Here is a 56,964-nt window from a genome sequence, read left to right as displayed (position 1 = left end):
AACTTCAACCTGACGGCCATGCAGCAGGTGGGCGTCATGACCGGCGGTTTCGAGAACGCGCCCTATACCGACCAGGTTTGGGGACCGCCCTATCTGCCTCGCCTGCTGGAAAGCCGGGGCTATGCGCCCTGTTTCCCGATGACCACTTTCGAAATCGACATTCGCACCGTGGCGATCGACGGATTGCTTGCCAGCGCGCAGATGCGCGCTCTTTTCGACGACGGGTTCCGCTTTTCGCCGATCCGGCGCGCAACGCTCGAACGAAGGCTCGAAGACTCCCGGTTGATCCTCAACGAGAGCTTCGCCGACAATCCGATGTTCGTGCCCGTCAGCCGGGCCGAGTTCGAGTTTCAGGCCAAGGAGATGAAGTGGATCATGGATCCGCGCATTTCGGCGGTCGCGGAAAAGGACGGCGTGCCCGCCGGGGCGGTGATCGCCATTCCTGACGTCAATCCGATGCTGAAGGCGATGGGCTCGCGACTGGGGCTGACTGCGCCCTGGCACCTGCTCAAGCACCGCCTGAAGCGTCGCCGCGCCGTGATCATATTCCAGGGTGTGAAACCGGAACATCAGGGACGCGGCCTGAACCCGCTGCTGCTTGCCCATGTGCTGGGCGAGATGCGCCGTGCCGGCTGCGAAACCGCCGGCGGCACCTGGATCGCGGACGTCAACGCGGCGAGCCTGAGACAGGCGGCGAAGGCAGGCGCAACTCCGCTTCATCGTCTGCATCTCTTCGGAAAGACGCTATGAAGCGCGTTGATGCCACCATGCTCGCCGCTCTCGCGGCCGAAGCCAACCTCGCCCCTTCCGTTCACAACACCCAGCCCGCCCGTTGGGCGCTCGACCAGGCGGGACGCATCCTGCTCGCAGCCGACCTCTCCCGGCAGCTGAGCGTCGGCGATCCGAGCAGCCGCGACATGGGGCTTTCCTGCGGGGCGGCACTTGAGGGCATGGTGATGGCGCTCGCCGCCCGCGGGATCGGTGTGGCGATCGATGATCTCTGGACGGACAATTTACGGGATTGGAAACCTGGCTACCGGTTAGCCGCACGGCTGGAGCTTACCGGCGACGTCGCAGCGCCGCAGGCGCTTTCCGAGTGGATCACGAGGCGCTTCACATGGCGGGCGCGTTTCTCGCCAACCTCAACCGAGCAGATCGAGAGGCTCGAGCATTGGGCCGCTGAGGCGGCCGATGTGAGGCTTGCTTGCGGCCACGAGGACCTTGCCTTCATTGCGTCGCTCAACGATCGCGCAAGCCTCACAATCATGCGCGAACGCGCGTTCCGCGATGAACTCGTAAGATGGATGCGGCTGTCCCCCCGGCATCCGGCCTATTCCACCGACGGGCTCAACCTCGCTGCACTGCAGATGGGACGGCTGGAAGGGGCGTTGGCGGGACATGTCCTGGCCTCGCCGCTTTTCGACATTGCCGACCGCCTGGGGCTTGGCCAAGCGCTCGTCGCGGAATCGGAAAAGACGACGACGGCAGCCGCCTGTCTCGTGTTTCACCGGCCGGAGAATGAGAGCCCGATCGTCTCTGGACAGGCCTTCTATCGTTTCTGGCTGAGCTTCACCCGCTTTGGTCTCGCCGGTTGGCCGATGGCGGTGCTTGCCGACCTGCCATCCGCTGCGCAGGCGTTGCGCGAGCGCTTCCCGCTGCCACCCGGACACCGGGTCATCAACGTGCTGCGCGTGGGGCCGGCGCCGTCAACGGTTCCGAAGTATCGCCTTCCGGCAGGCGATCTCGTGCTGGACGGGAAGCCGGCCTGAGGCCGGCTCCCTTTTCGACATTATCAGGCGGCGTTCTCGGTCGTTGCCGTCTCGGCAAGAAGCCTTTGCGCACTGACGAAGTCCACCTTGCCGGTCCCGAGCACCGGTACGGCACCCACCCTCACGTCGGAGGGAACCATCATGTCCATCGCCCCCTTGTCTTTGGCGAAGCGGAGGAAAGCGGCACGTGTCGCACCAGGAGCATCGGTGAGCATGACCAGACGCTCACCCTTCTTGGGATCAGGCAACGACACGACGACCGTCAACTGGCCGGGCCACATCTCGCCCGCCAGCGCTTCAACAGCGCCAAGCGAAACCATCTCGCCGCCGATCTTGGCGAAACGCTTGGCCCGCCCGCGGATGACGATGAAGCCGTCTTCATCGACCGTGACGATGTCGCCGGTATCATGCCAGCCGTCGGGCGCCGGCTCGAGCACGCCGGGCGCCTCGACGCGAAGATACCCGGCCATGACGTTGGCGCCGCGGATGAAGAGACGACCGCCTTCGGTGACACCCGGCACGGCATCGAGCCTGTATTCCATGCCCGGCATGATCTTGCCGACGCTACCGGCCTTGTTGAACATCGGCGTGTTCAGCGCGATCACTGGCGCAGCCTCGGTCACGCCATAGCCTTCGAGGATGCGGACGCCGAACTTCTCCATGTAGAGCGCGCGCGTTGCGGCACGAACCGGTTCGGCACCGGCGAAGCAGTAGCGGATCGAGCGGAAGTCATAGGGATGCGCCGTCCGGGCATAACCGTTCAGGAACGTGTCGGTCCCGAAGATGATGGTCGCGTTGGACGCATAGATCAGCTCCGGGATGATCCGGTAGTGCAGTGGCGACGGGTAGAAATAGACCGGCACCCCGGAGATGAGCGGCAGAACCGTTCCGGCCGTGAGACCGAAGGAATGGAACACCGGCAGGATGTTGAACACCTTGTCGCCCGAGTGGAAATCGATGCGCGACGCGGCCTGGGCTGCGTTGGAGAGGATGTTGCGGTGCGTCAGCACCACGCCCTTCGGCGTCCCCTCGGATCCCGACGTATAGAGAATGACCGCCGGCTCGTCGGCCGTGCGCCGGACGAGCGGCCGCCCCTTTCGCAGCAGACCACGCAGCTTGTCGGCAAGTCCGATCGTCTGGCGCAGATCATCGAGCCAGACGATCTCCACCGTCTTCGACAATTCCTCGACGACGGGCCCGAGTTTCGCCTGGGCGACGAAGGCACGCGACGTCAACACATGACGGACCTCGGCTGCCTTGCAGGCCGAGATGATGTTGGCTGCACCGGCGGTGAAATTGAGCATAGCCGGGACCTTGCCGGCCGACATCACGCCGAGGATGGTGGCAACCGCGCCGTTGGCGTTGGGCAGGAGAACGCCAAGTGCCTTTTCATTCGGGAAAAGCGACTGGAACTTGGCGCCGAGCACGGCCGCACCGGTCAACAGCTTGCCATAGGTGAGCGAACCGGTAACCGGGTCCTGCACGGCGAGCTTGTTGAACCCACGCTCCTTGGCGGTCTTGATCACCTTTTCGAGCACGGTGGTGTCCGTGTCGGTGGTGCGGAACATCAGCATCGACATGACCTGGTAGAGCGCGGCACCCGCGGCCATGCGCCGCTTGCGGCCCTTCAGCTCTTGCGGCACAGACAGGCGAACCGGCTCCAGAATGGTCACCTTCACCTTCGGGAACAGGCGGCGGCGCACGTGCATGGAACTGAGGCGCGAAAAGTAGCTCTTCTCCAGCCCGTCGATGCGCACCGGCACGACCATGGAGCCGGTCTTATCGGCCACCATCGCGGCGCCGTCATAGACCTTCATCAAGGCGCCGGTCACCGTGATGCGGCCCTCAGGGAAGATCACCAGCGGCTCACCGTTGTTGACCGTCTTGATGAGCGTGCGCGTTGCCATCGGCTTTGACGGATCCAGCGGCAGGAAGTTGCACATCTTCAAGAAAGGTTTCACCCACCAGGCCTTGGCGATCGTGTAGTCGACCGCGAAGGTCGGCTCCTCTTCGGTCAGCGCCAGCGCCAGCGCGCCGTCGAGGAAGGACACATGGTTGAGCGCAATGATCGGTGCGCGACCGGCCTTCTTCAGATTGTCGAGGCCTTCGACTTCCAGACGCAGGAAGGCGCGGAAGAGGATGGAGACGAAATCGCGGAAAGCGTTGGTCGGCAGCGTGCGCAGCATGACCCAGGCCGCAACGGCATTGGCAAAGGCGAGACCGGCAAAGAGCACAGGTGTCGACATGCCGGACGCCTGCAGGATGGCGACAAGGCCGCCGCCGGTGGTGATGAAGGCTGCAGACAGCACGTTCGACGCGCCGATGACGCGCGACCGCTGGTCCTCTTGCGCCCAGGCCTGAAGCGCTGCGAGCGTGGGAACGGCGAGGAAGGCACCGGCGATCGCCATGCCGGCAAGATCGATGGCGATCCGCACCGTATAGGGATTGGCGAAGAAGGCAGAGAGCGTCTCAGCCGGAGCGACTGTGCCGGCTTGTCCCACGCACCAGGCGAGATCGAGACCGAACAGCGCCATGATCAGGGTGCCGACGGGTGCCGGCAGGAGCACGATGCGTCCGGCCGACATCCAGGCGGCAATCGCCGAGCCAATGCCGATTGCGACGGCAAAAACGGCGAGATAGGCGGTGATCGCCGTCTCGTCGCCGCCGAGATGGTTCTTCACCATGGGCGGCAGCAGCGACAACACGATGGCGCCGGCCAGCCAGAACCAGGCGGCCATCAGCGCGGTGCGCCAAAGGCGCTGGTCGCCGCGCAAAGAGGCAACGAGCCGACCGGTCGAGCGCAGGACGTTGCGATCGACGACGAGATCCGGAGCCTTTGCGCCGAGACGAGGGATGTAACGGCTGGAAAGCCAGCAGGCGAGTGCCAGGCCGAGCATCATGGGACCGAACACCCAGGGATCGACGCCATCGGCCGCGGCAAGCCCTGCCACGACCGTGCCGCTGAGGATGGCGATGAAGGTTGCCCCTTCGATCCAGGCGTTGGCGCGCGGCAGTTCCTTGCGCTCCAGATGGTCGGGCAGGATGCCGTATTTGACCGGCCCGAAGAGCGCGGAGATCGCGCCGAACAGGAAGAGTGCAACCAGCAGCACCGCGATGGAGGAGAAGGCGATCCCGACAACCGCGACACCGGCGGCCGCAAGCTCCCAGCGCTTCAGTCTCTCGGCGACTTCAGCCTTGTCGAATTTGTCGGCGAGTTCGCCGCCAAGCGCGGAAAAGAGCAGGAACGGCGCCATGAAGACGGCGCCGGCCAGCGTGACGAGCGATCCCGCGTCATCGGCCGCCACGGTTGCGAGGATGAGGAAGACGAGCGTATTCTTAAGAAAATTGTCGTTGAACGCCGATAGAAACTGCGTCCAGAAGAGCGGCGCAAAGCGCCGGGAAGTCATCAGATTGTTTTTCACGGAACGTCTCCCTTTTTTTGAGCGTTCTAGATGAAAATAGTTACGCACTCGTCCACAGGTTGTTCGCCATCACGACAAGGCTAACGGGGATTTAAACTTCGTCCGCCTTGATGCCGAGCAGCAATTTCTCGGTCTTGGCATCATCGATCCTTCGGATGAGCTTTTCTGCCTCCAGATTGTCGCGCAGCGTCTTGGTGACGTTCACGGCCGTCTGCAGCAGCATCAGGATGCCCATGGCCAGGTAGCCTTTGCCCCAGAGGTCGATCGGCATCATGTATAGGCCGATCACCACCATGAAGGCGGCCACGCCGAAGCTAACATAGGAAAAAGAGGTCCAGGCCGGTGAGTGTTTCATCAGGCTGTCGTTCATCGTCGTTGTCCTTTGAGAAACAGAGGTTTCAAAGCGTGAGGTTCATCTTGGCGCGCAGGCGCTCGAGCACGTCGTCGGCGCTTGTCACGAGAGGACGCCCACAACCGGCCGCGGCCAGTTTCTGCGCAAGTGCTGCTGGATCCGGCGTCTCTTCCAGCTCGATTAGCGCTTCGGCGGTCAATTCAGCCTCGCGCTGGCGCGTTTCGAGCCGCGCGAGCGTTGCCTCGGCGTCGCCGAGCGTCGCGAGATCGTTGCCGGGCACCTCGCGGGAAAGCCGCTGCGTCCGGTCACGCGCGGCGGCCAGGCGTTCGCCGCGGCGCAGCGCCGCCAGGCGCGTTTCGCTCTGCCGCACCGCTTGCCTCAGTCGATCTATTCCGTCTGCAAATTCCGCCTGAACCTGACGTGCGTTCTGCAATTCGGTTTCCAGTCGCGCGATCGAGGCTGCGGCTTCCGCGGCCAGATCCCCTCGCCCCTTTTCAAGCGCCGCAATGGCGCGGATTTCGAGCTCCTCGATGTGAGCCGAAAGCCGCTCGGCATTTTCCCTTTCCAGGCGATTTTGCGCTATCGCCAAGGCGACGGCCCGGCGCGCGCTTTCGACACCGCGGGCAGCATCACGTATCTGCTGCGCCAGAATGGGGAGCGCATGCCGATCGGCGAAGACTTCTTCCGCCATATGGGCACGACCGCGGATGAGCGTTACGATTTGTTTGAACATCTCCTCACCTCCATGTATGAACAATGTTCAATAATGTTTTCTCATAAAAATGAACGCTGTTCAATATAAAAATGAACACCGTTCAAAAAGAGGTGAAGACCATTGGCCGGAAAGCGTGAAGCGAAGAAGGAAGATCTGAGATCGAGGCTTGTTGCCGCCGGCACGGAGCTGATCCGGGAGCAAGGATTGAAGAACCTGCGTGCCCGCGACATAGCCGAGCGTGCAAGTGCGGCACTCGGTGGGCTCTACACCGTCTTCGATGATCTCGACGGGCTGATCCTGCATGTCAATTCGGGGACGTTAAAGCGCCTGGAAGCCGCCCTCAATTCGGCGGTCCTGCCGGCGGCGGATGTTCAGGAAACCTTCCTGAGCCTGTCGCTCGCCTATCTCCGGTTTGCGCTCGCAGAGCGAAATCTATGGGCGGCGCTTTTCGAACACAGAATGCCCGAGGGCGCCCCGGTCCCCGAGTGGCATCTTGCCGAACATGGCTTCTTGATTGGTCTCATCGCAGCACCGCTCGCGCAGCAATTGCCGCATGCCAGCCGGGAAGACGTGGCAATTCGTGCCCGCACGTTCTTCGCGGCCGTGCATGGCGTGATCTCTCTCAGCCTCGAAGGACGGTTCATCGGAATAACGCCCGAAGTGCTCGAGCGGGAGATTACGGCACTCGCCGGAATTCTTGCCAGGCGCCCGAACTGACGCGCTTATTGCCGGCTTCAGCGACATAGGTCGCGAAGCACGCGATCTTGAAGCGGCTGGACCTAGGCGAGGCCGATCCGCGAAGATCCATTTCATAGCGAGTAGCCCACACCTGGTGCGGGCTACCCATTTGTCTCGGTCGAACCGGTTGCGTTCAAGTCCGGTTATTGCTGTGCGGGAGCCGTGTCTTGGAGTTTTGCCTGAACTTTCTTGGCGACTGCCGGATCGCTCTGCGCAGCTGTCAGGATTGCCGAATACTCTTCGATCGAAATGGTCGGTGAGGCTTGCACGGTCTCGACCATTTTCTTGCTGGCTTCGGTCTCCAGATCCTTCTTCGCCGCTGCATCCGACGTAGCTTCTATCTTGGCAGAATATTCCTGCCTGACCTTATCGACCTGAAGATAGGCAACCGCGAAGGCCTCGATTTTCTGGTCGCTGATCGCAGCGTCCGGGGCCTTGTTGCCAGCCTGGCCCTGCGTCGGCTGGGTCGTTTCAGCCTGAGCGATCTCAAGGGCGGATGCGGGACTGACGACCATGAAGCTGAAGACGGCCGCCGCGAGCGACGCGACGGGTTTGTAACCGGTGATCATATTCATTCCTCTCTGATGCGCATGACGTGATCGGGAGTGACACTGACTTTCAATCGCCCCCAAGGTCGGCCGGATACCGAATGCGCCGTGACGATGGAACGCTGGAATGGGCTCGATGCGGCCGTATCGGGAATGGGCTCGATGCGGCCGTATCGGGGCCATTTGCTGACCATTCAACGGCAGCTTTACGGCTCAGCCGATGCTTCCCGTCGCATCAAGAGCGATACTCTCTCCCGTGCGGGGCCGACAATTCCGTTGCTCCCGTCCACGTCTTGCGCGTCCATCACGCCGACGCACGATCGAATGTGACGTCGAGGAGTATGTTCGCGCCGGCGGTGACATCGCCGGGTGACGCGTATTCGCGCGGGATGTGACTGACCCCGTCGCGGCAGGGTACGAAGATCATCGTGGTCGGGACCCGGCGCGCCAGATTGAACGCGTGATGGCCGGCGCCGGAAACAATGTCGCGATGGGAGAGCTGGCGCTCGCTCGCGCTTGCTCGAACGGCCGCGATCAAATCGCGGTCGAAGGCGATCACCGGCGAATGCCAGGTCAGGCGCCCCTGGCTGGGCACGGTTGATGAGCGGGCCAACCGCCACCCTGCCCGAGGCCGGATCACCGACCGACAGCTTGCCGGCATGGTCTGCGAGCCTGCGGGTGTCCTCTCCGGCGATGCCCGAGTGCACCAGCACGCGCCCCGCCGACAGGCAGATCTGCCCCTGATGCAGATAGACGCTCCAGACGGCATTCTTGACGGCCAGGTCAAGGTCGGCATCGTCGAGCACGATGAAGGAATTCTTGACGCCGACTTCCAGCGACACCTCCTTCAGTTTGCGCCCAGGGAGCGACCCGGCCTGACGATCACTCGTCCGACAGCAGCGTCCGAACCAGAGGATGCCTGGCGTCGGCAAGGCCGTCGATGACGTTGAAGTGGTGCCTGTCCGGTTCGGCGACAGCAGCAGTCCTTGCGCCCAACCCGGTCCAGATATTGGCAAGAAGCGCATTCTGGCGCAGGAACTCCGCACGCTCGCCGCCGCCGACCCAGCAGGTGATGCGGGCGTCTTGCATTGGCCGCAGCAGCGCCGGGCTCTGCGAAAGTGCCTCGGCCTCGTCGATCGCGAGCTTCTCGTTCATGGCCGTCGACATGATCGGGCGCAGATCATGGACGCCCGAGATCGACACGACGTTGCGGATCCGGGCCTGGACATCCTGCGAAAGCGGCGCTGTCGTCGTGATCATCCGGCTGACCAGATGGCCGCCGGCCGAGTGGCCGGTCAGCATCAAGGGACCCTCGACGCGTTTCGCTGCCTCGCTGATGGCGGCGGCGACCTCCTCGACGATCCCGGCAATGCGGATCTCCGGGCAGAGCGTGTAGGACGGCATCGCGACGGCATAGCCGTGCTCCACGGCCCCGGCCGCCAGGTGCGACCAGAAGCTCTTGTCGAGCTGCAGCCAGTACCCGCCGTGGACGAAGACCACCAGGCCCTTCGGCGAACCATCGGGCAGAAACAGGTCCATGCGGTTCCTCGGCCGATCGCCATAGGCAAGGTCGAGCTTGGCGCGTCCAGCGCTCAAGAGGGCGTTGCGGAACGCCTCGGCCGGCTTGACCCAAGCCTCCGGCCAGCGATCGCCGCGCGCGATGTTCGAGCCGTTCGCATAGGCGTCGTCCCAGTCGGAAATGCGGTGTTCCAGCATCGATTTCATCCTCCCCTTGATGTCTCCTTACAGATAGCAATCGCCTGCCCCACAGGGAAAGGCAATGCTGGAATTCGAAAAAAACTTTAGGCTTGAAATAATTTTGGACTGGTGCGATGCTGCCCCATGTTCAGCCGAGAAGTGGAGGTCTCGCTGTGCCTATCGCCATAACTGGGATCGCGTCAGCGACCGCCCGTGTCACCTTGAACCGTGGCGCGACGCTCGTCGCGTGCCTGCAGACCAGGGCCTTGAACCACCGCAAGACTTTCAGCCGGCTTTGAACAATGCCTGGGCAACAGGCACGAACGAAAATAGGGAACAGCCGCCACATGCTTGGACCGACTTCGCACGTCGATACGTTCACCCGCGACCATCTTCCGCCACCGGAAGAATGGCCGGAGTTCCTTCTCGAAGGTTTTGACTATCCGGATCACCTCAACGCCGCCGTCGAACTGACGGACGCCATGGTCGCCAAGGGTTTCGGCGATCATACCGCGCTGATCGGCAACGGGCGCCGCCGGACCTACAAGGAGCTGTCCGACTGGACCAACCGGCTCGCCCATGCGCTGGTCGAAAATTACGGCGTCAAACCCGGCCATCGCGTGCTCATCCGCTCCGCCAACAATCCGGCCATGGTCGCTTGCTGGCTGGCGGCAACCAAGGCCGGCGCCGTCGTCGTCAACACCATGCCGATGCTGAGAGCCGGGGAACTCGCCAAGATCGTCGACAAGGCCGAAATCAGCCTGGCGCTCTGCGACACGCGGCTGATGGAAGAGATGATCGCCTGCGCCAAGGACAGCCGCTTCCTGAAGCAGGTCGTGAGCTTCGACGGCACGGCGAACCACGACGCGGAACTCGACCGCATCGCACTCGACAAATCCGTCGTGTTCGAGGCCGTGCATACCGGTCGCGACGACGTGGCGCTGCTCGGCTTCACCTCGGGCACGACCGGGATCCCCAAGGCGACCATGCACTTCCATCGCGATCTGCTTGCGATCGCCGACGGCTACGCCCGTGAAGTGCTCGCCGTCACGCCCGACGATATCTTCGTCGGCTCGCCGCCGCTCGCCTTCACCTTCGGCCTTGGCGGCCTTGCGATCTTCCCCTTGCGCTTTGGAGCCGCAGCGACACTGCTCGAGCACGCGACGCCCGCCAACATGGTGGAGATCATCGAGAAATACAGAGCGACGATCTCGTTTACCGCCCCCACCGCCTATCGGGCGATGATGAAGGCGATGGACAACGGCGCCGATCTTTCATCACTGCGCGTCGCGATTTCCGCGGGCGAGACCCTGCCCGGTCCGGTCTTTGAGGAGTGGACGGCCAAGACCGGGAAGCCGATCCTCGACGGCATCGGCGCGACCGAGATGCTGCACATCTTCATTTCCAACCGGTTCGAGGATCGCAAGGCCGCCTCGACCGGCAAGCCCGTGGGCGGCTACCAGGCACGGATCGTCAATGACGACATGCAGGAAGTGCCCCGTGGCACGATTGGCAGGCTTGCTGTGCGCGGCCCGACCGGCTGCCGCTACATGTCGGATGCCCGTCAGCGCGACTATGTCCGCGACGGCTGGAACCTCACCGGCGACGCCTTCTACCAGGACGAGGACGGATTCTTCCATTTTGCCGCCCGCTCCGACGACATGATCATCACCGCCGGCTACAACATCGCCGGACCAGAAGTCGAGGCGGCCCTGATTTCCCACCCGGAAGTCGCCGAATGCGCCGTCGTCGGCGCGCCGGATGCGGAGCGTGGTCAGATTGTCGAAGCCTATGTCGTTCTGATATCTGGCGTGTCGGCGGACGACGCAACGATCAAGCGCCTGCAGGATCATGTGAAGGCGACGATCGCACCCTACAAATATCCGCGATCGGTAAAGTTCCTGGACAACCTGCCAAAGACAGCCACGGGCAAGATCCAGCGGTTCCGATTGCGGTCGGAGAACTGAAAATATGAGCAAGTCATACGACCCTTCGAAAGAAGGCGCCCAAATGTCGTTCAAGGGACGCATGTCCTACAGCGACTACCTGATGCTGGAAAAGGTGCTGGACGCACAAGAGCCGCTTTCCAAAGCCCATGACGAGATGCTGTTCATCATCCAGCATCAGACGTCCGAGCTCTGGATGAAGCTCGCGCTGCACGAGATCAATGCGGCGGTCCGCTCGATCCGCGACGACCGGCTGGAACCCGCCTTCAAGATGCTGACCCGCGTCGCCCGCATCTTCGAGCAGCTGAACAGCGCCTGGGACGTGCTGCGCACGATGACCCCGAGCGAATACACCACGTTCCGCGAATCGCTCGGCCAATCCTCCGGTTTCCAGTCCTGGCAGTACCGGGCGATCGAGTTCCTTGCCGGCAACCGCAATGTCGCGATGCTCGGCCCCCATGCGCACCGCCCCGACATCATGGAAAAGCTGGAAGCGATCCTTTCAGCGCCGTCGCTCTACGACGAGGCGATCCGGCTGCTTTCGCGCAACGGCTTCGACGTCGGCGCGGAAGCGGACAAGACCGATTGGCGCGAGACGCGTACCGAAAGCGACAAGGTCTTTGCCGGCTGGCAGACCGTCTACCGCGATCCGGAACGCTACTGGATGCTCTACGAGCTTGCCGAGAAGCTGGTCGATTTCGAGGACTATTTCCGCCGCTGGCGCTTCAACCACGTCACGACGGTCGAGCGTATCATCGGCATGAAACGCGGAACCGGGGGCACATCCGGCGCGTCCTATCTGAAAAAGATGCTCGAAGTGGAACTTTTCCCCGAGCTCTGGCACGTGCGCACGGGTCTCTGATAGAACACAACCCAAAAGGGAACCAACAAAGAGGAGAACAGCATGAACCGCATTCTGGCCGCGGGCCTTCTTGGCCTTTCGCTTGCGACATCGAGCCTTGCCCATGCCGAGCCGGTGAAGATCGGCGTCATCACCACGCTTTCAGGCGGCGGCGCCGGCCTGGGCATCGACATGCGCGACGCCTTCACCCTGGCGATCAAGCAGTCGGGCAACAAGGACGTCGAACTGGTGATCGAGGACGATGCCCAGAAGCCGGAACTTGCGGTGCAGATCGCCGAGAAGATGATCCAGGGCGACAAGGTCGACCTGATGACGGGCATCATCTGGTCGAACCTCGCAATGGCCGTCGTGCCGAACACGGTGGCGCAGGACGTGATCTATCTCTCGCCGAACGCCGGCCCGTCGGCGCTTGCCGGTGCGAACTGCAATCCGAACTACTTCAACGTCGCCTACCAGAACGACAACTTCCACGAGGCGATGGGGCAATACGCCAACAAGGACTACAAGAACGCCTTCATCCTGGCGCCCAACTATCCGGCCGGCAAGGACGCGCTGACCGGGTTCAAACGCTACTATAAGGGTGCACTTGCCGGCGAGATCTACACGCAGGTCGGCCAGACCGACTATGCAGCCGAGATCGCCCAGATCCGCGCCTCGGGCGCCGACAGCGTCTACTTCTTCCTGCCCGGCGGCATGGGCATCGCCTTCATGAAGCAATATGCCCAGTCGGGCGTGAATATCCCGGTCATGGGCCCCGGCTTCTCCTTCAGCCAGGACGTCCTGCCGGCGATCGGCGATGCTGCCCTTGGCGTCAAGAACTCGGCAACCTGGTCGAAGGACCTCGACAACGAGGCCAACAAGAAGTTCGTCGAAGCCTTCAAGGCCGAATACAAGCGCCTGCCCTCGATTTACGCGGCACAGAGCTGGGACACGGCAAACCTGATCCTTGCCGCCCTTTCCAAAGCGAGCGTCAAGGACAAGGACGCCTTCCGCGCAGCACTTAAGGCAGCCGACTTCCAGTCGGTGCGCGGCAAGTTCGTCTTCAACAACAACAACCACCCGATCCAGAACATCTACGTTCGCGAGGTGGTGAAGGAAGCCGACGGCGTGCTCACCAACAAGATCATCGCCACCGCCTTCGAAGACCACAAGGACGCCTACGCGGACAAGTGCAGCATGTAACGCTTGTCGCCCGTCACCCGGATGCCCGGCTTCGATGCCGGCATCCGGTCGATGATCCGTGTCGTCCCGAATGAAGCTTGGACCGGTCTCTTGTTCACCGCACTTCTGATCGAACAACTGCTCAACGGGCTCCAGCTCGGTGTGATGCTGTTTCTGATGGCCGCCGGCCTGACGCTGATCTTTGGCGTCATGGGTCTGATCAACCTGGCACACGGCTCGCTCTACATGATCGGCGCCTTTGCCTGCGCGACGGTCGCAGCCGCGACAGGCTCCTTCTGGATCGGGTTGATCGCGAGCCTTGCGGCCGCCGCCGGCGTCGGCGCGATCATCGAGGTCGCCGTCATTCGCAGGCTCTATGACCGCGATCATTTCGATCAGGTGCTCGCCACCTTCGCGCTGATCCTGGTCCTGTCGGAAGGCGCCCGCTGGCTCTTCGGCTCGTTCCCGCTCTATCTCGACATCCCGCCCGTGCTCCAGGGCGCGGTGCCGCTTCCGGGCGGCGGCCAGTACCAGCTCTACCGGTTGGCGATCATCGGCGTCGGTATCGCCGTCGCGATCGGCCTCTATCTGCTGATCTCCCGTACCCGGCTCGGCATGCGCATCCGGGCGGGCGAGTCCGATCGCGAGATGATCGGAGCGCTCGGTGTCGACATAGGTACGCTTTATACGGTGGTCTTCGCGCTTGGAGCGGCGCTTGCCGGGCTTGCCGGTGCACTGGTCGGCGCGCTGCAATCGGTGCAGGTCGGGATGGGTGAGCCGGTGCTGATCCTCGCCTTCGTCGTCATCGTCATTGGCGGCATCGGCTCGATCAAGGGCGCGCTGGTCGGTGCCATCATCGTCGGTGTCGTCGACACGATGGGCCGCTTTCTGCTTCCCTCGCTTTTGGCACTCACCATGCCCGCATCGCAGGCGACCACGATCGGGGCAGCGCTCGCCTCGATGCTGATCTATGTCGTCATGGCTCTCATCCTCGCCTTCAGGCCAAGCGGCCTGTTTGCGGCGCAGTCGTGAGGGTATCGATGACCCGCGAAACCACAATCAACCTGCTGCTCGCCCTCCTGCTTCTCGGCGCGCCGATCCTGGCCGCAAGTCTGGGCGAACCCTTCTATGTGACGCTCGCAACCCGCATCGCGGTGCTGGCCCTTGCCGCCGTCGGCCTCAATATGGCGCTGGGGCTCGGCGGGCTGCTTTCCTTCGGGCATGCGGCGTTCTTCGGCCTCGGCGGCTACGTCGCCGGTATCCTTGCGACCCACGCCTTCAATGCCGAGCCGCTTTTCGCTGGCATTCCGGCGACGACGTCGATGCCGATTATCTGGGTTACGGCGATCGCGGTCGCCGGCCTCATCGCGTTGCCGATCGGCGCGATCAGCCTGCGTACGTCGGGCGTCTATTTCATCATGATCACGCTCGCCTTCGCGCAGATGATCTACTATTTCGCCATCTCCTGGCCGGCCTATGGCGGCGAGGACGGCCTGTCCTTGTCGATGCGCAACGCCTTTCCCGGCGTCAACACCGCCAAGCCCCTGCCCTACTTCCTGATCTGCTACGCGGCCCTGATGGCAGCGCTGCTCCTGTTTCGCGTCGTCGAAGGCTCGCGCTTCGGCAGCGCCCTGCAAGCGGCAAGGCAGAACGGGATCCGCCTTGCGGCAGTGGGCATTGCGCCCTTCAACATCCGGCTCGTCGCCTTTGCCGTCTCGGCGATGATCACCGGGCTCGCCGGCGCGCTCTATGCCGATCTCAACCGCTTCGTCGGGCCCTCGATGCTCTCTTGGCACATGTCGGGCGAACTGATCGTGCTGATCATCCTCGGCGGCAAGGGCCGGCTGTTCGGCCCCGTCGCCGGCGCGATGATCTTCGTCTTCTTCGAATATGTGCTCGGCGGTATTACCGAGCGCTGGCAGTTCTTCCTCGGCCTCATCCTGCTCGGCATCGTGCTCTTTGCTCGCGGTGGTCTGCTGGGTCTCCTCTCCGGAAAGCCGCGCCATGTCTGAACCCGTTCTCGAAATCCGCGATCTCAGAAAATCCTTCGGCGCGCTGAAAGCGACCGACGGTGTCAGTCTTCAGCTCCGCCCCGGCCAGATCCACGCACTGATCGGCCCGAACGGCGCCGGAAAAAGCACCCTGATCCACCAGATCGCCGGCTCACTGAAAGCCGATAGCGGCACGATCCGCTTTCTCGGCCAGGATATCGGCGGCCTGGACACGGCCGCCCGCGCCAAACTCGGCCTCGCCCGCAGCTTCCAGATTTCTTCGCTGGCGCAGGAGTTCTCGGCGCTTCGCAACGTCATGCTGGCAGTGCAGGCGCGACAGGGCAGCAGCTTCCACTTCTTCCGCCAGGTGACCCGCGACAAGGACCTGATCGAACCGGCGATGGCGATGCTGGAGCGCGTCGATCTTGCCGCGCGTGCCCATGTGCCAGCAGCCGAACTCTCGCACGGCGAGCGCAGGCAGCTCGAAATCGCCATCGCGCTGGCGTTATCGCCAAAGGCGTTTCTCTTCGACGAGCCGATGGCCGGCATGGGACCGGAGGGCTCGAAGCGGCTGACCTCCTTCCTCGACGGTCTGCGCCACGAAGCACCGATGCTCCTGGTCGAGCACGATATGGATGCGGTCTTTGCGCTGGCGGACCGCATTTCCGTGCTGGTCTATGGCCGCATCATCGCGTCGGGCACGGTCGATGAAATCCGCAGCGATCCCGAAGTACGCCGGGCCTATCTGGGAGAAGCCGCGTGAGCCTGCTCGAACTCAAGGGCCTTGAAACCTTCTACGGCGCTTCCCAGGCGCTCTTCGGCGTCAACCTCGATGTACGCGAGGGCGAGGTCGTCGCGCTCATGGGCCGCAACGGCATGGGCAAGACGACGACGATCAATTCGATCCTCGGGCTCGTGCGCCCGCGCTCGGGCGCAATCAGCTTTGCCGGCAAGACGATCTCCGGCCTGCGTCCGCACCGGATTGCGAGACTCGGCCTCGGCCTCGTGCCCGAAGGACGGCGCTGCTTTCCCAATCTCACCGTCATGGAGAACCTTGTGGCCACCGCCCGCGGCAACGGATGGACCTTCGAGAAGGTGACCGCGCTCTTCCCGCGCCTCGGCGAACGGCGCGACCAATATGCCAACACACTCTCTGGCGGCGAGCAGCAGATGCTGGCGATCGGCCGGGCGCTGATGACCAATCCGAGCCTGCTCATTCTCGACGAGGCAACCGAAGGGCTTGCCCCGGTCATCCGCCATGACATCTGGTCGGCGATCCGTACGCTGAAGGCATCGGGGCAATCGATCCTCGTCGTCGACAAGACGCTTTCGGAACTGCTGCCCGTTGCCGACCGTTGCTTCGTCCTGGAAAAGGGGACGACCGTCTTCGAAGGCGCACCGGCCACGCTGACGCCTGAACTTCAGGACCGCTATCTAGGCGTTTGAGCCAGTCGCTCAGGCCGAGGGAATGCCACCGCCGAGCACGGTGGAATAGGCCTCGGCATCGATGTTGCCGCCCGAGATAACGCAGACGATGTTGCCCTTGAGATCCGGCCGGACGGTTGCGGCCGCGAGCGAGGCGGCCCCGGCTCCCTCAGCGACCACCTTTGCTTTCTTGAAGAGCAGCCGTATCGCGTCGCACACCTCTCCCGGTCTGACGGCAATCGCCCCATCGATCAGGTCCCGCGCGACCGGCCAAAGCTGCGGCACGAGCGATGGCGCACCGATGCTCTTGATAAAGGACGGGCGGGTTTCGATCGTCACGATCTGCCCGGCCTCAAGAGCTGCCGAAACCGGTGCGGCGCTGTCATCCTCGACGGCAAAGACACGGCAGCGGCTGGAAGCGGCCTTAAGAGCGCTGGCCACCCCGGTGGTCATGCTGCCGCCGCCAAAGGGCGTCAGCACGACATCGACCTCGGGCAGGTCCTCGACGATTTCCATGCCGATGGAGCCGTTGCCGGCCAGCACCGCCTGGTCGGTTACCGGATTGATCAACAGCTCCGGCGCGTCCGGGCGATCGGCGCCAGTGATGTAGTCCCACCAGGTCTCGGCACTGACGAAACGCACCTCACCGCCAAGCATACGCACGCCGTCTATCTTGGTCTGCGGCGCGCCGCCATACATGTAGGCAACCATCGGCACGCCGATAAGGCGTGCCGCCCAGGCCGTGCCATAGGCCATGTTACCGGAACTGGTGACTGCGACGCCGTTTTTGAGATCGGCCGGATCGCGCGACAAGACAGCGTTCAGGGCCGGACGGAGCTTGAAGGCGCCGATCGGAGACAGCGTCTCCAGCTTGAGAAAAATTTGGCGGTCCGGAAACCCAAGATCGAGCCTGACCAGCGGCGTGCGTGCAAAATGCGGCGCGATGCGTTTGCGGGCATCGGCGATTTCGTCCGGGGTCGGGCAGCGTGGCGCAGTCATGGCTTAAGTCCCCGTTCGCCGTCCTCTCGCCCCAAGGCACAGTAGCTCTGAACGAACGCTGCGGGCGGCTACCTCAGTACGCGTCTGAGCAAGAATGCAGCGGGCGACAATGCCGCCCGCTACGCTGCAATCTATCAGGTCACGGCCGCACGGACCGTGAAGCGCGCATCCTGCCAGGCACCGGTGTCGAGGATGTCTTCCAGGATTTCGACCGCCTGCCAGACGTCGACATAGCTCACATAGAGCGGCGTGAATCCGAAGCGCATCGTCGTTGGTGCACGGAAATCGCCGATGACGCCGCGGGCAATGAGCGCCTGCATGATCTCGTAGGCGTTCGGGTGTTTGAACGAAACCTGGCTTCCGCGCTTGGTACCATCGCGCGGGCTTTCAAGCTCGAGGCCATAGGCACCGCATTTCGCCTCGACCAGCGCAATGAAGAGGTCCGTGAGGCCGATGCTCTTTTCGCGCAGTGCCTTCATGTCAACCGCGTCCCAGACGTCGAGCGCGCCCTTAAGCGCCCGCAGCGACAGGATCGGCTGCGTTCCGCAGAGGAAGCGTCGAATGCCCTCGCCGGCTGCATAGTGCTTTTCGAAAGCGAAGGGACGGGCGTGGCCCCACCAGCCGCTAAGCGGCTGGCGGATATCGCCGTGGTGACGGGTGGCGGCATAGATGAAGGCGGGGGCGCCGGGGCCACCGTTCAGGTACTTGTAGGTGCAGCCGACGGCGAAATCGACATTGGCGCCATCGAGATCAACCGGCAGGGCGCCGGCCGTATGGCAGAGGTCCCAGATGACCAGCGCGCCGTGTTCGTGCGCCTTGCGGGTCAGCGCCGCCATGTCGCGCAGCTCGCCGGACTTGTAATTGACATGGTTGACCAGAACCACGGCGACGCTGCCGTCGATCAGGTCCTCGATCTCGGGTGCATCGACCCCTTCGAGCCGGAGCGAAGCACCGGCGCGCGTCGAGACCACGCCTTCGGCCATGTAGAGGTCGGTCGGGAAACTGCCGCCTTCGCTGACGATCACCGAGCGATCGGGCCGGAGCGCCATCGCCGCATGCAGCGCCTTGTAAATGTTGATCGAGGTGGTGTCGCAGACGACGGTCTGGCCGGCGGCAGCCCCGATCAGCCGCCCGACCCGATCGCCGAGGGTCAGCGGCATCTCGAACCAGCCGGCGGTGTTCCAGCTGCGGATGAGGTCCCGTCCCCATTCCACGGTCGCCGCCTTCTGAAGTTCGTCGAAGGCGGCGGTCGAGGCGACGCCGAGCGAGTTGCCGTCGAGATAGATGAGACCCGGAGGCAGGATGAAGCGCTCGCGCATCGGGGCGAGCACATCGGCCGCATCCATGGCCTTGATCGCGGCAAGATCAGGAACTGCATTCATGAAGGTGGTCCTCATTTATTCGCGAACGGTTTCGCGGGCGGGTGCCGGCCCACGGCTTCGCTTGAGGCTCGGAAGAGCCAGCATGGCAAGAACGAAGAGCCCGGTCGCCAGCTTCAGGTCCGGCGGCGGCATGCCGGCCGCCAGGCAGAAGGAGACGAGCTGGTAGTAGACGATGGCGCCGACGAAGGGTGCCGCGAGCTGGCGCGCCACGCTCTGCTTGCCGACGATTGCTTCGCCGATCATCAGCGCTGCAAGCCCGTTGATCAGGATGCCGAGGCCCATGTTGACGTCGGCAAAGCCCTGCGACTGCACCATCAGTGCGCCGCCTGCCGCCGAAAACGCGCCCGCCAGTCCGACGCCGCCGATCGTCGCCATCCAGACATTGATCCCTTGCGCTTCGGCCATGTCAGGGTTGGCCCCGACGGCGCGCACGGCCGTGCCCTTCTCCGTGCGGAAGAAGTGATAGAGCAGGAAGAAGACGATGAGTGCGATCAGCCCCGCAACCACGATCTTGCTTGCCGGGAAGCCCGGCTGCAGCCCCGGCGCCCAGTCGAACACCGTCGGCGCGCCGAAAACCGAAAGGTTCGAGCGGCCCATGATCCGGAGATTGATCGAATAGAGCATCGTCATCATCAGGATGCCGGCAAGCAGCGTGTGGATCCGGAACCGCAGATGGATGAAGGCCGTACAGCAGCCGGCGAGGAAGCCGGCGAGAAGCGCGATGGCGATTGCCGCAAGCGGCGACATGCCGGCCGCCATCAAGACGCCGCAGACGCAGCCGCCGAGCGGAAATGCGCCTTCGCTGGTCAGATCAGGAAAGCTCAGCATGCGGAACGGGATCATGATCCCGAGCACGACGAAGGCAAGGATCAGGCTCTGCGCGAGCGTGACGGGAACGAGCGAGATGAAGCTCGCGACGGTGTTTTGAATGATATCCATGATCGTCAGCTCGCCAGGAACATGCGGTCGGTTTTGACGGAGAAGTGGCCGATCAGATCCGGCACGGTCGTCTGCGCCTTTTCCTTGCCATCGATCTCGAGGCGCACGCGCCCGGCATCGAGCATGATGACCTTGTGACCGAAGTCGACGGCATGCTGCATGTTGTGCGTCACCATCAGCGTCGTCAGCTTCAAGGCTTCGACCGCACGGATCGTCGCCTGCATGACGATATCTGCCGTGCGCGGATCAAGCGCTGCGGTGTGTTCGTCGAGCAGCAGCAGTTCCGGCTCGCCGCCGACCGCCATGATCAAGGACAGCGATTGCCGCTGGCCGCCGGAAAGCAGCTCTACGCGCGTGTCGAGACGGTTCTCGAGGCCTAGCCCCAGAAGCGACAGGCGTTCCCTGTAGGTGGCAAGCCGTGTGGTATTCAATCCGCGCCGCAGCGTACGCTTGTTGCTGCGTAATTCGGCAAGCAGCATGTTTTCGGCCACCGTCATCGAGGCGGCGGTGCCGCGCATCGGGTCTTGAAAGACGCGGGCAAGCCGCATCGCGCGCTTGTGCACGGGCGTTGCGGTCACGTCGTCGCCGTTGATGACGATCTGGCCGCTATCGAGCACCAATGCACCCGAAATGGCGTTGAGCATGCTGCTCTTGCCGGCGCCGTTGGAACCGATAACGACGCCGAATTCGCCTGTGGCAAGGCTGAGATTGAGGCCGTCGAGCGCGACCTTTTCGTCCGGCTGCCCCTTGTAGAAGACTTTACGGGCCGATCTGATTTCCAGCATTGGCTCCCCCTTAACTTATGAAATGACGGCGCTTGGGGCGCCGTCACTGAAGAGACAAGACGGAAATCAATCGACCACGCAGTTGCATTCGGTCGCAAGCGCTGCCGGCACTTCGATACCGAAGGCGGCGGCCGCCTTCTTCGAAATCAACGGTGCGTGATCCTCATAGGCCGGACGCGACGGTGCGATGGTCTTCGGGTCTGCACCCTTGAGGATCTGGGCAGCGATCTTGCCGGCATTGACGCCGACCTGCTCGTAGTTGACCGCAAAGCTTGCCGGCACGACGCCGTCACGCACGGCACCGTCGTCGGAGTTGACGATCGGGATCTGTGCTTGGCGCGCGGCTGCCGAAACGGCGCCGATCGCCGGCTGCAGCAGGTTGGATGCGGGCGTGTAGATCACGTCGGCCTTGCCGGCGAAGGAGGCGATGCGCTGCTGGATGTCGTTGACGTTGTCGACGCCGACCTCCACAACCTCAAAGCCTGCAGCAGGGGCCGCTTCCTTGATCTTGTCGAGCAGGGCCTGGTCGTTCGCTTCACCCGGATTATAGGGCACGCCGAAACGCTTGGCGTTCGGAAGCAGCTTGTGCGTAAAGGCCATGACGGCGGCCACGTCCTGAAGGTCGGTCGCACCGGTCATGCCGTCGTCGCCCGCCTCCCAGGACGGAACGAGCTTGGCGGCCACCGGATCGGTGACGGCCGAGAAGACCACCGGAATGCCGGAGCCGGCGAGCGCCTTCTTGGCGATCTGCGAGACCGGCGTGGTGATCGTATAGACCAGCTTCGGCTGTTCGGCCTGCAGCTTGGCGATCATCTGCGGCACCAGCGAGGCGTCGAAATTGGTGTGGCTCTCGGTGTAGACGACATCCTTGCCTTCGACGAAGCCGTTTTCGGCCAGTGCCTTCTTGAAGCCGGCGATCGACGCGTTCAATTGCGGATGCTCGCCGAAATTGGCAATGCCGATGCGGATCGGATCGGCAGCAGCCGCGCCCAGTCCCCATGCCATTGCGCCGGCGACAACCAATCCCGAAAGCCACATGCTCTTAAGCCTGCTCATACATCCCTCCCAGAATTTGACGAGCGTTACCGCCCTCCTCGGCGGCTTGGGCGGATCATGGGACCGCCCCGGCCTCTTGTCAAATTAATATATATATTTTTATTCGAGGCGCTGAACTATATATATTTGCCTCAACCCGAGTGTGGGCGCTAAGGGAACTTGGATGCAAGACCAAGAACAGTCGACCAAGACGGAATCGGCCTACCGGCTGCTGCGCCGCGACATCCTTGCGACGCGGCTGAAGCCGGGCGCGCCGATGAAGCTGAGCACGCTGCGCGAAAGCTACGGCATCGGCTGGACGCCGCTTCGCGAGGCCCTCTCACGGCTGGAGGCGGAAGGGCTGGTGACGGCCATCAGCAATCGCGGCTTTGCCGTTGCTCCGGTGTCACGCGAAGAACTCGACGACCTCACCCGCGCCCGCCTTGCCGTCGAACTGCCGCTGCTCATCGAATCGATCGAGAACGGCGACAGCGCCTGGGAATCCGCCGTGGTCACGGCACACTATCGGCTGTCGCGCTGCAAGGTTTCCGTCGAGCGCTTCTCCGAGAGGGAAGTCGACGAGTGGGACGAAAAACATGCCGGCTTTCATACGGCTCTAATCAGCGCTGCAAGATCGCGCTGGCTCACGCGGTTTCAGGCAACGATCTCCGACCAGCTTCGCCGTCACCACCGCTTCTTAAGCCTGGCGCCGACGATGCGGGCTGCTGCCGGTATGAGTGCAGGCTACGAGGAGGCCGTTGCGGCGCTTGAGGACGCCATGGCTATCGAGCACCATACCGAGCTGATGGAGGCAGCACTCGATCGCGATATCGAGCGTGCCCGCATCCTGATGGCCGAGCACATCGGCTTTACCGTCAACGTCTATGTCCAGTCCGAAGATGGCGGTCGCGCGTCGCCATTGCTCGCCCAGGCAGTGCCCGGCCTTGCGTCCAAATGACGGCCCGTGACAACCTGTCCAAGACCTGCTTACCTCTCTAAAAGCAGAAAAACGAAAGAGCCGCTGATTTGCGGCGCAGGGTTGGAAGCGGACGTTGGGAATGATGGGTGAAGACAAGTTCGACACCTCGCCGGAATGGGTGGATGGCGAGACCAAGGCGCTCGAGGCTCCGGGCGATCACCGCGCAGAGCTCAGGCTATGGCTGCGTCTTCTGACCTGTTCGACGCTGGTCGAAAGCGAAATCCGTCGGCGGCTGCGGGAAGAATTCGATTCGACCTTGCCGCGTTTCGACCTGATGGCCCAGCTCGAGCGCGCGCCTGACGGCATGGTGCTTGGCGAGGTCTCCAAGCGCATGATGGTCTCGCCCGGCAACATTACGGTGCTGGTGGAGCGGCTGACCGAGAGCGGCCACATCAACCGTACGACGCTTCCGACCGATCGGCGTGTTCAGATCATCGCCCTTACCCCCTTCGGCCGCGCCGAATTCGAGAAGATGGCGGCAAGGCATGCCGATTGGATCTCGGACCTGTTCGCCGGCCTTCCGGCCAAGGACGGCGGCGTGCTGATGGATGAGCTTGCCACGCTCAAGCGGTCGATCATCGCCTCGCTTGGCCGAAACTCCTGAGGCCGCGCGCCTCGGCCCTTCCTGTCCTCCCTTGCCTTTTGCCGCACCGGCCTTGAAGCGATGCGACAGCGCTCGCCTGCGCTGCAAAAGCCGGCGTCGGCGTCCCGTCTGCTCAAAACAATTTTAAGCTTGAAATTTCTCCGGAACGAGTCCACCCTGCTTGCAACAGTCCGGCATGGCCGCTTGCGCCAGCTCGACGGTGACGCGCGCAGCCGGAACTCGGGAGGAGAACGACATGCGGATCGTCTGTATCGGTGGCGGACCTGCCGGACTCTATTTTGCGCTGCTGATGAAGCGGCAGCATCCGGAGCACCACGTCACAGTGGTCGAGCGGAACCGCGCCTTCGACACCTTCGGCTGGGGGGTGGTTTTTTCGGACGCCACCATGCAGTCGATGCGGCAATGGGACCCGGAAACGGCCGAGGCGATCGAGGTTTCCTTCAACCATTGGGACGATATCGAGCTGGTCTTCAAGGGCCGCAAGATCCGCACGACCGGACACGGCTTTGTCGGCATCGGCCGCAAGAAAATGCTCAACATCCTGCAGGAACGCTGCCTCGAACTCGGTGTCGAGCTGCTGTTCGAGCAGGACGTGGAAAGCGATGAGCAGTTTGCCGATGCGGACCTGATCATTGCCGCAGATGGCGTCAACTCACGGATCCGCAACAAATACGCCGACGTCTTCAAGCCCGACATGGTGATCCGGCCGAACCGCTATGTCTGGCTTGGCACGGACAAGAAGTTCGACGCCTTCACCTTCGATTTCCAGCGCACCGAACATGGCTGGTTCCAGGCGCATATCTACCGCTTCGACGAGAACACCTCGACCTTCATCGTCGAGACCACCGACGACGTCTTCAAGGCCCACGGCCTCGACCAGATGGACCAGGACCAGTCGATCGCGTTCTGCGAGAAGCTGTTCGCCGAGACACTCGACGGCCACAAGCTTATGACCAATGCGCGGCACTTGCGCGGCTCGGCATGGCTGAACTTCGGCCGGCTGATCTGCGAGAAGTGGAGCCATTTCAATGGCCAGAGCCACGTCGTTCTGATGGGCGACAGCGCCCACACCGCCCATTTTGCCATCGGCTCGGGCACCAAGCTTGCGATCGATGACGCGATCGAGTTGACCCGCCAGTTCGACATTCTCGGCCACGACAAGGCGAACATCCCGGCCGTGCTCTCGGCTTACGAGGAAGTGCGCCGCGTCGATGTCGCCCGCATCCAGAATGCCGCCCGCAATGCCATGGAATGGTTCGAAGTGGTCGGCACGCGCTATGCCGATACGCTGGAGCCCGAGCAGTTCATGTACTCGATGCTGACCCGCTCGCAGCGCATCAGCCACGAAAACCTTCGCCTGCGCGACAAGGACTGGCTCGAGGGCTTCGAGCGCTGGTTTGCCGAACGCGCCGGTGTCGCGCCCGCGGCGAATGGGGCGGTTCCGCCGCCGATGTTCACGCCGTTCAAGCTTCGCGGCCTGACACTGAAGAACCGCATCGTGGTTTCGCCGATGGCGATGTATTCGGCGACCGACGGCGTGCCGAACGATTTTCATCTCGTCCATCTCGGCGCGCGCGCCATGGGCGGCGCCGCCCTCATCTTCCCGGAGATGACCTGCGTGTCGGCCGATGCCCGCATCACACCCGGATGCCTGGGGCTCTGGAACGACGAGCAGGCCCAGGCCTTCAAGCGCATCGTCGACTTCGTGCACCAGCAGACACCCGCCAAGATCGGCATCCAGCTCGGCCATGCCGGCCGCAAGGGCGCGACGAAGCTCGCCTGGGAGGGGATCGACCAGCCGTTGAACGAAGGCGCATGGCCGCTCATCTCCGCATCCGCCCTGCCCTACCTCAAGCATTCGGATACGCCGCGGGAAATGACGCGGGAGGATATGGACCGGGTCGTCGCTGATTTCGTGCATGCCACCGAACGGGCCCGAGACCTCGGTTTCGATATCCTCGAACTGCATGTGGCGCATGGTTATCTGCTGTCGAGTTTCCTGTCACCGCTCACCAATCTGCGCACCGACGACTATGGCGGCGACCATGCGGCTCGCGCCCGCTTCCCGCTCGAGGTGTTCCACGCGGTTCGCAAAGACTGGCCCGAGGACCGGCCGATGTCGGTGCGCCTCTCGACTCATGACTGGCACGAGGGCGGCAATACGCCCGAGGATGCGGCGATCTTCGCCCGGCTGTTCAAGGAGGCCGGCGCCGACATGATCGACTGCTCCTCCGGCCAGGTGGTGAAGGAGGAAAAGCCGGTTTATGGCCGGCTGTTCCAGACGCCATTTTCCGACAAGATCCGCAACGAGATCCAGGTCCCGACCATTGCCGTCGGGGCGATTTCCGAGGCCGACCACGCCAATTCGATCATTGCCGCCGGTCGGGCCGATCTCTGCGCGATCGCCCGTCCGCATCTGGCCGACCCGTCCTTCGTCATGCACGAGGCGGCGAAGATCGGCTACGAGGAGCAGCCCTGGCCGAAACAGTACCATTCGGCTCGAGCGCAGTATGTGAACAACCTGGCGCGCGCCGCAACGACGGCGGGCAAGTCATGAGCAAGAGGCACGCCCTCGTCACGGGTGCCGGCAGCGGCATTGGCAAGGCGATCGCGCTGGCACTGGCCGCAGACGGCCATGTCGTCAGCCTCGCCGGCCGGCGCGCAGCACCACTTGAAGCCGTGCGGGACGAAATCCTTGCGGCCGGCGGACAGGCCCTTGTCCGTGCCGGCTTCGATGTGACCAATCCGGAGGCAGTCGAGCAAGGCATTGCCGCCGCAATTGCTGAAGCCGGAGACATCGCTGTTCTCGTCAACTGCGCAGGCGAAGCGCCCTCGGCACCGTTTGAAAAGACCGACTTCGCGCTTTGGCAGCGGGTGCTTTCCATCAACCTCACCGGGGTCTATCTGGTGACGCAGGCAGCGCTTGCCTCCGTGCGGCGGGCCGGCAACGGCCGGATCGTCAACGTCGCGAGCACCGCGGGCCTCACCGGCTATGCCTATGTGTCGGCCTATTGCGCGTCGAAGCACGGCGTCGTCGGCCTGACGCGTGCGCTGGCGCTCGAGCTTGCCCGCACCGACGTCACCGTGAACGCCGTCTGCCCCGGCTTTACCGACACACCGCTGATCGACGGCGCGCTCGATACGATCAGCGAAAAGACCGGCCGCTCGCGCGAGGAAGCACGCGCCAGCCTTGCCCGCTCCAATCCGCAGGGCCGTCTGGTGACGCCGGAAGAAGTCGCCCACACCGTCTCCTGGCTGGCGTCGGAGCGAGCGACCGCAATCACCGGCCAGGCTGTTGCCGTCGCCGGCGGCGAAGTTCTCGGAGGATAGAGATGACAAATCCGATGCAGGCCAAGAAGCGCGCCTTCAAAGACCACAAGGCCAAGCACTTCCTGTTCGAGACGGATGCCGACGGGCGGGTCGCCACGATCACCCTGAACCGTCCGGAAAAGAAAAACCCGCTGACCTTCGAAAGCTACGAAGAGCTCTGCGATCTTTTCCGCTCGCTTGCCCGCGCCAGCGACGTGCGCGCCGTGGTGCTGACCGGTGCCGGCGACAACTTTTCCTCCGGCGGCGACGTCTTCGAGATCATCGAGCCCCTGACGCGCATGCCGATGCCCGATCTTCTGGATTTCACCCGCATGACCGGCGAACTGGTGCGCCAGATCCGCGCCTGCCCGCAACCGGTCATAGCAGCGGTCGACGGCATCTGCGCTGGCGCTGGCGCCATTCTGGCCATGGCGTCGGACTTCCGCGTGGCAACGCCGGAGGCGAAGACGGCCTTTCTCTTTACCCGCGTCGGGCTGGCGGGGGCTGACATGGGCGCCTGCGGCATTCTTCCCCGCATCATCGGCCAGGGCCGCGCCGCCGAACTGCTCTTCACCGGCCGCGTCATGACCGCGACGGAGGGCAATGCCTGGGGCTTCTACAACGCCCTGCACGAGCGTCCGTCGCTGCTTGCCGAAGCGCAGAAATTCGCACGCAATATCGCCGACGGTCCCTGGTTTGCCCATGCGATGACCAAGAAGATGCTCGACCAGGAATGGGCGATGGGCATCGACCAATTGATCGAGGCGGAAGCGCAGGCGCAGGCGATCTGCATGGCGACCGGCGACTTCCGCCGGGCCTTCGAGGCCTTTGCCACCAAGGCGAAGCCGGAATTCAAGGGGAACTGAGCATGGGTTCCCATGAGACGGCCTCGCGCCCGCCGACCCGCGACCACCTCGACTGGCCGTTCTTCGACGACAGCCATCGTGCGCTTAGAGCCGAACTGGATGGCTTCATTTCTCGTGGCGGCCTCGGCGACATCGATCACGCGACCGTCGATGCGGCCTGCAAGCAACTGGTGGCCGCCCTCGGTGCCGCCGGCGTGCTTCGCCATTGTGTGCCGAAAGCCTTTGGCGGCGCCAGCGAAGAGATCGACAGCCGGTCGCTCTGCCTCATCCGCGAGACGCTTGCCTATGCGGACGGCCTTGCCGACTTCTCCTTTGCCATGCAGGGGCTCGGGACCGGCGCAATCAGCCTGTCCGGCTCCGAGGCATTGAAGCAGGCTGTCCTGCCCAAGGTCGCCCGCGGCGAATGGATCTCCGCCTTTGCGCTTTCCGAGCCCGAGGCCGGCTCTGATGTCGCGGCGATGGCATGCGCCGCGCGCCGCGACGGCGATCACTTCGTGCTCGACGGTGAAAAGACCTGGATTTCGAACGGCGGTATCGCCGACGTCTATACTGTCTTTGCCCGCACCGGCGAGGCGCCCGGCACGCGCGGCATTTCGGCCTTCGTGGTCTTTGCCGATACGCCGGGCTCCACGATCGCCGAGCGCATCGAGACGATCGCGCCGCATCCGCTTGCCCGGCTTCGCTTCGACGATTGCCGCATCCCAGCCTCACAGCTTTTGGGCACGCCTGGCGAAGGCTTCAAGATCGCCATGCGCACACTCGACATCTTCCGCCCCTCCGTGGCTGCCGCCGCAATCGGCTTTGCCCGCCGCGCGCTCGACGAGGCGGTGGCGCACGCGAAAAACCGCAAGATGTTTGGCGCGACGCTTGCCGACCTGCCGACGGCGCAAAGCACGCTCGGCGAGATGGCGACCGCGATTGACGCGGCAGCGCTGCTGACCGGCCGCACCGCCTGGCAGCGCGACGTGCAGAAGCGGCCGACGACGCGCGAAGCGGCAATGGCGAAGATGACGGCGACAGAGAACGCGCAATGGGTGATCGACCAAGCGCTGCAGCTCTTCGGTGGCCGCGGCGTGCAAGTCGGCGAGATCACCGAGCGGCTCTATCGCGAGATCCGCGCGCTCAGGATCTACGAGGGCGCGACCGAAGTTCAAAAACTCATCATCGGCCGCGAGCTGATGAAGGGCACGGGACGATAACGAGGGGATGTCGAACATGCATGGTTCGAAGGCGTCATTCGACTGGCAGGATCCGTTCAACCTGGATGGGCAGTTGAGCGAAGAGGAACGCATGGTGCGGCACACCGCGCAAAGCTATGCCGAAGACCGGTTAGCCCCGCGCGTCCAGGAGGCGTTCCGCCACGAAAAGACCGATCCGTCGATCTTCGCCGAGATGGGCGAGCTTGGCCTGCTGGGTCCGATGGTGTCGGAGGAATACGGCGGCGCCGGCCTCAACTACGTTTCTTACGGCCTGATCGCCCGCGAGGTCGAGCGCATCGACAGCGGCTACCGCTCGATGATGAGCGTGCAGTCTTCGCTCGTCATCGTGCCGATCTACACCTTCGGCAGCGAAGCGCAGAAGCGTAAATATCTGCCGGGACTGATTGCCGGCACCAAAGTCGGCTGCTTCGGCCTCACCGAACCGGACCATGGTTCCGATCCCGGATCCATGATCACGAAGGCTAGCAAGGTCGATGGCGGCTATCTGCTGTCGGGTTCCAAGACCTGGATCTCCAATGCGCCGATCGCCGATGTCTTCGTCGTCTGGGCAAAGACATCGGATGGTCTGATCCGCGGCTTCATTCTCGAAAAGGGCTGGAAGGGTCTGAGCGCCCCGGCGATCCATGGCAAGGTGGGCCTGCGAGCCTCGATCACCGGCCAGATCGTCATGGACGAGGTCTTCGTTCCGGACGAAAACATGCTTCCTGATGTGACCGGCCTGAAGGGCCCCTTCACCTGCCTCAACTCCGCGCGCTTCGGCATCGCCTGGGGCGCACTCGGTGCAGCCGAGTCCTGCTACGAGACGGCGCGGCAATACGTGATCGACCGCAAGCAGTTCGGCCGGCCGCTCGCCGCCAACCAACTGATCCAGAAGAAACTCGCGGACATGGCAACCGAGATCGCTCTTGGCCTGCAGGGCTGCCTGCGCCTCGGGCGCATGAAGGATGAAGGCAATCCGCCGGTCGAGTTGACCTCGATCCTCAAGCGCAACTCCTGCGGCAAGGCGCTGGAGATCGCCCGAGCGGCGCGCGACATGCTCGGCGGCAACGGCATTTCGGACGAGTTTCCTGTCGCTCGCCATCTCGTCAATCTCGAAGTGGTCAACACCTATGAGGGCACCCACGACATCCATGCGCTGATACTCGGCCGTGCCATCACCGGCATTGCCGCCTTTGCGAACTGAGGTCCGGCACAAATGTTCAGGACCAGGAGACCGCTGCGCTTCGGAGATTGCGACCCCTCGGGGATCGCCTATTTCCCGTCTTACCTCAACATTCTCGTCGGGGTGACGGAGGACTTCTTTGCGTCTCTCGGCTTTCCCTGGAAGGCCATGAACGACGAGCGGCGGATCGGCGTGCCGACGGTGCGCCTCGATCTCACTTTCTCTCGCCCGGGCTTCCAGGGCGACGAACTGGATTTCGCGCTCAAGGTCGCGGGCATCGGCCGCTCATCGCTCGACATGGAGCACACGGTCTCGGCGAAAGGCACCGTGCTCTGGACAGCAAAACAGCGGGTCGTTGCCACCTCGCTCGACACGCACGCTTCTTTTGCCTGGCCGGACGATATCCGCGCCGCGCTGACACAACATCTGGAGACGACCGATGCACACCATCCTGCAACCTGAAGGCTGGGCAAAGCCCATCGGCTATTCCAACGGCGTTTCGGCCAAGGGCCGCACTGTCTTCGTCGGCGGCCAGATCGGCTGGAATGCGCAGTCCGAGTTCGAGACCGACGATTTCGTCGAGCAGGTGCGCCAGACCCTGAAGAACGTCGTTGCCGTGCTTGCAGCCGGCGGCGCCGAGCCGCAGCACATCACCACCATGACCTGGTACTTCACCGACAAGCAGGAATATGTCGGCAATCTGCGCGGCATCGGCCAGGCCTATCGCGAGACCATCGGCCGGCATTTCCCGGCGATGGCGGCGATGCAGGTGGTGTCGCTCGTCGAGGACCGCGCCAAGATCGAGATCCAGGCCACCGCCGTCGTCCCCGATTGAGGTTTGGCAGCATGGCCGATATCCGATTTTCCGAAAGCGTGTCCGCCCGACTCGAAGGCGATGTTCTGGTCGCTACCATCGACAACCCGCCGGTCAATGCGCTCTCCGCGCATGTCCGGTCCGGCCTGACGGCGGCGCTCGATCATGTTGCCGAGCAGCCGGCGATTGCGGGTCTCGTCATCACCGGTGCCGGCAACACCTTCATCGGCGGCGCCGATATCAGGGAGTTCGGCAAGCCGCCGATCGAACCGATCCTTCCCGAGGTGATCGAGCGCATCGAGACCTTCGGCAAGCCTGTCATCGCCGCTGTCAACGGCGCCGCCCTTGGCGGTGGCTGCGAGGTAGCGCTTGCCTGCCACGGCCGCATCGCCGGCGAGAAGGCATCGTTCGGCCTGCCCGAAGTCAAGCTCGGCCTTGTCCCGGGCGCCGGCGGGACGCAACGTCTGCCGCGCTTGATCGGCATGGTCGCGGCGATCGAACTCATCGGAACCGGGCGTGCCGTCAAGGGCGCCGAAGCTGTGAGACTTGGGCTTGCCGACAGCCTTGCCGCCGATCCCGTCGCTGCTGCGCTGGCTTTCGCAAAGGAACAGGCCGGCAAGCCGCTTCGTCGGACCGGCATGATCGCGGTTCTGCCTGCGGACGGCGAAGCCGTCGGCGCGGTGGAAGCGAAGGTTCTGGCGCGAGCTCGTGGCCAGGCCGCGCCCACTGAAGCCGTTCGCCTCATCAAGGCAGCCGGCGAACTCGATCTGAAACAGGGACTGGCTGAGGAACGCGCGACCTTCTTAAGGCTTCGCGATTCCGCCGAGTCAGCAGCCCTCAGGCATGTGTTCTTTGCCGAGCGCGCCGCCGGCAAGGTCGAGGGACTTGACAAGGTTTCGCCTCGGCCGATCGTGACTGTCGGCGTGGTCGGCACTGGGCTGATGGGGTCCGGCATCGCCGTCTCGGCCCTGACGTCCGGCTACGGTGTGATCGCGATGGAGCAGACGGAGGAAGCGGCCGCCGGCGGGCGGGCGCGCATCGCCGAGACGCTGGAGAAGACCGTGCGCAGCGGACGACTGACTGCTGATGGACGCGACGAATGCCTGGCGCGACTGCAGACGACGGCGAAAGCGGCGGAACTCGCGAAGGCCGAACTCGTCATCGAAGCGGTGTTCGACGACCTCATGGTCAAGACGGAGCTGTTTCAGAAGCTCGACGACATCGTTGCGCCTGGCGCCATTCTCGCGACCAACACCAGCTATCTCGTCCCCGATGCGATCGCGGCGACGACGGCCGATCCCTCGCGTGTTGTGGGCCTGCATTTCTTTTCTCCCGCCAACGTGATGCGGCTCGTCGAAGTCGTCGATTGTGCCGAGACGGCGCCGGACGTGCTGGCAACGGCACTTGCCTTCGTCAAACGCCTCGGCAAGCTGCCGGTCGTAACCGGCGTCACCGAAGGCTTCATCGGCAACCGCATCTTCTCGGCCTATCGCCGCGAAGCAGAGTTCATGCTCGAGGATGGAGCACTCCCGCACGAGATCGACGCCGCGCTCGAGGCCTATGGTTTTCCGATGGGCATCTTCGCCGTCAACGATATGGCCGGGCTCGAGATCGCCTGGGCACGGCGCAAGCGACAGGCCGCGACCCGCGATCCTGCCGCACGCTATGTCGAAATCGCCGACAGGCTCTGCGAGGCCGGCCGTCTCGGTCGCAAGAGTGGTCGCGGCTGGTACGCCTATCCCGATGGTAAGCGCACCGTCGATCCTGATGTCACGGCGGTGATAGAGGCGGCGCGGGCAGCCAAGGGCATCACGCCGCGCGCCTTTAGTTCCGACGAGATCATGAGCCGGCTTCTGGACGCCATGCACGACGAAGGTAACGCGCTGCTCGCCGAAGGCATTGCCGCGCGTCCCGGCGACATCGATCTGGTGATGATCAACGGCTACGGATTTCCCGCGCACAAGGGTGGGCCGATGTTCGCCGCCGGGCAAAGCAAAGGATAAATCTCATGGCTGAAGCCTATATCGTCGGCGGCGTCCGCACGCCGATCGGCCGCTACGGCGGTGCGCTGTCGAGCGCCCGCCCGGACGATCTGGCAGCGCATGTTATCCGCGAGGCGTTGGCGCGCGTTTCATCCGTTCCGGCCGAAGCGATCGACGAAGTCGTGCTTGGCTGTGCCAACCAGGCCGGCGAGGACAATCGCAACGTCGCCCGCATGGCCGCCTTGCTCGCCGGGCTACCGCAGACGGTTGCCGGAACGACGATCAACCGGCTCTGTGGTTCTGGTCTGGACGCTGTCGGTTACGCTGCCCGCGCGATCAGGCTGGGCGAAGCCGAGATCATGGTCGCCGGCGGCGTCGAAAGCATGTCGCGTGCGCCCTTCGTCATGCCGAAGGCGGAAAGTCCGTTCCAGCGCAACACCGAGATCCACGACACCACCATCGGCTGGCGCTTCGTCAATCCGGGAATGAAGAACCAATACGGCATCGACTCGATGCCGGAGACCGCCGAAAACGTCGCCGCCGAGTTTTCCATTTCGCGCGAAGACCAGGACGTCTTTGCGCTGCGCAGCCAGGCGCGCGCGGCGGCTGCGCAAAAGAGTGGACGTCTTGCCGGCGAGATCGCTCCTTATGCGATCAAAGGACGCAAGGGCGAGACGACATGGGTCGAACAGGACGAGCATCCCCGCGAGACGACGATCGAAAAGCTCGGCAGCCTGCAGACGCCCTTCCGCACCAATGGCACGGTGACCGCCGGCAATGCTTCCGGCGTCAACGACGGTGCTGCCGCGCTCATTCTCACCTCGGCCGGCGCAGTCGAGCGTTACGGACTTCAGCCGTTGGCCCGCGTCGACGGCATGGCAACGGCCGGTGTCGCGCCGCGCATCATGGGCATCGGCCCGGTCTTTTCGACGCGAAAGCTGCTGGAGCGTTTTGGTCTCGGCATCGGCGACATCGATATCGTCGAGTTGAACGAAGCCTTTGCCGCACAGGCGCTCGCCTGCATGCGGCAGCTTGGACTGGCCGACGATGCGCCCCACGTCAATCCGAACGGCGGCGCCATCGCGCTCGGCCATCCGCTCGGCATGTCCGGCGCGCGTCTGGCCCTCACCGCGGCCCTGGAGCTTGAGGCGCAGGGTTCGAAGCGTGCGATTGCCACCATGTGCATCGGCGTCGGACAGGGCATTTCGATGCTGTTGTCACGGCCGTAGCGATTGGACGTTTCGGTCGTCAGCCGAAGGCCGCCCAAAACGATGAGAAAGCCGGGCTACTCAGCTGAGGAGTTAAGACCGAGCCGCAAGCGGCTCGGTCTCCAAGCCTACTTTCCACCCCAGGCGGCGGGATAATCCGGCAGCTTCTCGCAGCCGCACATGGCGTGATGCAGCGGCGGCATCTTGGCATCGACATACTGGTCGAGCGTTTCTGCTGTGATCGCCGGCTGCGGCATGACCCATTCCGGGCCGGGCACGGCCTCTCCCTGCAGCACCTTCACTGCCGCGATGATCGGCGTGCGCCATTGGTAGGTCGGATAGGTCGGCGCTATCGCCTTGAAGCCTTCCGACTTCCACTTGACCAGGAAGTCCTGCTGGTCCTCGCCGGTAATGATCGGAGGCGGCAGGCCGGCATCCTCGAAGGCTTCGAGGGCTGCAACCGCCGTCGCCCCCGCATCCATCCAGATCGCATCGATCTTGCCGCGTTGCAGGTAGTCTTCGACGATCGACTTGGTCTTGGCATTGTCGCCCTCGGTGAATTCCTCGCCGATGACGTTCAGGCCAGTCTCCTTGAAAATGCGCTTGGCCGCGGACGCGCGGGTCTCGAGCACATCGACACCCGGTACGATCCGGAGCATCAGGACGTCGGCCCCCGCCGGTGCCGTGGCCGCCACGAACTCGCCTGCCTGGATACCGAAGCCGTAACCGCCGACCGGATGGATGAAGGTGACCGGGCACTTGGTGTTGACGCCGCGGTCAAAGACGATCACCGGCAACTTGGCACAGGCTTTTTCGACCGCCGGCGTCAGGGCTGCGGTCGTATTCGGCGAGACGATCAGGGCCGAGCACTTGCCGCCATTGATGAGGTCGTCGATGTCGGCGATCTGCTTGTCGTCGGACCCTTCGGCATCGACGTGAATAAGCTCCTTGATCTCCGGATGGAGCTTCACTTCGGCCTGCATGTTCGTCCAGCCGGTTACCCGCCAGGCATTGTTCACGCCGGCGTTCGAGAAGCAGATCGTGTAGGGACCTGGCTTCTTGTATTTTGCGGTGTCGGCCATCTGGTCGCCGTAGTACTGCTCCCAGGGCTCCCCTTCCGGGCCATTGGCCTTGGCCGTCAGCAGCGTCCGTTGCCTGTCGAACTCGGCGGTATCGTCGAAGTTCAGTTGTTGGCTATGCGCCGTGCCGGCGACGAGTGCCGCCGAAAGGGCGGCGGTCAGCAATCTTTTCATGTCTCACTCCCATTGATCATGATTTTTCAGTTCCTCCCGACGGCTTGAGGCCGGCGAAATCAGGTCCCGGCGACGCGGTTGCGCCGGTAGGTGGCAAGCACGACTGCGGCGATCAGGATCAGGCCCTGGACGACATCGCGCGTCGGCTTCGGCAGTCCGATGAAATTGAGCAGCGTGAAGATGGCGGTCAGCGTCAGCGCGCCTGCAATCGAGGCCGAAACGGAGCCGCGGCCGCCGAGAAGCTGCGCGCCGCCGATGACGCAGGCGGTGATCGCCTGAAGCTCGTAGCCGACACCGACATCGGTCGATACGCCTGCAAATCCACCGAGCAGGATGCCGGCCGTCACCGCGCTCAGCGACGAGGCGACAAAAGCGATGATGCGCACCCTCACGATCGGCACACCCGACATCTGCGCCGCCCGCGGATTGTCGCCGAGCGCGTGCAGCATGCGCCCGAGATTGGTGCGATGCATCAGCCAGAACAGAACGGAGCCGACGACCAATAGCACCAGCAATGCGACCGGCACGAACTGGATGAGCGGAATGCCCTGAAGGCTGGCGCGCCCGAAGAAGCGGAACGTCTCCGGCAGATAGCCGCGCGGCGAACCGCTCGACCACATGAAGGCAGCACCGTTGAGCGTGATCATCATGCCGAGCGTCGCGATCAATGACGGCACCCGGAGGTAGGAAACGACCATGCCGTTGACCACGCCGACGGCAAGCCCCACCGCATACATGACCGCAATCACCCACCAGGTCGCATCGGCGCTGTTGTCGAGCAGCATCGACGAGCCGACAACCGTCAGCGTGATGAGCGAGCCTGCGGATAAGTCAAAGCCGCCGGACACGATGACGTAGATCTGGCCGGCCGCGAGGATGGCGAGAGGAGCGGCACGCTTCAGGAAATTCATGTAGCCGGTGGGCTCGATGAAGTTCGGGTTCGAAAACGTGATGGCAACGAGAAGGGCTGCCAGCACGAAGAAGACGGGATTGATCTTCGGCAGCCGCCCAACGCTTGCCACGCCGCGCGTCTTTGCGGAGCCGACGGTTTCCTGGATCATGCCACTATCCTCTTTGAACGGACTGCGTAGAAGGCGACGGCGGCGACGATGATGATGCCGCGCATCACCTGCTTGGCGAAGGCGTCGATGCCGGCGAGATTGAAGATGGAATCGATCAGCGAGAAGATGATCACGCCGGCGACCGTGCCCCAGATCCCACCTTTGCCGCCGGCAAGGATCGTGCCGCCGATGACGACGACGGCGATCGATTCCAGATCGTAAGCGCCCTCCGTGCCGATCCAGGGCGAGCCGGATTTGAGGCGGCTGGCCAGGTAGAGGCCGGCGAGCGCTGCGCAAAGGCTGCAGATGATGTGGCTCGCCATCACGACCCGCGTCGTATTGATGCCAGCGGCGCGCGCCGTGTCGCGGTTGCCCCCAACCGAATAGATGTTGGAGCCGAAGCGCGTGAAGCGCAGCACGATCCATGCGCCAAGGACGAGCAGCGCCAGGACGATCAGGCTGACCGGTAGCCCGAGCACCTCGCCATAGGCAAAATACTGGAACGCATCCGGCACCGAACCGCCGAACCGGCCATGAAAGGAGGCAAGACAGCCCTGAATGATCAGTGCCATGCCGAGCGTCGCGATCAGCGGGTTGACGTCGAGGCGGGTGATCAGGAGCCCGTTGAGCGTGCCGACCACCGCCCCCATGACGAGCACCGCAACAACCGCCGGCACCATCATCGCCGGATCGCCGTTCATGATCGCTGAGGACACCACGGCCGAGGCCGAGATGAGATGGGCCACCGACAGGTCGATCGAACCGACCAGGATGGTGAAGGTCTGCCCGACGGCGGTGATGCCGAGCGCGATGGACCGGTTGAGGATGGAGACGGTCGCCTCCGGCGTCAGGAAGCGTGTAAGGCCTAGGCTGAGCGCAATCGCGACATAGATGAGGACGGCCAGCCCGAGCAGCAGCGCCGGCGCGTAGTGTTCCATGCGCCAGGCCGGACGTCGGATGAGACTTGCCTTGTTCATGCTGCCACCGCCTCCTCGCCAGTTGCCGCCAACATCACGTCGGCCTCACTGACCCCACGCGAAAACGCCGCGACGAGTTCGCCATTCCGCATCACAAGGACGCGGTCGGATACGCCGAGAACCTCCGGAAGATCGGACGAGACCATCATGATGGCCGTGCCCTTGCGCGCGAGATCGCGCATCAGGTGGTAGATCCCGGCCTTGGCATTGACGTCGATCCCGCGTGTCGGCTCGATGAAGATCAACAGCCGGGGCGCCAGCGCCAGCCAGCGCGCGACGATGGCTTTCTGCTGGTTGCCCCCCGACAGCGCCTTGATGTCCTGGGCAAAGCTGCCGGCACGCACGTCGAGTTCACGCAGCAGCTTTTCCATCGCTTCCGTCGAGGCGAATGACGTCGCATTGGCATTGCCGGAAAGGGAGGAGAGCGCGCGGGACGTCAGCATCCCGTTGTCGACGACCGATTGCATCAACACCAGCGCTTCGGCCTTGCGATCGCCCGGTAGCAGCCCGACCCCGGCGTGGATCGCCTCGCGCGGACTGGCAAACCGCGCCGGCTTACCGGCAAGGGTGATCTCGCCCTCGGTGAAGGGAGAAAGGCCGAATATCGCCTGCGCGAGCGCAACGCGCCCTGCCCCTTGCAAGCCGGAAAAGCCGACGATCTCACCGGCGCGCAGCTCGAAGGACACGTTTTTCAGCCGGTCGTTTCCGGCATTGCTGACGCAGAGCACGACGTCGCCGATCTCCTGCGGTGCGGCCGGCTCCGCATAGAAATCGCCAAGGTCGCGGCCGACCATCGCCCGCACGATCGCCTCCGGCTCAGGTACATGGTCGAAGCAAACCGCCACCTCGCCATCCTTGAGAACGGTCACACGATTGGCCAACCGCGTGATTTCAGGCATGCGGTGGGTAATATAGACGATCGCCACACCGCTCTCCTTCAACGTGTCGACGAGACCGAAGAGCACCTCGCATTCGGCCTCGTTCAGCGCTGCCGTCGGCTCGTCCATCACGATCACCTTTGCCTCGAGCGACACCGCCTTGGCGATCTCGACCAGTTGCTGGCTGGCGACGTCGAGGTCGGCGACCACAGTGCTCGGCTCGATCCGGTGCGCCGAGCCGAACAGCGCAAGCACGCGCCGCGCTTCGTCGTTCATCGCCCTGTGGTCGATCAGACCGCGACGCGTCGGCTCGCGGCCAAGGAAGATGTTCTGTGCGACGGTTCGCTCGGGCAGCAGGGAGAATTCCTGATAAATGACGGCAATGCCCGCCCGGATCGCCGCCAGCGGATGCGTGAAATGCCGTTCTTCGCCGTTCACGACGACCGCGCCTGTGTCCGGCCGATAGATGCCGGAGAGGATCTTCATCAGCGTCGACTTGCCGGCGCCGTTCTCGCCCGCCAGCGCATGAACCTCCCCACAATGCGCGGAGAAGCTGACGCTTTTCAACGCCTTGACGCCGGGGAAACTCTTGGTGATACCGCGCATCTCGATGGCGGGATGTTGAGTGTTCATGCTGCAGCCCATGTCTTGCGGATGAATGTCGCGCTCTCGGAAAAGAGCGTATCGAAATCGGGAAACAGCGGCCGCCAGACGCGGGTCGCCGTCGCGATCGCCGGCAGCCCGGCGCCGAATGCCTCAAGCGTCAGCCAACCGTCATAGCCGATCTCCTTCAACACCGTGAACATCGCGGCAAAGTCGATATGCCCGCGCCCGGGTATGCCGCGATCGTTCTCGGAGACATGGAAGACACCGATATCCTGGCCGATCAGCCGGATCGCCGCCTCCGGCCGCCGCTCCTCCACATTGGCATGGAAGGTGTCGTACATGATCTTGAAGGCAGGATGTGCCACGCGATCCACATAGGCACGCGCCTGCTCCATCGTGTTGAGAAAATAGGTCTCGAAACGATTGAGTGGCTCGAGGCTCAAATGCATGCCGTTGGCCGCCGCCCGCTCCGCGAGTGCATGATGCGCGTCGGCCCCGTGTTTCAGCTCGTCTTCGCTGGCGCCCCGGCCGGTGAAGAAGCCGATCGGCGCGTGAAACGGCCCACCCATGCTTTCGGCGCCAAGGGCGATGGCGCAGTCAAGCGCCCAGTCGAGATGGGCGCGCCCGCGCGCCCGCACGTCGGCATCGCAACTGACGGGGCTTGCCTCAGGCGTCGGGACGATCGATGTGGTGGACCGACCAAGGCCGAGCCCGTCCAGTTCGCGGCCCAGGCGTTCGTAATGACTTACCTTGCCCGACAGAACCGGCACTTCGACGCCGTCATAACCGAGATCGCGCAACCGGCCGATGTTGCCGAGATGCCTCTCCTCGACGAAATCGGTCAGGCAAAGGAGATTGATACCAAGCTTCATGGGGCGCTCAATTCAAAGATATGCCGAGATCGCGACAGGTCGCGCGGATCCAGGCCAGTGACGTTTCGATCATCGGGCCAGCGGCGCCTTCACATTCGAGGCTGAGCACACCGTCGTAGCCATGGTCGCGAAGCGTGGCGAGGCAAGCCTTGATGTTCTCGGCATTGACGCCATCGCCGAGCGCGCAATGGCTGACCGCGATCCCGGTTTGTCCGCCGCGGGCGGCCGCTGCCAGCGACGGCGACACGTCCTTCAGATGGACATGGGACACCCTGTCGATGAACCGCGACAGAAACTGCGGCGGTTCCTGCCCGGCGATGAACGTGTTGCCGGTGTCCATGTTCATGCGCAGCCACTTGCTGTCTGCAAAGGCGAGCATGCGCTCCATGAATTCCGGACGCGTCGTGAAATGACCATGGGGCTCGATGTTGACGACGATCTCGTGTGCTTCGGCGACTTCGACGATCTTTTCGTAGCTACGCTTCATCAGCGCCATCGACTCTTCTTCGGTCAGTCCGGGCGGCATGTGGAGCCCGTCCGTCGTGTCGACACAGGGGCTGCCGGCCTGCGCTGCCCAGGCAATCGACTTCAGCACATAGGGCACACCTCTAAGCGGCCCGTCCTCGCCAGACAGCGGATAGGCCGCATCGACCTGCGAAAAGCACACGCCGTAGCGCTCCATCTTGCGACGCAAGAGGACGGGATCCTCGTAGAGCGCGACATGCGGTTGGTAACCCAGTCCGTGGATCCAGCTCACGCCGTCGATCAGGCCGCATTCGATGAAGTGCAAATCGTTGTCGCTTGCCCATTGCAAGCATTTTTCAAACGACCAATAGGCCGAGTTGAACGCGTCCGTGTGGAAGCCTATCCGCACCGGCAAAATCCTCCAAATTCCCCTCCATGCCATTGAGTTTCAACGGCAAATCACCAGCGCCTCCAAAATGTCGCTTGATGATGCCCAAGCATTGCGCAATAAATCGCTGCCGGCGTTCGAAATAGACGACTGGTAAATTTTATACATCTGCGGGGGAGCAGCATGACGAGGAGCAGCAACGAACGGGCCGTCAATCGGCCTGCGGTCTTCCGCGAGCCGGGCGCCCTGCTCTATGCCGGCAACTGCCAGGACCTGATGAAGGCCTCGCTTGCGGGCCAGGTGTCGCTCAACGCCTGGACGCGGCGCGGCTATCCCGGCATCGATCTCGGCGCGGCGCTGCCGCAGGTCTGCTCCGTCGGCGGTTGGGATGCGACGACCCCGCAGGATTGGGGCCTGCGCGAACATTGCAACGAAGGGGTCAAGATCGCCTATCTGGCGCGCGGCTCATTGACGATCACCATGGATGGCCGCAGGACGACGATCAAGGAAGGCCAGATGTTCGTCGTGCGACCCTGGCAGTTGCACGCGCTCGGCGATCCCAATGTCGGCGCCAGCCACATCATCTGGGTGCTCATGGATATGGGCGTGCGCCGCCCGCACGAAACCTGGCTGTGGCCCGACTGGATCGGCTGGCCCGAGCGCGACCGAAAGCGCCTGAGCGAACTTCTGTCGAAGAACGAACAGATTTCCTACAACGCCTCGCGCGAGGCCGCCCGCACCTTCCTCGATATCCACGAGGTGGTGGCAGGCGGCGATATCGACGGTGGCGAAGCACATCTGCGCCTTTTGATTTCGATGATGCTACTGCAATTCCGCCAGATGCTGGAAAGCCAGGCACCGGTGCTGGATCTTGCTCTCGCAAGCTCGAAACGCACGGTCGAGATCTTTTTGAAACGGCTGCGTCACGCGCTCGACGAGGAGTGGACGCTCGAGAACATGGCGGCAGAGTGTAATCTTTCCCGCACGCAATTTTCGCAGCATTGCCAGGCGCTGACCAACATGACGCCGGTCCGCTACCTCCAGGCGCTCCGGCTCAACGCCGCACGGCAGCTTCTCGAAAGCGGCGCGCATTCGGTCACCAATATCGCCTTTGATTGCGGCTTTTCATCGAGCCAGTATTTTGCCACCTGCTACAAGAAGCGCTTCGGCTTCTCGCCGATGGAAACGCCGCGTCAGTCGCTATCGATCGCCAACTGAAAGTGAGCCGCCGCGACCGGATCAAAGCCGAATGGACAAGAAAGCTCTCCTGACGCCCCGAAAGGCCGCTTCGCAGCAACGCTCGCGAGCGATGATCGAGGCGCTGGTGGAAGCGACGGCGCGTGTCCTGATCAAGGAAGGATTTGAACGCGCAAACACAAATCGCATTGCCGAGGAGGCCGGCGTCAGCATCGGCTCCCTCTATCAATATTTTCCGAGCAAGGAAGCGCTCGTCGTTGCCGTCATAGAACGGCATAAGGGCGAGATGGTCGATGTCTTGCGGGGTACCCTCGCAAAGGTGGCGACGCTACCGCTCGACAATGCAGTGCGCGAACTGGTCAAGACGATGATCGATGCGCATCGTGTGGACCCGGACCTTCATCGGGTGCTGGTCGAGGAAACGCCACGTGCGGGACGGATTGGCACGATCGACGGCTTTGACAGAGAGTTCTACGGGCTGATCAGGGCGTATCTCGAATTGCACAAGGCAGAACTGCGGCCGGTGGATCTGGACCTGGCCGCTTACATCTGCGTCAGTTGCACGGAAGCGCTGACGCACGGCGCCGTCGTCGGCAGTCCAGATAAGCTAAACGATGGGAACGTCGACGCCTTCATCAACGAAGTGACGACGCTGATCACGCGCTACCTGAAGTAACGTCCTCCGGGTCCAGACATCCAAGATGCGAGCAGGGTCTTGGTAACGTGACGCCGCTCCGTGAACGCCTGCGGCCAACTGCATGAATTGCCGGGGAAATTTGGAGGGGTAGCGCCCGCTTAGACAGCTTCCCGAACGCGAGTAGATTTTTGCGAGCAATCGCTCACAATTTGTCTGCACGCCGCCGTTCCGACAACCAGCCTCGTTTCGACATCGAATGCCAAACGAGCGGTCAAGCAACCGCTTCTCGAAGCCCCAGACCAAGGTAACAGGAAGATGTACGCACACGTCGTGATGATTCATGCCGCGGCCATGGGCACGGCATTTCTGCTGTTTGCAGCACGGGAGCTGCTTTTCATTACTGCCTCGCGAGGGCAAATAGGCGCTGGGAAATTGGCGCTGACCGCCAACAGGATTGCGGGCCTGCTCACGGGGATAGGGATTGCCGGAGGCATTGGGCTCATCGTCTTGGGCGGGTGGCCGCTATCGACACCCTGGCTACTGGTGTCATTCACCCTGATCGCCACCTTGATGGTTGTCGAAAGCAGGTTCGTACGGCCATGGGAGGCACAGGTGCAACCAGCCCTTCAAGGCGCGATCGACACAATCGAAGTCCGAGCGCTTCTTCGAAACAAGCGCGCCCTGTGCGGCCGCCTGGCATCGATCTTACTTTTCGCTCTGGTCATAGCGCTGATGGTCGTCAAACCCGACCTAGCCGGCATTTTCGGCGCCTAGGGCGACGCCGGCGGGCGCAACAGCGTTGCACGGCCATTGCGAGGCGACCCAAGCGCCGGCGGCTACACCGCGCCAGTCTTTCATCAACGGATTTGAACTCACCGCCCCGGTATGAAGGGCGGTGAGTTTCCGTTTCAGGGTGTCGTCACGCCAGTGCCGGCAGCAGCTGGTCGATGCTCTTCTTGGCGTCTCCGTAGAACATGCGGGTGTTGTCCTTGTAGAACAGCGGGTTCTCGATGCCGGAGTAACCGGTACCCTGGCCGCGCTTGGAGACGAATACCTGCTTGGCCTTCCAGACTTCGAGCACCGGCATGCCGGCGATCGGGGAGTTCGGGTCTTCCTGGGCGGCCGGATTGACGATGTCGTTTGAGCCGATGACGATGACGACATCGGTTTCGTGGAAGTCCTCGTTGATCTCGTCCATCTCGAGCACGATGTCGTAGGGAACCTTCGCCTCGGCCAAGAGTACGTTCATGTGGCCCGGCAGACGGCCGGCGACCGGATGAATGGCGAAGCGGACGTTCTTGCCGGCCGCCCGCAGCTTGCGGGTAAGCTCGGAGACCGACTGCTGCGCCTGCGCCACCGCCATGCCGTAGCCCGGCACGATGATGACGCTGTCGGCGTCGTTGAGGGCAGCGGCCACACCATCGGCATCAATGGCGATCTGCTCGCCAGTGATTTCCATCGCCGGCCCCGTGGTGGCGCCGAAACCACCGAGAATGACCGAGACGAAAGAGCGGTTCATCGCCTTGCACATGATGTAGGAGAGGATCGCACCCGAGGAGCCGACCAGCGCACCGGTGACGATCAGAAGGTCGTTGCCGAGCGTGAATCCGATCGCGGCGGCAGCCCAGCCGGAATAGCTGTTCAGCATCGACACCACCACCGGCATGTCGGCGCCGCCGATGCCCATGATCAGGTGATAGCCGATGAAGAAGGCGGCGAGCGTCATGACAAGCAGCGTCCAGGTGCCGGCACCATTGACGTAGAGCACCAGCAGCACGAGCGAGAGAAGAGCAGCACCGGCGTTGAGCAGGTGACCGCCCGGCAGCTTCTTTGCCTTGCCGTCGACCTTGCCGGCAAGCTTGCCGAAGGCGATGACGGAGCCGGTGAAGGTGACGGCGCCGATGAAGACGCCGAGGAACACCTCGACCTTCATGATCGACAGTTCCACCGGTTCCTTGTGGGCAAGGATCGCGGCAAAGCCGGTCAATGCAGAGCGGGCCGCCGCATCGAGGCCGGCGACATCAGCCGCCTCGATATGGGCGTTGAAGCCGATGAAGACTGCGGCGAGACCGACGAAGGAATGGAGGGCCGCAACAAGCTGCGGCATCTCGGTCATTTGGACGCGGGAGGCAACGAAGTGGCCGAGCACGGCGCCGCCGGCAATCATCAGGACGATGATGAACCAGTTGCCGACATCGGGTCCGAAGACCGTGGCGACAATGGCGAGTGCCATGCCCGTCATGCCGTACCAGACGGCGCGCTTGGCGCTTTCCTGGCCCGAAAGTCCGCCGAGCGAGAGGATGAAGAGGACGGCTGCCGCGATGTAGGCGGCCGATACGATACCGATCATCATAATGTCTACCCCTGCCCGATCAGGATTTCTGGAACATGGCGAGCATGCGCCGTGTGACGAGGAAGCCGCCGACGATGTTGATCGTGGCGATCAACACCGACAGCGCCGCAAGCAACACCACCAGCCAGTTGCCTGACCCGATCTGCAGCAGCGCGCCGAGAATGACGATGCCCGATACCGCGTTGGTGACGGCCATCAGCGGGGTGTGCAGCGAATGCGAGACATTCCAGATGACCTGGAAGCCGACAAAGCAGGCGAGCACGAAGACGACGAAGTGGCTCATGAAGGCCGGCGGCGCAAAGGCGCCGACCAAAAGCAGCAGCGCTGTGCCGACGGCGAGAAGCGTCAGCTGGCTCTTCGTCTGGGCCTTGAAGGCTGCGGCCTCGGTGGCGCGCTTTTCCTCCGGCGTCGGTTCCTTCACTTTCTCCTTGGGTTTCTGCGCCGCGATCGCGGCGATCTTCGGCGGTGGCGGCGGGTAGGTGATCGCGCCTTCGAAGGTGACGGTCGCGCCACGGATGACGTCGTCCTCCATATTGTGGACGAGCTTGCCATCCTTGCCCGGCGTCAGGTCGGTCAGCATATGGCGGATATTGGTGGCATAGAGCGTGGACGCCTGCGCGGCCATGCGGCTCGGGAAATCGGTATAGCCGATGACGACGACGCCGTTGTCGGAGACGATCCGCTGGTCGGCAACCGTCAGATCGCAGTTGCCGCCGCGCTCTGCGGCAAGGTCGACCACCACCGATCCCGGCTTCATTGCGGCCACCATGTCGGCAAGCCAGAGTTTCGGCGCGTCGCGACCGGGGATCAGCGCCGTGGTGATGACGATATCGATCTGCGGCGCAAGCTCGCGGAACTTGGCAAGCTGCTTCTCGCGGAACTCCGGCGAAGAGGGAGCCGCATAGCCGCCGGTGGCAGCGCCGTCCTGCTGACTGCCCCCCTCACCATCCGCGAAATCGAGATAGACGAATTCGGCGCCCATGCTTTCGATCTGTTCGGCGACCTCTGGACGCACGTCAAAGGCATAGGTCTGGGCGCCGAGCGAGGTGGCGACACCGATCGCGGCAAGACCGGCGACGCCGGCACCGATCACCAGGACCTTTGCCGGCGGCACCTTGCCGGCGGCCGTTACCTGGCCGGTGAAGAAGCGGCCGAAATTGTTGCCGGCCTCGATCACCGCGCGATAGCCGGCGATATTGGCCATCGACGACAGAGCATCCATCTTCTGGGCGCGGCTGATGCGCGGCACCATGTCCATGGCGATGACGTTGGCGCCCTTCGCCTTGGCAAGCTCCAGCAGTTCGGCATTCTGGCCGGGATAGAAGAACGAGATCAGCGTCTTGTCCGCAGACAGGTGCGCGACTTCACTCGGCTCAGGCGGTCGTACCTTGACGACCACATCGGCCGAACCCCACAGCGCCTCTGCCGACGGCGCCACCTCGACGCCCGCGGCGCGATAGGAATCGTCGGAAAAGCCAGCCGCAACGCCAGCACCCGTTTCGATGATGCTGCTATAGCCAAGTTTCGCAAGTTGCACCGCGCTGTCAGGTGTCAGCGCCACGCGCGCCTCGCTTGCGGTGACCTCCCGCGGCGCGCCAATTTTAATCGCCATGCTTGTCTGTCCTCTCCTGCCGACTAGGCAATGCCTTGTCCCTCAACAATGCGACAGCAGAACAAGCAAACCTTGAGAGTACTGTCCAGTACGCTTTGCCGCGAATCCGTCCATTCTTGTCGCTTTTTAGTTTTCCCTAATCGTTTTTATCGGCCAGGCACTTCGCCAGGCCGGCCGATCGGGCGCGAATGGTCAGCAAAAAGCAGACGGAGACGCCTCCGCAAAACGGGCGCTGAATGGACTCCAGCGGGCCGCCGATCGCGTGTGTGAAGCGACGAACATCACCCAAGAGGGGTCCGAGCCCGCATCCGTTTCATGAAACGATCACGCCGAGCGGCGACCGGCAACGTGGCGCACCGACGTCGACGCGGTACGGGGAGGTGCCGCGTCGTGCGAATCAAATTCGCCTGCCTGTTGAAGAGCCGCTAGAGAAGGCGGTAGCGTTTCAGGATTTCGGCGATCTGTTCGTCCTGCTCCCTGTTGGGCAGAAGAGCTGGCTGGCGGCTTGCGCCGACGGATGCGTCCTGAAGGTAGAGCGCGCGCTTGACCATCGCCGGGGCAAAGCCGAGTGCATAGAGGTCGGTCCGAAAGGCGGCAAAGGTTGCCTGCTGCTTCTGCGCTTCGACGATATCGCCGGCATTGAAGGCCTTCAAGATGCCCGCGAGCACATCCGGCATGGCGTTTCCGAGGCCCGAGATGCAACCGGCCGCACCATTCTGCAACGCCCAGAGCACGAGGTGGTCAGGGCCGGAATAGACTTCGAAACCGTCGACCTCCTTGGCGACCTGCAGATAGGCCTCCAACGTCTCCTTTGCGCCACCGGAATCCTTGATGCCGGCAATGTTGCCGTGGCCGGCAAGCGTGCGCGCCGTGTCGGGCTCGATATGGTTCTGCGTGCGGGCCGGAATATCGTAGAGGTAGGCGGGCGTCTTCACGGCATCGGCGACGGTCGAGAAATGGCGGATAAGGCCATCCTGGGTGCAGGCGATGAAGAACGGCGTGATCACCGCAATGCCGTCGACGCCGATCCGGTCGAATTCGCGGGCGAGCTTGACGGTCTCGAAGGTGGCCGGCATGCCGGCATTGACGATCACCTTGACGCGACCGCCGACCTCGTCGACCACCTCTTCCGTCAGCCGCACCTTTTCCTCAAAGGTCAGCGCGGAGAAGTCGCCGTTGGTTCCGGCGCACATGATATTGTTGCCGGCTGCGACCTGGCGGCGGACCTGGGCGCGCGTCGCCTGGTAGTTGATGGTTTCGTCCTCGTTGAAGCAGGTTACGAGGGCGACGAAAGCTTTCTTGGTCATGCGGGTATTCCTCTCAATGGACGACGCCTCACGAGGCGCGCTGAAGGCGGGCGGCGCGGTGGGCTGCCTGGACATCGGGATCGGGATCGAGTCCGGCGGCGAGCAGCGCGCGCGTGTAATCCTGTTGCGGCGTCTCGAACACCTCGCGCACCGTGCCGAGCTCGACGATGTTGCCCTTCTGCATGACCATGACGTGGTCGGCAAAGTCGCGCACCACCGGCAGGTCGTGGGCGATGAAGATGAAGGCGATGCCCATTTCCTTGCGCAGCCGGTCGAGCAGCGCGATCACCTGCGCCTGCACCGAAACGTCAAGTGCCGAGACCGCCTCGTCGCAGATGATGAGCTGCGGCTCGAGTGCGAGTGCGCGGGCAATGGCGATACGCTGGCGCTGGCCGCCGGAAAACTGATGCGGGTAACGGCCCATGTGTTCCGGACCGAGACCGACCTGCACCAGAAGTTCGGCGACGCGCTCGCGCCATTTCGCCTTGGGCAGGATATCCGGATGGATGACCCAGGCCTCCGAGATGAGCTGGTAGACGGTCATGCGCGGGTTGAGCGATTGCGTCGGATCCTGGAAAACCATCTGCAGGTCGCGGCGCAGCTTGTAGAGTTCCGCAGGCGACATCGTGAAGAGGTCACGGCCCTTCCACAGAGCACTGCCGCTATCCGGCTCATCGAGGCGAAGCAGGATGCGCGCCAGCGTCGACTTGCCCGAGCCGCTCTCTCCGACAACGGCCATGGTCTCGCCGGGCATGAGATCGAAGGACAGACCCTTCAGCGCCTCGAAGGAGCCATAACGCTTGCGCACGTCGCGAACGGAAAGGACAGGCTCGGCGCGGGCGGCCGGCGCATGCATCGCCCCCTTGCCGGGGGCAGCAGCAATCAGCTTCTTGGTATAGGGATGCTGCGGGTTCTTGTAGACCTCGCTCACAGTGCCCGCTTCGACCAGGACGCCTTTTTCCATCACCACCACGCGATCGGCGATCTCTGCGACCACACCGAGGTCGTGGGTGATGATGAGAACCGCCATGCCGGTCTCCCGCTGCAACTCTTCGAGCAGGGCGAGCACCTCGGCCTGCACGGTAACGTCGAGCGCCGTCGTCGGCTCATCGGCGATCAACAGGTCTGGTCTGAGCGCCAATGCCATGGCGATCATGACGCGCTGGCGCTGGCCGCCGGAGAATTCGTGCGGGTACTTGTCCAGCGAGCGTTCGGGGTCGGGGATGCCGACGCGGGTCAAAAGTCGCAATGCCTCGGAAGCGGCCTTCGTCGCATCCGTTCCGTGGGTGGTCAGCGCCTCGCGGATCTGCCAACCAACGGTATAGACCGGGTTGAGATGGCTCAGCGGGTCCTGGAAGATCATCGCGATGCGGCGCCCGTTAACCTTGCGCCTTTCCTGCGCCGGCATTTTCAGAAGGTCGACGCCGTCGAGCAGGATCTCGCCCGAACTGATGCGCCCCGGCGGCATGTCGATCAGGTTCATGATCGCCGAGGAGGAGACCGACTTGCCGGATCCGCTCTCGCCGAGAATTGCAAGCGTCTCGCCACGGTCGAGATGGTAGGAGATGTTGCGGACCGCTTTCACGACGCCAACCGCGGTGTGGAACTCGACCGACAGGTCGCGGACTTCGAGGAGATGGTCAGCCATTCTTGCGACCTTTCATTTCGAGACGCCAGCGCTGTACCGGATCGAGCGCGATGCGCAGCCAGTTCGACAAGAGGTTCAGCGACATGGTGGTAAGGATGATCGCAAGGCCCGGCCAGAACGAAAGCCACCATGCGTTGGTGAGGTACTGGCGTCCCTGCGAGATCATCAGGCCCCAGGTGATTTCCGGCGGCTGGATGCCGATCCCGAGGAACGAAAGCGCGCTTTCGGCCAGCATCACATAGGCGAAGTCGAGGGTCGCAAGCGTCGTCAGCGTCGGCAGCACCACGGGCAGGATGTGGCGAAAGACGATGCGCTTACTCGATGCGCCCATGACGCGCGCCGCCTGCACGAACATGCGTTCACGGATTTCCAGCACTTCGGCGCGTGTGGTTCTGAGGTAGACCGGGATGCGGGTGATTGCCAGCACCAGCATGAGGTTCAGGACCGACGAGCCGAGAATGTAGAGAACAATGACGGCGATCAGCAGGGACGGGAACGACATGATGACGTCGGCGAGCCGCATGATGATCTGATTGACGCGCGGCGAGGAGAAGCCGGCAACCAGGCCGAGGATGGTGCCGACGGTTGCCGAAAGCGCGACGGCACCGGCGGCCACCATCAGCGTATTCTGGGTGGCGACGATGATGCGGGCAAGCAGCGGCCGCCCGAGGGCATCGGCGCCCATCCACCAGACCCAGCCGCGCTCCCAGTCGAAGGGAACGGCGTTGCGGCCTCGAAGGTTCTGCTTGGTCGCGAGATCGCCGAGCCAGGTCGGCCCGATGATTGCGAGGATAAGAACGAAAAGCAGGAAGATCGCAGCGCAAAGCGCGAACTTGTCGGCAAGCAGCATGCGGAACATGCGGGTCGCAAAGCGCGGTTCTTCGGCGATGACGGGATCGGCGGTCTGCAGGGTCATGGTCCCCTCCTCAATGCCGGATGCGCGGATCGAGCAGCGCGTAAGCCAGATCGATCAGCAGGTTCATGACGAAGATCGCCAGCGCCGTGACGAGGATGGCGGCAAGCACGACGTTGAAATCGCGCTGCAGGATGGAATCGATCATCAGCTTGCCGACACCCGGAAAGCCGAAGATGGTTTCGACGATCACCGCGCCGTTCAGAAGGCTCGCGGCCTGGTCGCCGATAACGGTGATGACCGGCAGCATGGCGTTACGCAGCGCATGCACGAAGATGATCGGCCCGGATTTGACGCCCTTGGCGCGCGCCGTCTTCACATACGCCGAAGAAAGCGCCCCGATCATCGAGCCGCGCACCACCTGTACGATGATGCCGAAAGGGCGGATGAACAGAACCGAGATCGGCAGGATCCAATGCAGCAGCGACCCCGTGCCTGACGTCGGCAGCCAGGCGAGGTTGACCGAAAAGACGACGATCGCGACGATGGCGATCCAGAAATCGGGAACGGAAGCGCCCACCAGCGAGATCAGCGAGGAGAGCCGATCGAAGAAGCCGCCGGCGCGGAAGGCGGCAAGCGAGCCGACGACGATCGCAGCGCCGGCGACCAGCGTCATGGTGATGACGGCAAGCCAGAGCGTCCAGGTAAAGGCCTCCAGCACAACATCCAAGGCAGGGCGAGCCTTGCGCAGGGATTCGCCGAAGTCGCCGGTGACGACGTCGCCGACATAGCGTCCGAACTGCACCAGCATGGGATCGTTCAAGCCGTGCAGCTCGCGGAATTGCGCCTTCATCTCTGCGGAGGCCTCGACCGGCAGGAACAAGGCGGCCGGATCACCCGTCAACCGCGACAGGAAGAAGACCATGACGAGCAGCCCGACGAGCGAGATCAGACTGGCCACGGCGCGTTTTCGAACGAATTTCAGCATGGCGCCCTCGAAGAAATCCGGCGGCGGGATCATCCCACCGCCTTGATTGCTGTTGTGACTGGCGAACCTGTCGTTCGCCAGGGCAGATTACTTGATCTTGATCTCCGAGAGCTGCAGGGTCCCGTTGGTCGCCATCGTCGGCTTGAAATCGAGCCGCTCGGATACGCGGGAGAAGCCTACCATGTGGAAGAGCAGGACGTCGGCAACCACGTCGTCGTGCAGATAGGCGATCAGCTCCGACCAGAGCTTGGCGCGCTCGTCACCGACGGCAGCCGACGCACGCTTGATCAGGTCGTCGACCTTCGGATCGGAGAAGCCGGACTGGGTGCCTTCGGTTGCGTATTTGAAGAACATCGAGAACGACGGATCGCCCTTGGAATTGTCGTGCATGGCGGCAACGATCTGCGGACCACGACCTTCCTTGAAGGGCTTTGAGTAGTACTGCTCGTGCTCGGCGACCTCGACGAATTTCAGCTCGACCTTGAAGCCCACTTCCTCAAGCTGCGCCTGAATGGCTTCCATGATCTCGGTCACGTTCGGAAAGTTCGCCGAACGGGCGATGATGGTGATGGGCGTGTCGACCTTGACGCCATCGGCCTTGGCTTCCTCAAGCAGCTTCTTGGCGCCTTCCGGATCGTAGGGGAAGACCTTGACGTCGGGGTTCCAGCCAAGCGTCGGCGGTGGCACGATCGCGGTGGCAAGCAGCGCGCTTTCGGGAACCAGGGTGCCGAGGAAGGCCTGGCGGTCGATGGCGATGTTGAGCGCACGGCGGACACGAACGTCGTTCAGCGGCTGTATGTTGTGATCGATGCGCAGGTAGACGGTTTCGCTGTCGAGGTAGGAAAAGTCCGTTGCCGGATTTGTGGCGTCGAGCTGCGAAATCGACGGCGAAAGGTCGGCTTCACCGGTCTGCACCATGGCCGCGCGCACCGACGGGTCGGCGCGGAACAGATAGGTGGCTTCCGTCACTTCCGGCTTTGCGCCCCAATAGTCGTCACGGCTGGTCAGCACGATTTGCTGGCCCGGGGTCCAGTTGGTCAGCTTGTACGGACCGGTGCCGACCGGTTCGCGCACGAACTCAAGCGGGGTTTCCTCCGGCACGATCGTGACGAGAGACATCAGCAATGGCAGGATGGGCTGAACCGGATCGGCCTTGAAATCGATCGTGTAGTCGTCGACGACCGTCGGGGTCACCGTGATGCCGCCGAAGTAACGGCGCGATTCACAGGTGTTCTTGTCGCTCATGATGCGATCGAAGCTGTGCTTGACGTCCTTGGCGTCAAAGGTCGTGCCGTCGGAGAACTTGACGCCCTTGCGCAGGTGAAAGCGCCAGCTGCTGTCTTCGTTCTGCTCCCATTTTTCGGCCAGGCGCGGCATGACGCCCTTGTCGCCGCGAACGTCGAGTTCGGTCAGCGTTTCGCTGACGTTCTGCATGATGACGCGGCCGATGTTCGAGCGCGTGGCCATGCAGGGTTCTAGCAGGTCGGCCTCCTCGGCCAGCACGATCTTGATGGGGCCAGACCCCGCGAATGCGGGCGACAGGGCCGAACTCAACATGAGCGCACTCAAGACGAATAGTTTCTTCACGGCATTTCCTCCCTAGTGAAATTCGTTCAGCTGGATGTTGCTTTTCCGGATCGCGCGGCGATCAGCGCCGCACAACCGATGAGCCCGCCGCCGCAAAGGGTGGTGAGGGCGATGTCTTCACCAAAAAGCGCGAAGCCGCCGAGCGCCACGAGCGGCAGGCGCAAAAAATCGACCGGCGCGACGATCGTGGCGGGCGCGAGCGAAAAGGCATGGGTCATCATGCCCATGCAGGCCGTTCCGACGACGCCCTGCAGCGCCAGAAGCGTCACCTCCCTCGTCCCCGGCATGGTCCAGAACGGCAAGGCGAAGAGAAGCGCGATCGGAACGGTCAAAAGGAGGTTCCAGACGACCAGCGTCGCGGTCTTGTCGCCCTTCGACATGGACTTCAGGATCAGCTGGATGGTCGACTGGAGCACCGCGCCGGTGAGCGCGAGAAGGATGGCGAGACTGAAGCCGGTTCCCGAGGGGCCGATGATCAGCATCGCGCCGCCAAAACCGAGCACCACCGCACCGATCATGGCCGGACCAGGCCTTTCGCCCAGCGCCAGTGCGGCACCGAGCAAGAGGAAGATCGGCGAGGTGAAGGCGATGGCGGTCACGTCGGCAAGCGGTCCCCAGCTGAAGGCAGCGAAAAAGGCGACCATGGCGAGCAGCTTGAAGCCGGCACGGACCGCATGCTGACGCAAGGGGTGGCTCGACCTCAAGACCGATGGGCACAGGGCAATCCAGGGCAGAAGGATGACCGCACCGAAGAAGGCGCGGAAGAAGCCAATGACGAAGGGGTGCACAGCGCCGTTCAGCGCCCGCACGATCACCGCGTCGGCGGCAGCAAGGATCGCTGCGCCGACCGCGAACATGACCGCCATCTTAGCCCCCTTCGAGCTGGCTTCCGGCATAAGACCTCCTCCCGGCATCCTCTTGCCGGCTTGCCCAGACCATCCACCTTTCACCAAAGTTTGTCAAATTAATTCGTGATGTAAATTTTATTATGACGCCACATCGAAAAATATAAAAATAAAATCAGCATGTTAAGAAAGATGAAAAGAGAATTCATGCCGATTTGTAACTTTATCAAACTTGACAACTTTGAAAATTGAGCGATTTTCGAGGCAGACAGGAGGAACTCATGGACCCTGAAGAAATCGCCCGCAGCATGAACGGTCTGCTTCAAACCGTGGCGCCCGAGCGCGTGGAAGCGCTGTTGCCGTCGCCGATGATCCAGAACCATGCTGCCTTCCTGCACCCGCTTTCAGACGGCGCGCTCGCCTGCGCCTGGTTCGGCGGCACGCTCGAGGGTAAGTCCGACATTTCCATCTTTGCCTCGGTGCTGCCGAAGGACGCAACGCAATGGGGACCGCCACAGCGCCTGAGCTTCGATGCCGCGCATTCTGAACAAAACCCGGTTCTCTTCACCGCATCCGACGGCAGGCTGTGGCTCTTTCACACCTCCCAACCCTCCGGCAATCAGGATGAGTGCCGGATCCGGATGGCGGAAGTCCGTCGCGATCCGGCGGACCCGCTCGCGCTGACAACCACCGAAGGCCGCTATCTCGATCTTCCCCGCGGTTGCTTCATCCGCGCGCCGCTCGTGGCGCGAAGTGATGGCGCCTGGCTGTTGCCGATCTTCCGATGCGTTCAGCGCCCGGGCCAGAAGTGGAACGGAAGCCATGACACCGCCGCCGTTGGCATTTCCCTCGATCAGGGCGAGACATGGCAGTTGGACGAGCTGGCTCACTCCACCGGCTGCGTGCACATGTCGCCGGTGTCGCTCGGCGAGGGTCGCCTCGCCGCCCTCTTCCGCCGGCGCCAGGCCGACTGGGTTTACAGGACGGAGAGCCTCGATGAAGGCAGAACCTGGTCCGCGCCGGAGGCAAGCGACGTCCCGAACAACAATTCCTCGATTGCCGCCCTGCGCCTGAAAGACGGCCGGATCGCAATGATCTGCAATCCCGTCAGTGCGGCCGACACCGACGAGCGACGCGCCTCGCTCTATGACGAACTCGGCGAGGACGACAACCGCCCGGACGCCGACTCCACGGGCGGCTGCGTGCCGATCTGGGGTGTCCGGCGCGCGCCAGTCTCTCTCTGCCTCTCTGAAGATGGCGGCAAGACCTTTGCCGTGCGCCTGCTGATCGAGGACGGCCCCGGCACCTGCCTCTCCAACGACTCGACCGACGGCCGCAACAAGGAGATGTCCTATCCCTGGCTGCTCGAAGGGCCGGACGGGACCATGCACCTTGCCTACACCTACCACCGGCGCGCCATCAAATATGTCCGCCTAGCCCCTGGCTGGGACCACGCCGACCAACGGAGACCTTCATGAGCAACATCATCGGCATAACCATGGGCGACCCGTGCGGCGTCGGCCCCGAGATTTCGGTGCGCGCGCTGGCCGACATGTCACAGCAGGAGCGCGACACGGTCCGGATCTACGGCAATCTCGCCACGCTCGAAGCGGCCCGGACCGCTCTCGGCCTTGAGGTCGATCTCGCCGGACATGTCGTCGATCTGCCGATCGAGGGGGCTCCGCTTGCCTGGGGACAGTTGAGCCCCGTCGCCGGCGACGCGGCCTTTCGCTTCATCGAAAAGGCGGTGCGCGATGCTGAAGCCGGTGTGATCGGCTGCATCGTCACGGCGCCCATCAACAAGGAAGCACTGAACCTTGCCGGTCATCACTATGACGGCCACACCGGAATGCTGCGCAGCCTCACCGGCTCCAAGGCCGCTTACATGCTGCTTGCCTCCGAACGCCTCAAGGTCATCCACGTTTCTACCCACGTGGCGTTGCAGGAGGCGATCCGGCGCTCGACGACCGAACGGGTGCTCGCCACCATCCGCGCCGGCGACGCTCACTTGAAACGCATCGGTTATGCGGCACCCAAAATCGCGGTCGCCGGCATCAATCCCCATTGCGGCGAAAACGGCCTGTTCGGCACCGAGGACGACGAGCAGATCGCGCCGGCTGTTGCAGCAGCACGTGCGGAAGGCATCGATGCCTATGGACCGATTTCCGCAGATACGGTGTTCCATCGCGCCTATTCGGGCGCCTTCGACCTCGTGGTCGCGCAGTATCACGACCAGGGGCACATCCCCGTGAAGCTCGTCGCCTTCGACACCGCCGTAAACGTCTCGGTGGACCTGCCGATCGACCGAACCTCGGTCGATCACGGCACGGCGTTCGACATCGCCGGCAAGGGGATCGCCAACCACGGCAACATGAACTCCGCCATCGCCTATGCCCGCAAGCTGGTGGCAGGCGACGCCAAGCGAGGATGACACCATGACCATCGCTCCCATCACCCTTCATCAGCCGCGTCGCCTCGCCGTCGGCGCCGGCACGATCGCAGAGGTCGGCGCCTGGGCGGCCGATGCCCGTTCAGTGCTCGTCATCGCCACGCCGATCACCACCGGCTTCGTCGATCGCCTGAAGCTTTCCGGCCGCGTCACGGTGTTCGACGCCATTCCAGGCGAACCCGATGTCGACACACTCGATGCCGCACTCGACTTCGCGCGCCAAAACAAGCCGGACCTCATCGTCGGCCTTGGGGGCGGATCGGTGCTCGACGTTGCCAAGCTGGTTGCCGTGCTTTGGGACTCTCAGCAGACGCTTGCCGATGTTGCCGGACCGAACCGGGTTCTCGGCCGCAACACGCGCCTGGCCCAGGTCGCAACAACGGCAGGCACAGGCTCGGAGGCCGGGATCCGCTCGCTGATCACCGATCCTGCGAAGGGAAACAAGATCGCGGTCGAAAGCCCGCACATGATTGCCGACTTCGCCGTTCTCGATCCGGAACTCACCTATTCCGTGCCGTCAGCGGTAACCGCCGCGACCGGCGTCGATGCCATGGCCCATTGCGTGGAAGCCTTCACCAATCGCCGCGCCCATCCGATGATCGACGGCTTTGCCCGTATGGGCTTCAAGCTCGTCGGCAAATATCTCGCTCGCGCCGTCCGGGATGGATCAGATACCGAGGCGCGAGAAGGGATGATGCTGGCTTCCTACTACGGTGGCATCTGCCTTGGCCCGGTCAACACAGCCGCGGGCCATGCGATCGCCTATCCGCTCGGCACGCGGCTTCGCCTGCCCCATGGCCTGGCAAACGCCATCATCTTTCCGCATGTGCTCGCCTTCAACCAACCAGTTGCGGCGGGCAAGACGGCGGAAGTCGCAACGGCGCTGGGTCTTGGCGAAAATCTCTCCTCCCGGGAACTCCTGGGCGCTGCCCGTGGCTTCTGCCGTGACCTCGGCATCGAGATGTCGCTTGCCGCTCACGGCGCAAGTGCAGACGATTTGCCGCTCTATGCAAGCGAGGCCCATGCCAACCGAAGGCTGATGGACAACAATCCGAGCGACATGAGCGTGGAGGACGT

Annotated in this window: 52 protein-coding genes and 1 pseudogene (2 of these 53 only partly in view); 27 read left to right on the top strand and 26 right to left on the bottom strand. The window is 63.3% G+C overall.

Annotated elements, in window-relative coordinates; translation table 11 throughout:
- Positions 1-750, top strand: the 3' portion of a protein-coding gene (locus JVX98_RS29930) for a GNAT family N-acetyltransferase (RefSeq protein WP_205240015.1). The gene continues 357 nt to the left of window position 1, outside the view; the window shows 750 of its 1,107 coding nt (coding positions 358-1,107); the start codon falls outside the window, past its left edge; its stop codon occupies positions 748-750.
- Positions 747-1,769 (top strand): hypothetical protein, encoded by a 1,023-nt coding sequence (locus tag JVX98_RS29925; protein ID WP_205240014.1) that lies wholly within the window; start codon positions 747-749, stop codon positions 1,767-1,769. Before JVX98_RS29930 ends, JVX98_RS29925 begins: the two co-directional genes overlap by 4 nt.
- Positions 1,770-1,792: 23 nt before the next feature.
- Here the strand turns inward: JVX98_RS29925 and JVX98_RS29920 are convergent, their stop codons facing one another.
- The 3 genes from JVX98_RS29920 to JVX98_RS29910 form a co-directional block, all read right to left on the bottom strand.
- On the bottom strand, positions 1,793-5,191 hold the full coding sequence (locus tag JVX98_RS29920) for an acyl-[ACP]--phospholipid O-acyltransferase (RefSeq protein WP_205240013.1): 3,399 nt from the start codon (positions 5,189-5,191) through the stop codon (positions 1,793-1,795).
- Positions 5,192-5,282: 91 nt separating this feature from the next.
- Positions 5,283-5,561 (bottom strand): YiaA/YiaB family inner membrane protein, encoded by a 279-nt coding sequence (locus tag JVX98_RS29915; protein WP_034796305.1) that lies wholly within the window; start codon positions 5,559-5,561, stop codon positions 5,283-5,285.
- Positions 5,562-5,589: 28 nt separating this feature from the next.
- Positions 5,590-6,276, bottom strand: coding sequence for a PspA/IM30 family protein (locus JVX98_RS29910; protein ID WP_205240012.1), 687 nt, complete (start codon positions 6,274-6,276; stop codon positions 5,590-5,592).
- 102 nt (positions 6,277-6,378) lie between these two features.
- Here JVX98_RS29910 and JVX98_RS29905 point away from each other — a divergent pair, with 102 nt between their 5' ends.
- Positions 6,379-6,975 carry a TetR/AcrR family transcriptional regulator gene (locus JVX98_RS29905; RefSeq protein WP_205240011.1) on the top strand — a complete coding sequence of 199 codons (597 nt, stop codon included), beginning with the start codon at positions 6,379-6,381 and terminating at the stop codon, positions 6,973-6,975.
- A 164-nt stretch (positions 6,976-7,139) separates the two neighbouring features.
- On the opposite strand, the gene JVX98_RS29900 is transcribed toward JVX98_RS29905, so the two are convergent.
- The 4 genes and pseudogenes from JVX98_RS29900 to JVX98_RS29885 all read right to left on the bottom strand — a co-directional run bounded on the left by JVX98_RS29900 (position 7,140) and on the right by JVX98_RS29885 (position 9,260).
- Positions 7,140-7,565, bottom strand: a complete 426-nt coding sequence (locus tag JVX98_RS29900) for a DUF4168 domain-containing protein (protein ID WP_192449310.1) — start codon at positions 7,563-7,565, stop codon at positions 7,140-7,142.
- A 283-nt stretch (positions 7,566-7,848) separates the two neighbouring features.
- Positions 7,849-8,157, bottom strand: a complete 309-nt coding sequence (locus tag JVX98_RS29895) for a M20/M25/M40 family metallo-hydrolase (RefSeq protein ID WP_246810722.1) — start codon at positions 8,155-8,157, stop codon at positions 7,849-7,851.
- 34 nt (positions 8,158-8,191) lie between these two features.
- A pseudogene (locus JVX98_RS32755) lies at positions 8,192-8,350 on the bottom strand (aldehyde dehydrogenase family protein); the annotation flags it as partial.
- Positions 8,351-8,426: 76 nt separating this feature from the next.
- Positions 8,427-9,260: an alpha/beta hydrolase gene (locus JVX98_RS29885; RefSeq protein WP_205240010.1), complete on the bottom strand. Its 834-nt coding sequence runs from the start codon at positions 9,258-9,260 to the stop codon at positions 8,427-8,429.
- Positions 9,261-9,589: 329 nt separating this feature from the next.
- Here JVX98_RS29885 and JVX98_RS29880 point away from each other — a divergent pair, with 329 nt between their 5' ends.
- The 7 genes from JVX98_RS29880 (at position 9,590) to JVX98_RS29850 (ending at position 16,648) form a co-directional block, all read left to right on the top strand.
- Positions 9,590-11,209, top strand: a complete 1,620-nt coding sequence (locus JVX98_RS29880) for a benzoate-CoA ligase family protein (protein ID WP_192449190.1) — start codon at positions 9,590-9,592, stop codon at positions 11,207-11,209.
- 4 nt (positions 11,210-11,213) lie between these two features.
- Positions 11,214-12,050 carry a tryptophan 2,3-dioxygenase gene (kynA, locus tag JVX98_RS29875; protein ID WP_205240009.1) on the top strand — a complete coding sequence of 279 codons (837 nt, stop codon included), beginning with the start codon at positions 11,214-11,216 and terminating at the stop codon, positions 12,048-12,050.
- 42 nt (positions 12,051-12,092) lie between these two features.
- Entirely contained in the window at positions 12,093-13,232 is a 1,140-nt protein-coding gene (locus JVX98_RS29870) for an ABC transporter substrate-binding protein (protein ID WP_043624018.1), read from the top strand.
- Positions 13,233-13,322: 90 nt separating this feature from the next.
- Entirely contained in the window at positions 13,323-14,243 is a 921-nt protein-coding gene (locus JVX98_RS29865) for a branched-chain amino acid ABC transporter permease (RefSeq protein ID WP_205240076.1), read from the top strand.
- A gap of 8 nt (positions 14,244-14,251) precedes the next feature.
- The gene (locus JVX98_RS29860; RefSeq protein ID WP_043624020.1) at positions 14,252-15,223 is read left to right on the top strand and encodes a branched-chain amino acid ABC transporter permease; all 972 of its coding nucleotides are present in this window, start codon (positions 14,252-14,254) and stop codon (positions 15,221-15,223) included.
- A complete protein-coding gene (locus JVX98_RS29855; protein ID WP_205240008.1) occupies positions 15,216-15,965 on the top strand; it encodes an ABC transporter ATP-binding protein in 750 nt (249 codons plus the stop codon). The genes JVX98_RS29860 and JVX98_RS29855 overlap by 8 nt, the downstream gene beginning before the upstream one ends.
- Positions 15,962-16,648 (top strand): ABC transporter ATP-binding protein, encoded by a 687-nt coding sequence (locus JVX98_RS29850; protein ID WP_205240007.1) that lies wholly within the window; start codon positions 15,962-15,964, stop codon positions 16,646-16,648. The genes JVX98_RS29855 and JVX98_RS29850 overlap by 4 nt, the downstream gene beginning before the upstream one ends.
- Before the next feature lie 9 nt (positions 16,649-16,657).
- Here the strand turns inward: JVX98_RS29850 and JVX98_RS29845 are convergent, their stop codons facing one another.
- The 5 genes from JVX98_RS29845 to JVX98_RS29825 form a co-directional block, all read right to left on the bottom strand.
- Positions 16,658-17,626, bottom strand: a complete 969-nt coding sequence (locus JVX98_RS29845; RefSeq protein WP_205240006.1) for a threonine/serine dehydratase — start codon at positions 17,624-17,626, stop codon at positions 16,658-16,660.
- A 134-nt stretch (positions 17,627-17,760) separates the two neighbouring features.
- Positions 17,761-19,008 carry a kynureninase gene (gene kynU, locus JVX98_RS29840; protein ID WP_205240005.1) on the bottom strand — a complete coding sequence of 416 codons (1,248 nt, stop codon included), beginning with the start codon at positions 19,006-19,008 and terminating at the stop codon, positions 17,761-17,763.
- 15 nt (positions 19,009-19,023) lie between these two features.
- The gene (locus tag JVX98_RS29835) at positions 19,024-19,947 is read right to left on the bottom strand and encodes an ABC transporter permease (RefSeq protein ID WP_192449182.1); all 924 of its coding nucleotides are present in this window, start codon (positions 19,945-19,947) and stop codon (positions 19,024-19,026) included.
- A 5-nt stretch (positions 19,948-19,952) separates the two neighbouring features.
- Positions 19,953-20,732 (bottom strand): ABC transporter ATP-binding protein, encoded by a 780-nt coding sequence (locus tag JVX98_RS29830; protein WP_205240004.1) that lies wholly within the window; start codon positions 20,730-20,732, stop codon positions 19,953-19,955.
- A 66-nt stretch (positions 20,733-20,798) separates the two neighbouring features.
- The gene (locus JVX98_RS29825) at positions 20,799-21,788 is read right to left on the bottom strand and encodes an ABC transporter substrate-binding protein (RefSeq protein ID WP_205240003.1); all 990 of its coding nucleotides are present in this window, start codon (positions 21,786-21,788) and stop codon (positions 20,799-20,801) included.
- Positions 21,789-21,951: 163 nt separating this feature from the next.
- Here JVX98_RS29825 and JVX98_RS29820 point away from each other — a divergent pair, with 163 nt between their 5' ends.
- From JVX98_RS29820 to pcaF, 11 genes are all read left to right on the top strand, one after another.
- On the top strand, positions 21,952-22,725 hold the full coding sequence (locus tag JVX98_RS29820; RefSeq protein ID WP_205240002.1) for a GntR family transcriptional regulator: 774 nt from the start codon (positions 21,952-21,954) through the stop codon (positions 22,723-22,725).
- A gap of 100 nt (positions 22,726-22,825) precedes the next feature.
- Positions 22,826-23,350 (top strand): MarR family winged helix-turn-helix transcriptional regulator, encoded by a 525-nt coding sequence (locus tag JVX98_RS29815; protein ID WP_246765128.1) that lies wholly within the window; start codon positions 22,826-22,828, stop codon positions 23,348-23,350.
- Between the two features lie 235 nt (positions 23,351-23,585).
- Positions 23,586-25,907, top strand: a complete 2,322-nt coding sequence (locus tag JVX98_RS29810; protein WP_205240001.1) for a bifunctional salicylyl-CoA 5-hydroxylase/oxidoreductase — start codon at positions 23,586-23,588, stop codon at positions 25,905-25,907.
- A complete protein-coding gene (locus JVX98_RS29805) occupies positions 25,904-26,680 on the top strand; it encodes an SDR family NAD(P)-dependent oxidoreductase (RefSeq protein WP_205240000.1) in 777 nt (258 codons plus the stop codon). Before JVX98_RS29810 ends, JVX98_RS29805 begins: the two co-directional genes overlap by 4 nt.
- Positions 26,681-26,682: 2 nt before the next feature.
- A complete protein-coding gene (locus JVX98_RS29800) occupies positions 26,683-27,525 on the top strand; it encodes an enoyl-CoA hydratase family protein (protein WP_205239999.1) in 843 nt (280 codons plus the stop codon).
- Between the two features lie 2 nt (positions 27,526-27,527).
- Complete coding sequence (locus JVX98_RS29795) at positions 27,528-28,724, top strand: acyl-CoA dehydrogenase family protein (protein ID WP_205239998.1); 1,197 nt, start codon at positions 27,528-27,530, stop codon at positions 28,722-28,724.
- 16 nt (positions 28,725-28,740) lie between these two features.
- Positions 28,741-29,928: an acyl-CoA dehydrogenase gene (locus tag JVX98_RS29790; protein WP_205239997.1), complete on the top strand. Its 1,188-nt coding sequence runs from the start codon at positions 28,741-28,743 to the stop codon at positions 29,926-29,928.
- 12 nt (positions 29,929-29,940) lie between these two features.
- Positions 29,941-30,369: a thioesterase family protein gene (locus tag JVX98_RS29785; protein WP_192449174.1), complete on the top strand. Its 429-nt coding sequence runs from the start codon at positions 29,941-29,943 to the stop codon at positions 30,367-30,369.
- Positions 30,347-30,742, top strand: coding sequence for a RidA family protein (locus JVX98_RS29780; protein ID WP_043612409.1), 396 nt, complete (start codon positions 30,347-30,349; stop codon positions 30,740-30,742). The genes JVX98_RS29785 and JVX98_RS29780 overlap by 23 nt, the downstream gene beginning before the upstream one ends.
- 11 nt (positions 30,743-30,753) lie before the next feature.
- Positions 30,754-32,724: a 3-hydroxyacyl-CoA dehydrogenase NAD-binding domain-containing protein gene (locus JVX98_RS29775; protein WP_205239996.1), complete on the top strand. Its 1,971-nt coding sequence runs from the start codon at positions 30,754-30,756 to the stop codon at positions 32,722-32,724.
- Positions 32,725-32,729: 5 nt separating this feature from the next.
- Positions 32,730-33,932: a 3-oxoadipyl-CoA thiolase gene (gene pcaF / locus JVX98_RS29770; protein WP_205239995.1), complete on the top strand. Its 1,203-nt coding sequence runs from the start codon at positions 32,730-32,732 to the stop codon at positions 33,930-33,932.
- A gap of 107 nt (positions 33,933-34,039) precedes the next feature.
- Here the strand turns inward: pcaF and JVX98_RS29765 are convergent, their stop codons facing one another.
- From JVX98_RS29765 to JVX98_RS29740, 6 genes are read right to left on the bottom strand one after another with little or no spacing between them, the layout of a single operon-like run.
- Positions 34,040-35,164 (bottom strand): substrate-binding domain-containing protein, encoded by a 1,125-nt coding sequence (locus tag JVX98_RS29765; protein WP_205239994.1) that lies wholly within the window; start codon positions 35,162-35,164, stop codon positions 34,040-34,042.
- Between the two features lie 59 nt (positions 35,165-35,223).
- Complete coding sequence (locus tag JVX98_RS29760) at positions 35,224-36,225, bottom strand: ABC transporter permease (RefSeq protein ID WP_205239993.1); 1,002 nt, start codon at positions 36,223-36,225, stop codon at positions 35,224-35,226.
- Positions 36,222-37,202: an ABC transporter permease gene (locus JVX98_RS29755; RefSeq protein ID WP_205239992.1), complete on the bottom strand. Its 981-nt coding sequence runs from the start codon at positions 37,200-37,202 to the stop codon at positions 36,222-36,224. The genes JVX98_RS29760 and JVX98_RS29755 overlap by 4 nt, the downstream gene beginning before the upstream one ends.
- Entirely contained in the window at positions 37,199-38,713 is a 1,515-nt protein-coding gene (locus tag JVX98_RS29750; protein WP_205239991.1) for a sugar ABC transporter ATP-binding protein, read from the bottom strand. Before JVX98_RS29750 ends, JVX98_RS29755 begins: the two co-directional genes overlap by 4 nt.
- On the bottom strand, positions 38,710-39,558 hold the full coding sequence (locus JVX98_RS29745) for a sugar phosphate isomerase/epimerase (RefSeq protein ID WP_192449167.1): 849 nt from the start codon (positions 39,556-39,558) through the stop codon (positions 38,710-38,712). Before JVX98_RS29745 ends, JVX98_RS29750 begins: the two co-directional genes overlap by 4 nt.
- A 7-nt stretch (positions 39,559-39,565) precedes the next feature.
- Positions 39,566-40,372, bottom strand: coding sequence for a sugar phosphate isomerase/epimerase (locus tag JVX98_RS29740; RefSeq protein ID WP_205239990.1), 807 nt, complete (start codon positions 40,370-40,372; stop codon positions 39,566-39,568).
- A gap of 222 nt (positions 40,373-40,594) precedes the next feature.
- On the opposite strand from JVX98_RS29740, the gene JVX98_RS29735 reads away from it, so the two are divergent.
- The 3 genes from JVX98_RS29735 to JVX98_RS29725 all read left to right on the top strand — a co-directional run bounded on the left by JVX98_RS29735 (position 40,595) and on the right by JVX98_RS29725 (position 43,019).
- Positions 40,595-41,629, top strand: a complete 1,035-nt coding sequence (locus tag JVX98_RS29735; RefSeq protein WP_205239989.1) for an AraC family transcriptional regulator — start codon at positions 40,595-40,597, stop codon at positions 41,627-41,629.
- A 91-nt stretch (positions 41,630-41,720) separates the two neighbouring features.
- Positions 41,721-42,284 carry a TetR/AcrR family transcriptional regulator gene (locus JVX98_RS29730; RefSeq protein ID WP_246765127.1) on the top strand — a complete coding sequence of 188 codons (564 nt, stop codon included), beginning with the start codon at positions 41,721-41,723 and terminating at the stop codon, positions 42,282-42,284.
- A 276-nt stretch (positions 42,285-42,560) separates the two neighbouring features.
- Positions 42,561-43,019, top strand: coding sequence for a hypothetical protein (locus JVX98_RS29725; protein ID WP_205239987.1), 459 nt, complete (start codon positions 42,561-42,563; stop codon positions 43,017-43,019).
- A 145-nt stretch (positions 43,020-43,164) separates the two neighbouring features.
- Here the strand turns inward: JVX98_RS29725 and JVX98_RS29720 are convergent, their stop codons facing one another.
- The 8 genes from JVX98_RS29720 to JVX98_RS29685 all read right to left on the bottom strand — a co-directional run bounded on the left by JVX98_RS29720 (position 43,165) and on the right by JVX98_RS29685 (position 53,489).
- The gene (locus JVX98_RS29720; protein WP_205239986.1) at positions 43,165-44,598 is read right to left on the bottom strand and encodes an NAD(P)(+) transhydrogenase (Re/Si-specific) subunit beta; all 1,434 of its coding nucleotides are present in this window, start codon (positions 44,596-44,598) and stop codon (positions 43,165-43,167) included.
- 19 nt (positions 44,599-44,617) lie between these two features.
- Positions 44,618-46,204, bottom strand: coding sequence for a Re/Si-specific NAD(P)(+) transhydrogenase subunit alpha (locus JVX98_RS29715; protein WP_205240075.1), 1,587 nt, complete (start codon positions 46,202-46,204; stop codon positions 44,618-44,620).
- Between the two features lie 431 nt (positions 46,205-46,635).
- A complete protein-coding gene (locus JVX98_RS29710) occupies positions 46,636-47,517 on the bottom strand; it encodes a dihydrodipicolinate synthase family protein (RefSeq protein ID WP_205239985.1) in 882 nt (293 codons plus the stop codon).
- Between the two features lie 28 nt (positions 47,518-47,545).
- Positions 47,546-49,165: an ABC transporter ATP-binding protein gene (locus tag JVX98_RS29705; protein ID WP_205239984.1), complete on the bottom strand. Its 1,620-nt coding sequence runs from the start codon at positions 49,163-49,165 to the stop codon at positions 47,546-47,548.
- Complete coding sequence (locus JVX98_RS29700) at positions 49,158-50,081, bottom strand: ABC transporter permease (RefSeq protein ID WP_043612372.1); 924 nt, start codon at positions 50,079-50,081, stop codon at positions 49,158-49,160. The genes JVX98_RS29705 and JVX98_RS29700 overlap by 8 nt, the downstream gene beginning before the upstream one ends.
- Positions 50,082-50,091: 10 nt before the next feature.
- Positions 50,092-51,006 (bottom strand): ABC transporter permease, encoded by a 915-nt coding sequence (locus tag JVX98_RS29695; protein WP_205240074.1) that lies wholly within the window; start codon positions 51,004-51,006, stop codon positions 50,092-50,094.
- An 87-nt stretch (positions 51,007-51,093) separates the two neighbouring features.
- On the bottom strand, positions 51,094-52,563 hold the full coding sequence (locus JVX98_RS29690; protein ID WP_371826604.1) for an ABC transporter substrate-binding protein: 1,470 nt from the start codon (positions 52,561-52,563) through the stop codon (positions 51,094-51,096).
- Between the two features lie 56 nt (positions 52,564-52,619).
- The gene (locus JVX98_RS29685; RefSeq protein ID WP_205239982.1) at positions 52,620-53,489 is read right to left on the bottom strand and encodes a DMT family transporter; all 870 of its coding nucleotides are present in this window, start codon (positions 53,487-53,489) and stop codon (positions 52,620-52,622) included.
- Between the two features lie 230 nt (positions 53,490-53,719).
- On the opposite strand from JVX98_RS29685, the gene JVX98_RS29680 reads away from it, so the two are divergent.
- The 3 genes in view from JVX98_RS29680 to JVX98_RS29670 are tightly spaced (at most 4 nt apart) and all read left to right on the top strand, a layout consistent with a single transcriptional unit that may run on beyond the window.
- Positions 53,720-54,916 carry an exo-alpha-sialidase gene (locus JVX98_RS29680; protein WP_205239981.1) on the top strand — a complete coding sequence of 399 codons (1,197 nt, stop codon included), beginning with the start codon at positions 53,720-53,722 and terminating at the stop codon, positions 54,914-54,916.
- Positions 54,913-55,869, top strand: a complete 957-nt coding sequence (gene pdxA, locus JVX98_RS29675) for a 4-hydroxythreonine-4-phosphate dehydrogenase PdxA (RefSeq protein ID WP_205239980.1) — start codon at positions 54,913-54,915, stop codon at positions 55,867-55,869. Before JVX98_RS29680 ends, pdxA begins: the two co-directional genes overlap by 4 nt.
- A gap of 4 nt (positions 55,870-55,873) precedes the next feature.
- A protein-coding gene (locus JVX98_RS29670; RefSeq protein WP_205239979.1) for an iron-containing alcohol dehydrogenase crosses the window boundary here: on the top strand, positions 55,874-56,964 show its 5' portion. Its footprint extends 28 nt past the window's final position; 1,091 of the gene's 1,119 nt are visible here — the first part of the coding sequence; its start codon is at positions 55,874-55,876; the stop codon falls past the right edge of the window.

It is taken from the genome of Ensifer sp. PDNC004, from assembly GCF_016919405.1.
GTDB lineage: Bacteria > Pseudomonadota > Alphaproteobacteria > Rhizobiales > Rhizobiaceae > Ensifer.
Note: the sequence above shows the minus strand (reverse complement) of the source record. Positions and strands in the feature narration are given on the sequence as shown.

Excerpts from the sequence above, each read along its gene's own strand:
- JVX98_RS29925 (WP_205240014.1), top strand. The coding sequence starts at position 747 with ATGAAGCGCGTTGATGCCACCATGCTCGCCGCTCTCGCGGCCGAAGCC.
- JVX98_RS29725 (WP_205239987.1), top strand. The coding sequence starts at position 42,561 with ATGTACGCACACGTCGTGATGATTCATGCCGCGGCCATGGGCACGGCA.
- JVX98_RS29915 (WP_034796305.1), bottom strand. The coding sequence starts at position 5,561 with ATGAACGACAGCCTGATGAAACACTCACCGGCCTGGACCTCTTTTTCC.
- JVX98_RS29700 (WP_043612372.1), bottom strand. The coding sequence starts at position 50,081 with ATGACCCTGCAGACCGCCGATCCCGTCATCGCCGAAGAACCGCGCTTT.
- JVX98_RS29685 (WP_205239982.1), bottom strand. The coding sequence starts at position 53,489 with ATGCCGGAAGCCAGCTCGAAGGGGGCTAAGATGGCGGTCATGTTCGCG.
- JVX98_RS29745 (WP_192449167.1), bottom strand. The coding sequence starts at position 39,558 with ATGAAGCTTGGTATCAATCTCCTTTGCCTGACCGATTTCGTCGAGGAG.
- JVX98_RS29720 (WP_205239986.1), bottom strand. The coding sequence starts at position 44,598 with ATGATGATCGGTATCGTATCGGCCGCCTACATCGCGGCAGCCGTCCTC.
- JVX98_RS29795 (WP_205239998.1), top strand. The coding sequence starts at position 27,528 with ATGGGTTCCCATGAGACGGCCTCGCGCCCGCCGACCCGCGACCACCTC.
- JVX98_RS29815 (WP_246765128.1), top strand. The coding sequence starts at position 22,826 with ATGATGGGTGAAGACAAGTTCGACACCTCGCCGGAATGGGTGGATGGC.
- JVX98_RS29885 (WP_205240010.1), bottom strand. The coding sequence starts at position 9,260 with ATGCTGGAACACCGCATTTCCGACTGGGACGACGCCTATGCGAACGGC.
- JVX98_RS29860 (WP_043624020.1), top strand. The coding sequence starts at position 14,252 with ATGACCCGCGAAACCACAATCAACCTGCTGCTCGCCCTCCTGCTTCTC.
- JVX98_RS29805 (WP_205240000.1), top strand. The coding sequence starts at position 25,904 with ATGAGCAAGAGGCACGCCCTCGTCACGGGTGCCGGCAGCGGCATTGGC.
- JVX98_RS29855 (WP_205240008.1), top strand. The coding sequence starts at position 15,216 with ATGTCTGAACCCGTTCTCGAAATCCGCGATCTCAGAAAATCCTTCGGC.
- kynA (WP_205240009.1), top strand. The coding sequence starts at position 11,214 with ATGAGCAAGTCATACGACCCTTCGAAAGAAGGCGCCCAAATGTCGTTC.
- JVX98_RS29735 (WP_205239989.1), top strand. The coding sequence starts at position 40,595 with ATGACGAGGAGCAGCAACGAACGGGCCGTCAATCGGCCTGCGGTCTTC.
- JVX98_RS29695 (WP_205240074.1), bottom strand. The coding sequence starts at position 51,006 with ATGCTGAAATTCGTTCGAAAACGCGCCGTGGCCAGTCTGATCTCGCTC.
- JVX98_RS29845 (WP_205240006.1), bottom strand. The coding sequence starts at position 17,626 with ATGACTGCGCCACGCTGCCCGACCCCGGACGAAATCGCCGATGCCCGC.
- JVX98_RS29790 (WP_205239997.1), top strand. The coding sequence starts at position 28,741 with ATGCATGGTTCGAAGGCGTCATTCGACTGGCAGGATCCGTTCAACCTG.
- JVX98_RS29680 (WP_205239981.1), top strand. The coding sequence starts at position 53,720 with ATGGACCCTGAAGAAATCGCCCGCAGCATGAACGGTCTGCTTCAAACC.
- JVX98_RS29825 (WP_205240003.1), bottom strand. The coding sequence starts at position 21,788 with ATGAGCAGGCTTAAGAGCATGTGGCTTTCGGGATTGGTTGTCGCCGGC.
- JVX98_RS29835 (WP_192449182.1), bottom strand. The coding sequence starts at position 19,947 with ATGGATATCATTCAAAACACCGTCGCGAGCTTCATCTCGCTCGTTCCC.
- JVX98_RS29830 (WP_205240004.1), bottom strand. The coding sequence starts at position 20,732 with ATGCTGGAAATCAGATCGGCCCGTAAAGTCTTCTACAAGGGGCAGCCG.
- JVX98_RS29775 (WP_205239996.1), top strand. The coding sequence starts at position 30,754 with ATGGCCGATATCCGATTTTCCGAAAGCGTGTCCGCCCGACTCGAAGGC.
- JVX98_RS29765 (WP_205239994.1), bottom strand. The coding sequence starts at position 35,164 with ATGAAAAGATTGCTGACCGCCGCCCTTTCGGCGGCACTCGTCGCCGGC.
- JVX98_RS29810 (WP_205240001.1), top strand. The coding sequence starts at position 23,586 with ATGCGGATCGTCTGTATCGGTGGCGGACCTGCCGGACTCTATTTTGCG.
- JVX98_RS29900 (WP_192449310.1), bottom strand. The coding sequence starts at position 7,565 with ATGATCACCGGTTACAAACCCGTCGCGTCGCTCGCGGCGGCCGTCTTC.
- JVX98_RS29785 (WP_192449174.1), top strand. The coding sequence starts at position 29,941 with ATGTTCAGGACCAGGAGACCGCTGCGCTTCGGAGATTGCGACCCCTCG.
- pdxA (WP_205239980.1), top strand. The coding sequence starts at position 54,913 with ATGAGCAACATCATCGGCATAACCATGGGCGACCCGTGCGGCGTCGGC.
- JVX98_RS29880 (WP_192449190.1), top strand. The coding sequence starts at position 9,590 with ATGCTTGGACCGACTTCGCACGTCGATACGTTCACCCGCGACCATCTT.
- kynU (WP_205240005.1), bottom strand. The coding sequence starts at position 19,008 with ATGAATGCAGTTCCTGATCTTGCCGCGATCAAGGCCATGGATGCGGCC.
- JVX98_RS29755 (WP_205239992.1), bottom strand. The coding sequence starts at position 37,202 with ATGAACAAGGCAAGTCTCATCCGACGTCCGGCCTGGCGCATGGAACAC.
- JVX98_RS29780 (WP_043612409.1), top strand. The coding sequence starts at position 30,347 with ATGCACACCATCCTGCAACCTGAAGGCTGGGCAAAGCCCATCGGCTAT.
- JVX98_RS29910 (WP_205240012.1), bottom strand. The coding sequence starts at position 6,276 with ATGTTCAAACAAATCGTAACGCTCATCCGCGGTCGTGCCCATATGGCG.
- JVX98_RS29710 (WP_205239985.1), bottom strand. The coding sequence starts at position 47,517 with ATGACCAAGAAAGCTTTCGTCGCCCTCGTAACCTGCTTCAACGAGGAC.
- JVX98_RS29760 (WP_205239993.1), bottom strand. The coding sequence starts at position 36,225 with ATGATCCAGGAAACCGTCGGCTCCGCAAAGACGCGCGGCGTGGCAAGC.
- JVX98_RS29870 (WP_043624018.1), top strand. The coding sequence starts at position 12,093 with ATGAACCGCATTCTGGCCGCGGGCCTTCTTGGCCTTTCGCTTGCGACA.
- JVX98_RS29750 (WP_205239991.1), bottom strand. The coding sequence starts at position 38,713 with ATGAACACTCAACATCCCGCCATCGAGATGCGCGGTATCACCAAGAGT.
- JVX98_RS29690 (WP_371826604.1), bottom strand. The coding sequence starts at position 52,563 with ATGTTGAGTTCGGCCCTGTCGCCCGCATTCGCGGGGTCTGGCCCCATC.
- JVX98_RS29705 (WP_205239984.1), bottom strand. The coding sequence starts at position 49,165 with ATGGCTGACCATCTCCTCGAAGTCCGCGACCTGTCGGTCGAGTTCCAC.
- JVX98_RS29800 (WP_205239999.1), top strand. The coding sequence starts at position 26,683 with ATGACAAATCCGATGCAGGCCAAGAAGCGCGCCTTCAAAGACCACAAG.
- JVX98_RS29820 (WP_205240002.1), top strand. The coding sequence starts at position 21,952 with ATGCAAGACCAAGAACAGTCGACCAAGACGGAATCGGCCTACCGGCTG.
- JVX98_RS29730 (WP_246765127.1), top strand. The coding sequence starts at position 41,721 with ATGATCGAGGCGCTGGTGGAAGCGACGGCGCGTGTCCTGATCAAGGAA.
- pcaF (WP_205239995.1), top strand. The coding sequence starts at position 32,730 with ATGGCTGAAGCCTATATCGTCGGCGGCGTCCGCACGCCGATCGGCCGC.